The organism is Megasphaera hominis (genome assembly GCF_014269395.1).
In the GTDB taxonomy this organism is placed as follows: Bacteria; Bacillota; Negativicutes; order Veillonellales; family Megasphaeraceae; genus Megasphaera; species Megasphaera hominis.
Genome location: NZ_JACOGK010000003.1, coordinates 1 through 57,671 on the forward strand (window position 1 = coordinate 1; position 57,671 = coordinate 57,671).

General features: G+C 50.1%; 49 protein-coding genes, 1 pseudogene, 1 riboswitch and 1 other annotated feature. Of the genes and pseudogenes, 35 read left to right on the forward strand and 15 right to left on the reverse strand.

Features of this window, described 5'->3' with window-relative positions; translation table 11 throughout:
• Window positions 1–4: 4 nt before the first annotated feature.
• From H8J70_RS12800 to guaA, 4 genes are all read left to right on the forward strand, one after another.
• Window positions 5–109 (forward strand): IS3 family transposase, encoded by a 105-nt coding sequence (locus H8J70_RS12800; RefSeq protein ID WP_425489114.1) that lies wholly within the window; start codon window positions 5–7, stop codon window positions 107–109.
• Window positions 110–345: 236 nt separating this feature from the next.
• Window positions 346–864: a CBS domain-containing protein gene (locus H8J70_RS01380; protein WP_186501969.1), complete on the forward strand. Its 519-nt coding sequence runs from the start codon at window positions 346–348 to the stop codon at window positions 862–864.
• Window positions 861–1,412: a CBS domain-containing protein gene (locus H8J70_RS01385; RefSeq protein WP_186501970.1), complete on the forward strand. Its 552-nt coding sequence runs from the start codon at window positions 861–863 to the stop codon at window positions 1,410–1,412. Before H8J70_RS01380 ends, H8J70_RS01385 begins: the two co-directional genes overlap by 4 nt.
• 157 nt (window positions 1,413–1,569) lie before the next feature.
• Window positions 1,570–3,105: a glutamine-hydrolyzing GMP synthase gene (gene guaA, locus H8J70_RS01390; protein ID WP_186501971.1), complete on the forward strand. Its 1,536-nt coding sequence runs from the start codon at window positions 1,570–1,572 to the stop codon at window positions 3,103–3,105.
• Window positions 3,106–3,263: 158 nt separating this feature from the next.
• On the opposite strand, the gene panB is transcribed toward guaA, so the two are convergent.
• Window positions 3,264–4,091 carry a 3-methyl-2-oxobutanoate hydroxymethyltransferase gene (gene panB, locus H8J70_RS01395; protein WP_186501972.1) on the reverse strand — a complete coding sequence of 276 codons (828 nt, stop codon included), beginning with the start codon at window positions 4,089–4,091 and terminating at the stop codon, window positions 3,264–3,266.
• On the reverse strand, window positions 4,045–4,968 hold the full coding sequence (locus tag H8J70_RS01400; protein WP_186501973.1) for a Rossmann-like and DUF2520 domain-containing protein: 924 nt from the start codon (window positions 4,966–4,968) through the stop codon (window positions 4,045–4,047). The genes panB and H8J70_RS01400 overlap by 47 nt, the downstream gene beginning before the upstream one ends.
• Before the next feature lie 317 nt (window positions 4,969–5,285).
• Here H8J70_RS01400 and H8J70_RS01405 point away from each other — a divergent pair, with 317 nt between their 5' ends.
• A complete protein-coding gene (locus H8J70_RS01405; protein WP_186501974.1) occupies window positions 5,286–6,491 on the forward strand; it encodes a CaiB/BaiF CoA transferase family protein in 1,206 nt (401 codons plus the stop codon).
• Between the two features lie 91 nt (window positions 6,492–6,582).
• Here H8J70_RS01405 and H8J70_RS01410 read toward each other — a convergent pair whose 3' ends face one another.
• Entirely contained in the window at window positions 6,583–7,107 is a 525-nt protein-coding gene (locus tag H8J70_RS01410) for a GNAT family N-acetyltransferase (protein WP_186501975.1), read from the reverse strand.
• Between the two features lie 232 nt (window positions 7,108–7,339).
• Between H8J70_RS01410 and H8J70_RS01415 the strand changes: the two genes are divergently transcribed.
• From H8J70_RS01415 to H8J70_RS01445, 7 genes are all read left to right on the forward strand, one after another.
• Window positions 7,340–7,663, forward strand: coding sequence for a thioredoxin family protein (locus H8J70_RS01415; protein WP_186501976.1), 324 nt, complete (start codon window positions 7,340–7,342; stop codon window positions 7,661–7,663).
• A gap of 505 nt (window positions 7,664–8,168) precedes the next feature.
• Window positions 8,169–9,629 carry an aminotransferase class I/II-fold pyridoxal phosphate-dependent enzyme gene (locus tag H8J70_RS01420; RefSeq protein WP_222433533.1) on the forward strand — a complete coding sequence of 487 codons (1,461 nt, stop codon included), beginning with the start codon at window positions 8,169–8,171 and terminating at the stop codon, window positions 9,627–9,629.
• A gap of 14 nt (window positions 9,630–9,643) precedes the next feature.
• Window positions 9,644–10,498 carry a polyamine aminopropyltransferase gene (gene speE, locus H8J70_RS01425; RefSeq protein ID WP_186501978.1) on the forward strand — a complete coding sequence of 285 codons (855 nt, stop codon included), beginning with the start codon at window positions 9,644–9,646 and terminating at the stop codon, window positions 10,496–10,498.
• Window position 10,499: 1 nt separating this feature from the next.
• A complete protein-coding gene (speB, locus tag H8J70_RS01430) occupies window positions 10,500–11,375 on the forward strand; it encodes an agmatinase (RefSeq protein ID WP_186501979.1) in 876 nt (291 codons plus the stop codon).
• Between the two features lie 23 nt (window positions 11,376–11,398).
• Window positions 11,399–12,658 carry a saccharopine dehydrogenase family protein gene (locus H8J70_RS01435; protein WP_186501980.1) on the forward strand — a complete coding sequence of 420 codons (1,260 nt, stop codon included), beginning with the start codon at window positions 11,399–11,401 and terminating at the stop codon, window positions 12,656–12,658.
• Window positions 12,658–13,869, forward strand: coding sequence for a carboxynorspermidine decarboxylase (locus H8J70_RS01440; protein ID WP_186501981.1), 1,212 nt, complete (start codon window positions 12,658–12,660; stop codon window positions 13,867–13,869). Before H8J70_RS01435 ends, H8J70_RS01440 begins: the two co-directional genes overlap by 1 nt.
• A 248-nt stretch (window positions 13,870–14,117) precedes the next feature.
• Window positions 14,118–14,930, forward strand: a complete 813-nt coding sequence (locus H8J70_RS01445; protein ID WP_222433534.1) for an alpha/beta hydrolase — start codon at window positions 14,118–14,120, stop codon at window positions 14,928–14,930.
• A 123-nt stretch (window positions 14,931–15,053) separates the two neighbouring features.
• Here H8J70_RS01445 and H8J70_RS01450 read toward each other — a convergent pair whose 3' ends face one another.
• Together H8J70_RS01450 and H8J70_RS01455 are read right to left on the reverse strand one after the other, a co-directional pair.
• Window positions 15,054–15,602 carry an NADH peroxidase gene (locus tag H8J70_RS01450; protein WP_186501983.1) on the reverse strand — a complete coding sequence of 183 codons (549 nt, stop codon included), beginning with the start codon at window positions 15,600–15,602 and terminating at the stop codon, window positions 15,054–15,056.
• 259 nt (window positions 15,603–15,861) lie between these two features.
• Window positions 15,862–16,311 (reverse strand): hypothetical protein, encoded by a 450-nt coding sequence (locus H8J70_RS01455; RefSeq protein ID WP_186502061.1) that lies wholly within the window; start codon window positions 16,309–16,311, stop codon window positions 15,862–15,864.
• Between the two features lie 448 nt (window positions 16,312–16,759).
• Between H8J70_RS01455 and nifJ the strand changes: the two genes are divergently transcribed.
• From nifJ to H8J70_RS01505, 10 genes are all read left to right on the forward strand, one after another.
• Window positions 16,760–20,278 carry a pyruvate:ferredoxin (flavodoxin) oxidoreductase gene (gene nifJ / locus H8J70_RS01460; RefSeq protein ID WP_186501984.1) on the forward strand — a complete coding sequence of 1,173 codons (3,519 nt, stop codon included), beginning with the start codon at window positions 16,760–16,762 and terminating at the stop codon, window positions 20,276–20,278.
• 149 nt (window positions 20,279–20,427) lie between these two features.
• Window positions 20,428–21,843: an FAD-binding oxidoreductase gene (locus H8J70_RS01465; RefSeq protein ID WP_186501985.1), complete on the forward strand. Its 1,416-nt coding sequence runs from the start codon at window positions 20,428–20,430 to the stop codon at window positions 21,841–21,843.
• A gap of 280 nt (window positions 21,844–22,123) precedes the next feature.
• Complete coding sequence (gene ilvD, locus H8J70_RS01470; RefSeq protein WP_186501986.1) at window positions 22,124–23,791, forward strand: dihydroxy-acid dehydratase; 1,668 nt, start codon at window positions 22,124–22,126, stop codon at window positions 23,789–23,791.
• 35 nt (window positions 23,792–23,826) lie between these two features.
• Window positions 23,827–24,270: a MaoC family dehydratase gene (locus H8J70_RS01475; RefSeq protein WP_186501987.1), complete on the forward strand. Its 444-nt coding sequence runs from the start codon at window positions 23,827–23,829 to the stop codon at window positions 24,268–24,270.
• 56 nt (window positions 24,271–24,326) lie between these two features.
• Window positions 24,327–25,469 carry an acyl-CoA dehydrogenase gene (locus H8J70_RS01480; protein ID WP_186501988.1) on the forward strand — a complete coding sequence of 381 codons (1,143 nt, stop codon included), beginning with the start codon at window positions 24,327–24,329 and terminating at the stop codon, window positions 25,467–25,469.
• A 189-nt stretch (window positions 25,470–25,658) separates the two neighbouring features.
• Window positions 25,659–27,242: a histidine kinase gene (locus tag H8J70_RS01485; protein ID WP_186501989.1), complete on the forward strand. Its 1,584-nt coding sequence runs from the start codon at window positions 25,659–25,661 to the stop codon at window positions 27,240–27,242.
• Window positions 27,243–27,261: 19 nt separating this feature from the next.
• Entirely contained in the window at window positions 27,262–28,839 is a 1,578-nt protein-coding gene (locus H8J70_RS01490) for a response regulator transcription factor (protein ID WP_186501990.1), read from the forward strand.
• A gap of 97 nt (window positions 28,840–28,936) precedes the next feature.
• Window positions 28,937–30,412 carry an HAD family hydrolase gene (locus H8J70_RS01495; protein WP_186501991.1) on the forward strand — a complete coding sequence of 492 codons (1,476 nt, stop codon included), beginning with the start codon at window positions 28,937–28,939 and terminating at the stop codon, window positions 30,410–30,412.
• A gap of 194 nt (window positions 30,413–30,606) precedes the next feature.
• Complete coding sequence (locus H8J70_RS01500; RefSeq protein WP_186501992.1) at window positions 30,607–31,482, forward strand: vWA domain-containing protein; 876 nt, start codon at window positions 30,607–30,609, stop codon at window positions 31,480–31,482.
• 107 nt (window positions 31,483–31,589) lie between these two features.
• Complete coding sequence (locus tag H8J70_RS01505; RefSeq protein WP_222433535.1) at window positions 31,590–31,940, forward strand: heat-shock protein Hsp90; 351 nt, start codon at window positions 31,590–31,592, stop codon at window positions 31,938–31,940.
• A 68-nt stretch (window positions 31,941–32,008) separates the two neighbouring features.
• Here H8J70_RS01505 and H8J70_RS01510 read toward each other — a convergent pair whose 3' ends face one another.
• Window positions 32,009–33,505, reverse strand: coding sequence for an AsmA family protein (locus tag H8J70_RS01510; protein WP_186501994.1), 1,497 nt, complete (start codon window positions 33,503–33,505; stop codon window positions 32,009–32,011).
• A 128-nt stretch (window positions 33,506–33,633) separates the two neighbouring features.
• Window positions 33,634–33,921, reverse strand: a complete 288-nt coding sequence (locus H8J70_RS01515) for a type II toxin-antitoxin system RelB/DinJ family antitoxin (RefSeq protein WP_186501995.1) — start codon at window positions 33,919–33,921, stop codon at window positions 33,634–33,636.
• A 127-nt stretch (window positions 33,922–34,048) separates the two neighbouring features.
• Here H8J70_RS01515 and H8J70_RS01520 point away from each other — a divergent pair, with 127 nt between their 5' ends.
• From H8J70_RS01520 to H8J70_RS01540, 5 genes are all read left to right on the forward strand, one after another.
• Window positions 34,049–34,717, forward strand: a complete 669-nt coding sequence (locus tag H8J70_RS01520; RefSeq protein WP_186501996.1) for an RsiV family protein — start codon at window positions 34,049–34,051, stop codon at window positions 34,715–34,717.
• Window positions 34,718–34,810: 93 nt separating this feature from the next.
• Window positions 34,811–35,326, forward strand: coding sequence for a peptide-methionine (S)-S-oxide reductase MsrA (gene msrA, locus H8J70_RS01525; RefSeq protein WP_186501997.1), 516 nt, complete (start codon window positions 34,811–34,813; stop codon window positions 35,324–35,326).
• Between the two features lie 76 nt (window positions 35,327–35,402).
• Window positions 35,403–35,702 (forward strand): hypothetical protein, encoded by a 300-nt coding sequence (locus tag H8J70_RS01530; protein WP_186501998.1) that lies wholly within the window; start codon window positions 35,403–35,405, stop codon window positions 35,700–35,702.
• Between the two features lie 23 nt (window positions 35,703–35,725).
• Window positions 35,726–36,499, forward strand: a complete 774-nt coding sequence (locus H8J70_RS01535) for an SDR family NAD(P)-dependent oxidoreductase (RefSeq protein WP_186501999.1) — start codon at window positions 35,726–35,728, stop codon at window positions 36,497–36,499.
• A gap of 4 nt (window positions 36,500–36,503) precedes the next feature.
• Window positions 36,504–37,241: an HAD hydrolase family protein gene (locus H8J70_RS01540; RefSeq protein ID WP_222433536.1), complete on the forward strand. Its 738-nt coding sequence runs from the start codon at window positions 36,504–36,506 to the stop codon at window positions 37,239–37,241.
• Between the two features lie 48 nt (window positions 37,242–37,289).
• On the opposite strand, the gene rbr is transcribed toward H8J70_RS01540, so the two are convergent.
• Window positions 37,290–37,829 carry a rubrerythrin gene (gene rbr / locus H8J70_RS01545; protein WP_186502001.1) on the reverse strand — a complete coding sequence of 180 codons (540 nt, stop codon included), beginning with the start codon at window positions 37,827–37,829 and terminating at the stop codon, window positions 37,290–37,292.
• Between the two features lie 419 nt (window positions 37,830–38,248).
• Here rbr and H8J70_RS01550 point away from each other — a divergent pair, with 419 nt between their 5' ends.
• The 5 genes from H8J70_RS01550 to ribB all read left to right on the forward strand — a co-directional run bounded on the left by H8J70_RS01550 (window position 38,249) and on the right by ribB (window position 42,880).
• Window positions 38,249–39,262, forward strand: a complete 1,014-nt coding sequence (locus tag H8J70_RS01550; RefSeq protein ID WP_186502002.1) for a threonine aldolase family protein — start codon at window positions 38,249–38,251, stop codon at window positions 39,260–39,262.
• A 48-nt stretch (window positions 39,263–39,310) separates the two neighbouring features.
• Window positions 39,311–39,895 (forward strand): lecithin retinol acyltransferase family protein, encoded by a 585-nt coding sequence (locus H8J70_RS01555; RefSeq protein ID WP_186502003.1) that lies wholly within the window; start codon window positions 39,311–39,313, stop codon window positions 39,893–39,895.
• A gap of 23 nt (window positions 39,896–39,918) precedes the next feature.
• Window positions 39,919–41,427, forward strand: coding sequence for a phosphohexomutase domain-containing protein (locus H8J70_RS01560; protein ID WP_222433542.1), 1,509 nt, complete (start codon window positions 39,919–39,921; stop codon window positions 41,425–41,427).
• Between the two features lie 3 nt (window positions 41,428–41,430).
• Entirely contained in the window at window positions 41,431–41,856 is a 426-nt protein-coding gene (locus H8J70_RS01565) for a transcriptional regulator GutM (RefSeq protein WP_186502005.1), read from the forward strand.
• 83 nt (window positions 41,857–41,939) lie between these two features.
• A riboswitch (FMN riboswitch) is annotated at window positions 41,940–42,052 on the forward strand.
• 162 nt (window positions 42,053–42,214) lie between these two features.
• Window positions 42,215–42,880, forward strand: coding sequence for a 3,4-dihydroxy-2-butanone-4-phosphate synthase (gene ribB / locus H8J70_RS01570; RefSeq protein ID WP_186502006.1), 666 nt, complete (start codon window positions 42,215–42,217; stop codon window positions 42,878–42,880).
• A gap of 81 nt (window positions 42,881–42,961) precedes the next feature.
• Here the strand turns inward: ribB and H8J70_RS01575 are convergent, their stop codons facing one another.
• The 7 genes from H8J70_RS01575 to H8J70_RS01605 all read right to left on the reverse strand — a co-directional run bounded on the left by H8J70_RS01575 (window position 42,962) and on the right by H8J70_RS01605 (window position 52,070).
• Window positions 42,962–43,390, reverse strand: coding sequence for a hypothetical protein (locus tag H8J70_RS01575; protein WP_186502007.1), 429 nt, complete (start codon window positions 43,388–43,390; stop codon window positions 42,962–42,964).
• A gap of 27 nt (window positions 43,391–43,417) precedes the next feature.
• Entirely contained in the window at window positions 43,418–45,001 is a 1,584-nt protein-coding gene (pckA, locus tag H8J70_RS01580) for a phosphoenolpyruvate carboxykinase (ATP) (protein WP_186502008.1), read from the reverse strand.
• Between the two features lie 386 nt (window positions 45,002–45,387).
• On the reverse strand, window positions 45,388–47,040 hold the full coding sequence (ilvD, locus tag H8J70_RS01585; protein WP_186502009.1) for a dihydroxy-acid dehydratase: 1,653 nt from the start codon (window positions 47,038–47,040) through the stop codon (window positions 45,388–45,390).
• A 20-nt stretch (window positions 47,041–47,060) separates the two neighbouring features.
• Window positions 47,061–47,564 (reverse strand): acetolactate synthase small subunit, encoded by a 504-nt coding sequence (ilvN, locus tag H8J70_RS01590; protein WP_186502010.1) that lies wholly within the window; start codon window positions 47,562–47,564, stop codon window positions 47,061–47,063.
• Window positions 47,558–49,258: a biosynthetic-type acetolactate synthase large subunit gene (gene ilvB, locus H8J70_RS01595; protein ID WP_186502011.1), complete on the reverse strand. Its 1,701-nt coding sequence runs from the start codon at window positions 49,256–49,258 to the stop codon at window positions 47,558–47,560. The genes ilvN and ilvB overlap by 7 nt, the downstream gene beginning before the upstream one ends.
• Before the next feature lie 96 nt (window positions 49,259–49,354).
• Window positions 49,355–50,365, reverse strand: a complete 1,011-nt coding sequence (gene ilvC / locus H8J70_RS01600) for a ketol-acid reductoisomerase (RefSeq protein WP_186502012.1) — start codon at window positions 50,363–50,365, stop codon at window positions 49,355–49,357.
• A gap of 89 nt (window positions 50,366–50,454) precedes the next feature.
• Window positions 50,455–50,696, reverse strand: a binding site (T-box leader).
• Between the two features lie 132 nt (window positions 50,697–50,828).
• Complete coding sequence (locus H8J70_RS01605) at window positions 50,829–52,070, reverse strand: ATP-binding protein (RefSeq protein WP_186502013.1); 1,242 nt, start codon at window positions 52,068–52,070, stop codon at window positions 50,829–50,831.
• Window positions 52,071–52,427: 357 nt separating this feature from the next.
• Here H8J70_RS01605 and htpG point away from each other — a divergent pair, with 357 nt between their 5' ends.
• The 3 genes and pseudogenes from htpG to uvrB form a co-directional block, all read left to right on the forward strand.
• Complete coding sequence (htpG, locus tag H8J70_RS01610) at window positions 52,428–54,383, forward strand: molecular chaperone HtpG (protein WP_186502014.1); 1,956 nt, start codon at window positions 52,428–52,430, stop codon at window positions 54,381–54,383.
• Between the two features lie 166 nt (window positions 54,384–54,549).
• On the forward strand, window positions 54,550–55,332 hold the full coding sequence (locus H8J70_RS01615) for a tRNA threonylcarbamoyladenosine dehydratase (protein ID WP_186502015.1): 783 nt from the start codon (window positions 54,550–54,552) through the stop codon (window positions 55,330–55,332).
• Between the two features lie 115 nt (window positions 55,333–55,447).
• Window positions 55,448–57,463 (forward strand): annotated as a pseudogene (uvrB, locus tag H8J70_RS01620) (excinuclease ABC subunit UvrB); the annotation flags it as partial.
• Window positions 57,464–57,671 lie beyond the last annotated feature (208 nt).

The window sequence follows — 57,671 nt, forward strand, 5'->3', positions numbered from 1 at the left end:
TGCAATGATTGAGGATTACATTGGCTATTACAATACTAAGCGTTTACAGAGAAAACTGGGTGTAGTAACCCCGATGGAAAAGCACAATAACTATTACGTGGCAGCATAAAAACTGCCACCGGATATCGGTGGCAGTAATAAGTACATGTTTTATTTTTTGCTCTGTCTACTTGACGGGGAGCGGTTCATTCCGTCACAGGACTGGCTCTTGTTTTTTTACAGGAGAAAAGCAGGAAATCGACAATTTTTGTCTAATTCTTTATATATAGATGTTATAATGGAACTAGAACGGAGCGGCACCCTGTACGACGGTGCCCTGTTCTCGTATAAAAAGGAGTGGATATTATGGCCAAACGTACAGCAGCGGATATTATGGAAAAAGCGTTTGTAACGGCCCATCCGGAAACGTCGGTTTTTGCTCTGGTAGACATGTTTGTCAAACATAAAATAACGGCAATTCCTATTGTCAACGAAAATAAAGAACTCGTAGGCATCGTTACCGACGCGGATCTTTTGTACAAAAAGGTAAAACCCCATGTACCCCATTATGTAAACCTCTTAGGCGCCAGCATCTACTATAGCGGCATTAGCGCCTATAACCGGGGCTTTAAAAAACTCATGGCCTGCACGGCGAAGGAAATGATGACGAAAGACGTCATTATTGCTGCTCCCGATGCGGCAATTGAACAGATTGCCGGCGTCATGGTGGCAGAACACTTGAAGGTTATTCCTATTGTAGAAGATAAGCACGTTGTCGGCGTCGTTACCCGTGGCAATATCCTCGACGAATTGTATAATGAATACGGGGAAGACGGCCTGGAAGACGGCGTAGAAGCAGAAGAGAAAGGAGACCTGAACGAATGAGTGAAGACCAGGATAAGCGAACCGGCGCCGTACCTAACGGTACGATAGACCCAAAGAACCGGCCTGTCGTGCAAGTGCGTGACGTCATGTATAAATTATTCCTGACGGTTACCCCCGATACGCCTGTACGCAAGGTCTTTCGTATGTTTATCAAATACCGGCTCATGGCAATTCCCGTCGTCGACGAAGAAGACCATCTGATCGGTCTCATTACCAGTGCGGATCTCATGTATAAACAGACGAAACCACACGTACCACGGTCGCTGCCGATCATCGGTTCCAAGATTTTCACGAACCGTATGAATGGCTACGCGAAGGACTTCAAAAAACTGATGGACGAACCATGTGAAAAAATCATGACGAAAGACGTGATTATTGCCACGCCGGAAGCAGATACGGAACAGATTGCCGGTGTCATGGTTATTGAACATTTAAAGGTACTGCCTGTCGTAGAAAACCACCGGGTTGTCGGTATCATTACGCGTACCAATATCCTTCAGGATTTATACAAGGAATTCTGCACGACGAAAGTAGAACCACAGCAGTAACAGCAAAGAGATACACAAAGAAAGCGCCCATAAGGACGCTTTTTTTGTTTGTACACCCGTATTGCCCTAGTCACTCTATAGGCCTTGTGCTATAATATATAAATTACTAAAAGTGAAGACAGGATTACCTGTCTGTACCAATTCAGAGGAGGCACTAATGGATAACAAAGAACTCATCATTGTTGTCGATTTTGGCGGTCAGTATAATCAGCTTATCGCGCGACGCGTGCGTGAGAACCACGTATATTGTGAAGTCTATCCGTACCAGAAGGCAATGGCCAAGATTAAGGAATTACAGCCCCAGGGCATTATTTTTACGGGCGGTCCGGCCAGTGTATATGAAGACAACGCACCGAAAATCGAGGCAGACGTATTTGCCGCAGGTATTCCGGTTTTAGGCCTTTGCTATGGCATGCAGTTTATGGCCCAGACCCTGGGCGGGGAAGTCAAACATGCAGACCGGCGCGAATTCGGCAAGACCGAAACGACGGTAGATACGACATCGCCCCTGTTTAAGGGCCTGGCAGAACGGGAAGTTGTCTGGATGAGTCATCAGGACTACGTTGCCAGCCTGCCGGCAGGCTTTTCCATTATTGCCCACTCGGCAAACTGCCCTGTTGCGGCGATGCAGAATCCGGAACGGAAGCTCTATGCTATGCAGTATCATCCGGAAGTACTCCATACGGAACACGGCAAGGAAATGCTGCACAATTTCCTCTTTGAAGTCTGTGGCTGCAGCGGCTCCTGGACGATGGCCAACTACGCTAAGACGGCAGTAGCCCAGATCAAGGAAACCGTCGGTACAGGCAAGGTCGTCCTGGCTCTTTCCGGCGGCGTAGACAGCTCTGTCGCAGCGGCTCTTATCTCTAAGGCCGTCGGCAATCAGCTGACCTGTATCTTCGTTGACCACGGCCTCCTGCGTAAAAACGAAGGGGATGAAGTAGAAGGCGCTTTTAAAGACAGCGGCATGAATTTTATCCGCGTCGACGCCTCTAAGCGCTTCCTCGATAAATTGGCCGGTGTCACCGATCCGGAACGGAAACGAAAGATTATTGGCGAAGAATTCATCCGTGTCTTTGAAGACGAAGGCCGCAAGATCGGCGCTGTCGATTTTCTCGCCCAGGGTACGATTTATCCGGACGTCATCGAATCCGGTGCCGGCGATGCTGCCGTCATTAAGAGCCATCATAACGTAGGCGGGCTGCCGGCAGTTGTCGATTTCAAAGGCCTCATCGAACCGCTGCGCAACCTCTTTAAAGATGAAGTCCGCGAACTGGGTGCCGAATTAGGCCTGCCGGACTATCTTGTTTGGCGTCAGCCCTTCCCGGGCCCGGGCCTGGCTATCCGCATTATGGGCGAAATTACAACGGACAAGCTGGCTATCCTCCGTGATGCCGACGCTATTTTCCGCGAAGAAATTGCCAATGCAGGCTTGCAGCGCTCTATCAACCAGTACTTTGCCGTCCTCACCAATAACCGGTCTGTCGGCGTTATGGGTGACTTCCGTACATACGATTACACCTTAGCGCTCCGCGGCGTTACGACGACGGACTTCATGACAGCTGACTGGGCCCGTATTCCTTACGATGTCCTCGACAAGATTTCCAGCCGCATCGTCAACGAAGTAGACCACATCAACCGTATCGTTTACGATATTACGAGCAAACCGCCTTCCACCATTGAATGGGAATAAGGTCTGCAGGGCATTGATTCTTTGATATAAAACAAGCTCCTTTATAAGTGTACATCTTGTGTACCTCATAAGGGAGCTTGTTTTTCTTTATATAAAAGCAGGGGACATGGAAGAGATTGGTCACAAGTCCACTGACTTTTATTATAAAGTCTGTTTTTTTAGTAGAGCCGTTCCATGACGTCGTCATCAATCTTGAAGGAATGGGCATCATCCGGGAAGGTACCGGCCTGTACCTCTTTGACGTAGGCCGCAAAGGCCGCCTCCATGGCGGCGCCAACTTCACCGAAGTGTTTGACGAATTTTGGCGTGTAGTCGCTGAAGAGACCGAGCATATCCTGGTAGACGAGAATCTGGCCATCGCAGCCGGCACCACCGCCGATGCCAATGGTCGGAATCGTCAGTTTTTTCGTAATCAGGGCGGCTAATTTGGCCGGTACACACTCGAGAACGACGGAGAAGGCACCGGCTTTCTCGATAGCCAGGGCGTCGTCGATGAGCTGCTTGGCGGCTTCTTCATTTTTTCCCTGGACGCGGTTGCCACCGAGGGAATTGACCGATTGTGGCGTCATGCCTAAATGAGCCATGACCGGAATGCCGGCGTCGGTAATAGCCCGGATTTGCGGGCATACAGCAGCGCCGCCTTCGAGCTTGACCGCGTTGCCACGGCCTTCCTTCATGAGGCGGCCGGCGTTTGTTACAGCCTGTTCGATGGAAACCTGATAGGACATGAAAGGCATATCGATAACGACCATCGTGTCGTGGCAGCCACGGGCCACGGCATGACCAAAGGTGATCATGTCTTCCATCGTAACGGACAGTGTATCCGGCAGGCCGAGCATGACGTTGCCCAGGGAGTCGCCGACGAGAATAGCATTGATGCCGGCCTTTTCCTGCAGCTTAGCTGTGGAGTAATCGTAGCACGTCAGCATGGAAATCTTTTCACCGCGTTCTTTCATTTCTGCAAAGGTTCGTACCGTATTTTTCATAGGAATCATCCTTTCCGGGAAACCGCATCGTTTCCTGTTGTATATATGATTTGATGGCCGTGTAATCCCGCGTGGGATGCTTTTGCTCGGCTAAGGCGACCAGCCTTTGTGAGAGCAGTACATACGACTCCCGGTCCGGGAACGGCAGGATGCGCATGTGTTTTTGCAGCGTATCTGCATCGCCTCGTTCTACAGGTCCCGTCAGGGCTGCTACCGGTCCCGCCTGAGCGACGTGACGGGCATTGCCCAGAAAGAGGGGCGAGAGGGCCTGGCGCGCTGTTTCCGGCGTAAAGCCGCACGCTTCGAGAAGTGACTGGCTTTCGGCGAAAAGGGCGACGACCAAATTACTGGCAATAGCAGCTGCACAGTGATAGGCTGCTTTTTTGTGGCCGTCTATGGCCTGCACGTGCAGGCCCAGCCCTTCCAGCCATGCTTGAAAGAAGGCGTGCTTTTTCTCAGACCCTTCGAGCGTAAAAAAAACATCCGCCAGTTCGTGGTAAGCTTCATAGGGATCGCTTACAGCAACTAACGGATGAACGGAGAAGCCAAAGGCTCCACGCTGCTCTATATCAGGGAAGGCTGCAGTTGCAGTCATGGCCCCGCTGCAATGACAAAAGATTTTTCCTTGAATCGTTTCATTACGTACCGCTTCGTAGGCAGAAGCAATACAACCATCGGGAACTGTGAAAAATAATACATCACTCTCAGCGATCAGATCGTTTCTTTCCGAGTAAACGTCTGATGCCGTAAATGCTGCCGCTCTTTGAGCCGATTGAATGTTGCGGCTATAATAACCTGTAACTTCAACGCCGTGCTGGCAAAAATATTTTCCCAGTGTAAAACCTACTTTTCCCGCTCCGATAAAACCAACCTTCATGTAATCACCCCTTTCGGTGATGCATGACACAGTTACGGTGGAGAACCGATTCAGATATATGCAGTACAGCTTCCGTAAGGAATACCGTCCATCGCTTCAAAGTCTAGCATAGAACAGCGGCTATTGTCAATGTGTTATTAACATAGGCCGTTGCCCGGCGTGAATGCACTGTACAGAAGATAAGAATGTAAAAAATGCTTGCCAGAAGACCTTGTAATATGATATTCTTTAAATAGGTAATAATTAAAATTTGTTAATAATAAAGATGCTTTATTGGTAAAGATATCCCGTTTGCAGCAACGAAAGGGGAACCGGAAATGGAACAAAATAAACTGCCTGACGTATTAAAAGGCTTAAAAGTATTGGATATGACGCGGGTTATTGCCGGTCCGTATTGCGGCATGATGCTGGCTGATATGGGCGCCGAAGTGGTAAAATTGGAAGTGCCGGGAGTAGGCGATGATGCCCGGGCATATCCGCCCTTCCAAAACGGCGAATCCATGATGTTCCAGCTTTTTAACCGTAATAAGAATTCTATTACGCTGAATCTGAAGACAGATAGAGGCAAGGAAATATTTAAGGAATTGCTGCCTCATTTTGATATTCTTTTGGAAAATTTCCGTCCCGGTGTGATGGACAAGATGGGCCTTGGCTATACGGATTTAGAAAAAATTCATCCCGGCCTGATTTATGGTGCCGTTTCCGGCTTTGGCCAGACCGGCCCGTATTCGCAAAAGCCTGGGTATGATATTGTCGGTCAGGCCGTAGGCGGTCTCATGAGTACGACCGGCTGGCCCGGTGGTGAACCGACGCGAACGGGTCCGGCTATGGCGGATCTGCTGAGCGGCCTGAATCTGACGGTCGGTGTTCTCAGCGCGTATATCCGCCGCCAGCAGACTGGCCATGGTGATAAAGTCGATATCGCCTTAGTCGATTCCGTCGTTGCCGGTCTGGATTTCCTGCCTCAGTGGTATTTTACTACGGGCAAGGTACCGGAACGAAACGGCAACATGTATAATGCTGCCTATCCCTATGATACATTTAAAGCACAAGATGAAACCTTCGTCATTGCCTGTGGCAATGATAAACTGTTCCATATTTTGCTTGAGGTAATGGGACGCACCGATGCAGCCGGCGATCCGCGCTTTCAAACCAATGACCTGCGCTTGCAGAACCATGTAATCCTGAAACAGATGATCGAAGAATGGGCGGCTGACAAAAAAGCCGATGAGGTTGTAAAAGCCCTCAATGATAGTGGCTGCCCGGCCTGTGTCGTCTTCGATATTGCCCGTATTACAAAAGATCCTCATATTGCCGGTGACAGAAAGATGTTTGTCGACATAGAAGGACCCAAAACGGGTATGATGCATTTGACCGGCACTGTTTTCAAATTTGCCAACGGTCATGCAGATATTTATAAACGGGCGCCGGAACTGGGAGAAGAAACGGAAGAGTACCTCACGTCTATGCTTCACTACACGCCGGAAGAAGTGGCTGCCTTGCGTAAGGATAAAATTATTTGACCACTGCCTGTCAAGGTGTATATAAATACCCCGGACCGTTTTTTGCCTGAGGCATGACGGTCCGGGGTATTTGGCTAAGAGACTGCCTGGTTCACCAGGTGATGGCGCGGTCAAAAAATATTTGCTCTTCAGGGATTAGTCCTTGCAGCAGAACGTGAGCTCCGCCGGCAGGGAGAAACCCCATGTTCTGATACAGTGTGGCTGCCGGTTTATTTCCCGCCCACGTATCGAGCCGGATGACCGGCAGCTTTCGTTCCTGTGCCACCGTAATGGCATACTGTACCAGCCTGCGGCCGTAGCCCTTGCCAGCCTGACTGGGGGGAATACAGAGAGTATGAATGACGAGTACCTGCTCAGGTGTTGCTTCATAATGCCAGGTACCGGCAGTATACTCTTCCGGCTGCAGCTGGTTCAGAATGACACTGCCACAGATAGTACCTTCTTCTTCCAATACGTAAAGGTAGTTCTTTTGAAACGCTGTTTCTGCTGTTTCTTCCGTTGGGTACACGTCGAGAACCCAATTGGAATGGGTGCCGTGCTCCTGCTCGTACGTTAACAGCTCGCAGTACGTTGCGGCAACGTGTGGAATATCAGCCTTGGTGGCTATGCGAATCATGTTGATCGCCCCCTCTTTCTTAGTATAGGTTAAGTATACGCGCAGGCAGGCCGGTTAGGCAAGATACAAAAAAGATTTTAACAAATTTAATTTGACAAAATAGAATAGCGTGATACAATAAAAACAGAAATAAGATATTCCCATTCGTTTCGTCAGCCTCTCTGCTGGTGGCTAAGGCCATGACGACAGGAGTATTTAATGGTATAATTAAAAAGATAAAGGAGCATGTCCTATGAGCAACGTAAAAGAATTAACAACGTCTGATTTTACTGGCAGTGTCGTATCCCATAAAGGTGTGGCTGTCGTCGATTTTTGGGCTACCTGGTGCGGTTATTGCACCCAGATGGCTCCTGTGTATGCAGCGCTTTCATCCCAGTTAGGCGATCAGGTTTTCTTCGGCAAGGTGGACAGTGATGCGGAACCGGAATTGGTGCAGCAGTATGAAGTCGAAGTCTTGCCGACGTTTCTGATTTTTAAGGACGGCCGCGTCGTCGACCGCAAGATCGGAGCGATGCCCTTAGAAACACTGAAGCAGGCTGTGCTGGCACACGTATAAGGTATACTGTTGCCGGAGGGGAGCTCTGTTGCCTGTTCATCAGCACTATAAAGCACTCTCCCGGTAAGGTGGAAATTGACAATACCTTTAAGTCATGATAAAATGATGTCTGATTTTGAAAAGATAACGGCAAGGGTCTTTTCAAAGCAATTGTACGGGACCACTTTCCATGGGAAAAGTCAAGGCCATACGGACAGCCGGGTCCACTGCCGATTGGCAGCCTTTTAGGTGCTGCCTTATTGATTGAGTGACATGCGCTCAGCTTTCAAAAGTTGGTTACTTCATAACCGAAATGCGCCTGTGCGCTAACTTGTGAAACGGTCAATACGAGTAGTAAAAGTAGAATTGCTATATAGACTCTGATCATCCGTCCCGTTGTGGTCTGTTTTTGTGCGTGCCTTTAGGCCGTATGACGAAAGACAGTTCATTGCCCGAATAGGAGCGCAAGTTGTGCCAGGCACAGCTTGCGCTTTTTTTATAGGCAATCTGGGGGTGTATGGAAATTTTGGAAACACGTAAACATCATTTGGATCAGAGTCGGGCGCCGATTTATGAGGCGCTCCAGAAATTTAGGGAAATGCGCGTCGTTCCCTTTGACGTACCAGGCCATAAGCGGGGCCGGGGCAATCCGGAACTGACGGCCTTTTTGGGCGAAAAGTGTGTCGGCGTCGACGTCAACAGTATGAAACCGCTGGATAACCTGTGTCATCCTGTATCGGTCATCAAGGAAGCCGAAGATTTGGCTGCAGAAGCCTTTCATGCAGCCCACGCGTTTCTCATGGTTGGCGGTACGACAAGCTCTGTACAGAGCATGATCCTCACCGTCTGTAAGCGGGGCGATGAAATCATTTTGCCACGCAATGTACATAAAAGCGTCATCAATGCACTCGTCCTGTGCGGTGCCATTCCGGTATATGTCAACCCGGCTATCGATGCCCGCTTAGGTATTTCCCTGGGCATGCAGCGCGAAGAAGTGGCCAAGGCCATTGCCAAGCATCCCAAGGCCGTAGCCGTTCTGGTAAATAACCCGACATATTATGGTATTTGCAGTGACCTGCGGGCTATTGTCAATATGGCGCATGCTGCCGGCATGCGCTGCCTCGTCGATGAAGCCCACGGTACCCATTTTTATTTTGGCAACGGTCTGCCTGTATCGGCTATGGCTGCCGGTGCCGATATGGCCTCTGTATCGATGCATAAAAGCGGTGGCAGTCTGACCCAGTCGAGCTTCCTTCTCATCGGTCCTAATATTCATGCCGGTTATGTGCGGCAGATTATTAACCTTATGCAGACTACTTCCGGGAGCTACCTGCTCATGTCCAGCCTCGATATCAGCCGTCGCCACCTGGCTTTGCACGGCCCGGAAATTTTCCATAAAGTCGTCGACATGGCGGCCTATGCGCGGCAGGAAATCAATGCGATCGGCGGCTATTACGCCTTTGGCCGGGAACTGATGAATGGCGACTCGGTTTTTGATTTCGATATTACAAAGCTCAGTATTCATACGCTGGATATCGGCCTGGCCGGCATTGAAGTCTATGACATTTTGCGGGATGAATACGATATCCAAATCGAATTTGGTGATATCGGCAATATCCTGGCCTATCTCTCCATGGGCGACCGTATGCAGGAATTGGAACGCCTGGTCAGCGCCTTGGCAGAAATTCGCCGGCACTATCAGAAGAGCCCTGCCGGCATGCTGACCCAGGAATACGTAGAACCGGTCGTCGTCATGAGCCCGCAGGAAGCGTTTTATGCCGATAAAATCAGTTTGCCCCTGGAAGAAAGCGAAGGCCGCGTCTGCAGCGAATTCGTTATGTGTTACCCGCCGGGTATTCCTATTTTGGCACCGGGAGAAAAAATTACGAAAGACATACTGGAACATATTCAGTACGCTAAAGAAAAAGGCTGCAGCATGACCGGCTCAGAAGATCCGGATTTGCAGCGCATTAATGTATTGGCCTGAAAGAGGGGGATTTGATGGAATTTTGGTTTAGTGAATTTCATACACCGGATGTTAAGCATAGCATCCGTGTAAACCGTCATTTGTATTCTAAGCAGAGCGAATACCAGCGTATCGACATTTTCGAAACACCGGAATTTGGCCGCGTTCTGACGCTGGACGGTAACGTCATGCTGACGGAACGGGACGAATTCATTTATGATGAAATGATAACCCATGTGCCCATGGCTGTCCATCAGGACTGCAAGGTCATCCTGGTTATTGGTGCCGGCGATGGCGGCGTCGTACGGGAACTGACGCGTTACGACCGGGTCGAACGGATCGACCTCGTCGAAATGGATCCGGAAGTTGTCCAGGCTTGCCGTAATTACCTGCCCGGCAATGCGTGCCGTCTCGATGACAGCCGTGTACACATCCATTTTGAAAATGCCTTGAAATTTATTCGCAGCTGTGAAGCGGAATATGACTTGATCATCGTCGATTCCATGGATCCCTTTGGTCCGTCAGAAGGCCTCTTTACACGGGAGTTTTATGGCAGCTGTTTCCACGCCCTCAAGGCTGATGGCATTATGGTCAACCAGCAGGGCAGCCCTTTCTATTCGGAAGATGCCCAGGCCATGCAGCGAAGCCATCAGCGCATTGCCCAGACCTTCCCGATCAGCAAGGTCTATCAGGCTCATATCCCGACGTATGCCGCCGGGTATTGGCTCTTTGGCTTTGCCAGCAAAAAATATCACCCTGTAAATGATCTCGACGCCGAAGCCTGGTCTGCCCTGCACTTGCATACGCGCTATTACACAACGCGTCTGCACGTAGGCTCTTTCTGGCTGCCGGCATTCCTGGAAGAAATGCTGCAGGAGGTGGAAAAGTAGGATGCTGTCACCCAATGTAGAAACCTTTATTGCCTGCAACGTACCCTACGAAAAAGCCCGCATCGTGCTCTACGGGGCCCCTTTTGATTCGACAACCAGCTTCCGCCCCGGCGCCCGTTTTGGCCCGCCGGCCATCCGCCATGAAAGCTTTGGCCTGGAAACATTCAGTCTTTACCAGCATGCAGATCTGACGGATTGTGCCGTCTTCGACAGTGGTGACCTGGAGCTTTGTTTTGGCAGCTCTGACGCAGCCCTGGCCGATATTCAGGCGCGGGCTGCCATCATCTTAGGCGACGGCAAGCTGCCCTTTCTCTTGGGCGGCGAGCACCTGGTAACCCTCGGCGCTGTCCGGGCGGCCTTGGAACTATACCCGGATCTGCACATCATCCAGTTTGATGCCCATGCAGACCTGCGGGACGATTATCTCGGGGCTAAGCTCAGTCATGCCTGCGTCATGCGGCGCTGCCATGATCTCGTCGGCGATGGCCGCATTCATCAATTTGCCATCCGTAGTGGTGAACGGGAGGAATTTCTCTTTGCCAAAGAGCATACGGATATGCATCCCTTTAGCTTTGCCTGCGTAGAGTCACTGGTCAAAGACCTGCGGCAGCGCCAGGTACCGGTATACTTTACAATCGATCTCGATTGTCTGGACCCGTCTGCATTTCCCGGCACCGGTACGCCCGAAGCAGGGGGAGTCACGTTTATGGAATTACTGCGCGCGTTGCGCGCTGTCTGCACAACCCGTGTCATTGGCGCCGATGTCAATGAGCTGGCGCCCATGCTGGACGCCAGTGGTGTATCGACGGCAACGGCCTGCAAGGTCGTACGGGAAATGCTGTTAGCTTTAGAAAAGAAATGCTGCCCCTCTGCATAAGAAGGGGGAAAGGAGACGAAATTATGAGCAAAGTACTTGTTATTGGCTGTGGCGGTGTTGCTTCCGTAGCCATTCAGAAATGTTGTCAGGTGAGCGAGGTCTTTACGGAATTGTGCATCGCCAGCCGGACGAAATCCAAATGCGACGACCTGGCAGCCAAGCTTATAGGCAAGACACAGACTAAAATTACGACGGCCCAGGTTGATGCTGACGACGTACAGCAGCTGATTGACCTCATCAAATCGTACCAGCCCGATCTGGTAATGAACGTCGCCTTGCCGTATCAGGACCTGACTATCATGGATGCCTGCCTGGCTTGTGGTGTGAACTATATGGATACGGCCAACTACGAACCGGAAAATACGGACGACCCGGAATGGCGTGCTATTTATGAAAAACGCTGCAAAGAAGAAGGTTTCTCGGCCTATTTCGATTACAGCTGGCAGTGGGCCTATCGTGAAAAATTCGAAAAAGCCGGACTCATGGCCCTCTTAGGCTGCGGCTTTGACCCGGGCGTTACCCAGGCCTATTGTGCCTATGCTAAAAAGCATGAATTCGATACGATTGATACGATTGATATCCTCGACTGCAATGGTGGCGACCATGGCTATGCCTTTGCGACGAATTTCAATCCTGAAGTTAACCTGCGCGAAGTATCCGCACCGGGCAGCTATTGGGAAGACGGCCATTGGGTAGAAATCCCGGCTATGAGCATCAAACGGGAATACAATTTCGACCAGGTCGGTGACAAGGATATGTACCTCCTGCATCACGAAGAAATTGAAAGCCTGGCCCAGACCATTCCGGAAGCAAAACGGATTCGTTTCTTTATGACCTTTGGCCAGAGCTATCTCGATCACATGCGTTGTCTCGAAGACGTCGGCATGCTTTCGACGAGCCCCATCGAATTTGAAGGCCATCAGATTGTGCCCATCAAGTTCCTCAAGGCACTCTTGCCGGATCCGGCCAGCCTCGGTCCCCGGACAAAAGGCAAGACAAACATTGGCTGCATCTTTACGGGCAAGCAGGATGGCCAGGAAAAGACCTATTATATCTATAACATTTGTGATCACGAAGAATGTTATCGTGAAGTGGGCAGCCAGGGTGTCAGCTATACGACAGGCGTACCGGCTATGTGTGGGGCCCTCATGATGCTGACGGGTAAATGGAACAAACCCGGTGTCTATACTGTAGACGAACTGGATCCCGATCCGTTCCTGGATGCGCTCGATCAGCATGGACTGCCCCGTTCGGAAACGCATCATCCCGTTTTGGTGCCGTAATGACGACGTCTTTATATACCGTGCCGCCTGCTTTTGCAGGCCTGCACGGGAAAACACCAAAAGAACTCTTCGGCCAGCTGCCGACGCCGTGCTACATTCTTGACGAAGCTATGCTGCGTCATAATGGAGAAATGATGGCAGCCATTGCCAAGCGGACGGGCTGTCATTTCCTCTTGGCCCAGAAAGCCTTTTCCAATTACGACTTATACCCTCTTTTGGCAGACTACGTGAGTGGTACTGAGGCCAGTGGCCTTTATGAGGCCCGTCTGGGTGCCGAAAAGATGCCGGGAAAAGAAGTTCATGTCTATTGCGGTGCCTATAAGGAAACTCAATTTCCTGAGGTCATCCGCTATGCCGATCATATCGTCTTTAATTCGCCTTCCCAGCTGGCTAAATTCGGTCCGGCGGCTAAAGCTGCCGGCCGCAGCCTGGGCCTGCGGATTAACCCCGAATGCTCGACACAAGAGGGGACGTCCCTCTATGACCCGTGTGCACCGGGCAGCCGTCTCGGCACGACGCGGGCCCAATGGGATGCGCATATGACAGCAGATCTGATTGCTCTCTTGGACGGCCTCCATTTCCATACACTCTGTGAACAGGATTCGTCTGCCTTGGCGACGACACTGAAGGCTGTAGAAGAGAAGTTCGGCTTTATCCTGCCGCAGCTGAAATGGCTCAATATGGGTGGTGGTCATCACGTGACGCGCCCAGGGTATGATCTGGCCGAACTGGAAACCTGCATCACGACGGCTCAGAAAAAGTGGCACGTCGAGGTCTATCTGGAACCGGGGGAAGCGTGGGCTCTCAATGCCGGCTATTTGGCGACAGAAGTGCTCGATGTACTGGTTAACGGCACGACGCACGTGGCTATGGTTGATACGAGCGCTGCCTGCCATATGCCGGATGTCATTGAAATGCCGTACCGGCCACCCCTGTATGGTTCCGGTGAAGCCGGGGAGCAGTCCTATACCTATCGCTTAGGCGGACCGACCTGTCTGGCCGGTGACGTTATTGGCGATTATAGCTTTGCTCAGCCTCTCCAGCCGGGAGACTTTCTCCTCTTCGGCGATATGGCAATCTATACGACCTGCAAGAATAATACCTTCAATGGCATGCCCTTGCCGGCTATTTATGTATTGCACGAAACGGGACAATTGGAATGTCTCCATACGTTTGGCTACAAAGATTTTCTCTATCGCTTAGGCAAGTAAATAACAAAAAATGAGGCCTTGCACCAAGTGAGGCAATCGGTTAGGAAAAAGGCTCCTGTAACAGGGAGCCTTTTTCCTGTTCGTATATTGACGGGTAACAGATTGCAATTATAATGGAAGTATATAGTATATGCTTTTATATAGGCATCATTTGTATGTATGCGATTACGGCCCTTTCGGGATATGGTCTTTTTACCGTTGTAATGGATTCCCGTGTGGCTGCCTTTGCAGCGAAAGGAGCGATTCCTATGCCATCTCTTCACGTTGAATTCTATTCCGATGCTTTAAAAATTGATACGGGCGTGGAAGTGATTTATCCGCAGAATTGTGCGCGCACGCCTGAGCCGCTGCGCAGTGTCATCAAACCCCCTTTCCAGGTTTTGTACTTGCTGCACGGAATCATGCGGGATCAGACAAGCTGGATTCGTTTTACCAACATTGAGCAGTATGTCATGGATATGGGCCTGGTCGTCGTTATGCCTACGACAGGCAGGGGCCATTATATTAATCAGCCGCATGGCTATCGTTACTTTGATTATATTACAAAAGAACTTCCGGAAATTATGAACAACATGTTCCGCATTTCCCAGAAGCGGGAAGACACGTTTATTGCCGGCCTTTCTATGGGAGGCTACGGCGCCTTGCACGCTGCGGCCCTTTGTCCGGAACAGTATGCAGCAGCAGCCAGCCTGTCCGGCGTCGTCGACGTAGGAATTTTTTATGATTCAGATGATTTCTATTTTGATGCAGAAAAGTGGATGACCTTTGATAATAGGGATCCCCGTGGCGGTAAAGACGATCTCCTCGTGGAAATTAAAGCGGCCAAAGAAAAGGGAATTGAGCTGCCGAAAATGCTTTGTGCCGTCGGCCGTCAGGATTTCTTATATCCCTGCAACGTCGCCTTTTACGAAAAAGCCCGCCAGCTGACAGAGATAGAGTTCTGGGAAGAAGATGGCGATCACGTATGGGAATTCTGGGATCGCAATATTAAGAAGGTTCTGGATTGGCTGCCACTGAAGCAGCGGATTAAAGGTTATAAACAACAATTAGTCATTAAATAAGCAACAAACGAAATAAAACCGCGAGTCCATATTGAAAGAAATTTTCAGTATGGACTCGCGGTTTTTAAAAACAGAAAAGAAAAAATCTCCCGCTTCACGAGAAGCGGGAGAAAGAGGAGGAGATTATTTAGCGAAATAACGTGCCAGGAGACCATCAAAGATGCGGCCATGACGTGCTTCGTCTTTGCACATTTCATGAACTGTATCATGGATAGCATCGAGGTTCAGCTGTTTAGCAAGGGTTGCGATTTCTTTCTTGCCTGCGCAAGCGCCCTGTTCAGCAGCAGCACGCATTTCGAGGTTCTTCTTCGTGTCGTCCGTTACGACTTCGCCGAGCAGTTCAGCAAATTTAGCAGCGTGTTCGGATTCTTCGTAAGCAATGCGTTTGTAAGCTTCGGCAACTTCCGGATAGCCCTGGCGGTCAGCAACACGGCTCATAGCGAGATACATACCAACTTCGGAGCATTCGCCTGTGAAGTTCTGACGGAGACCTTCGAGGATTCTTTCATCAACGCCTTTAGCGATGCCTACGCGATGTTCATCAGCATATACTTTTTCGCCTTCAACGAGTTCCGAGAATTTTTCTTTCGGAGCGCCACACTGCGGACATTTTTCCGGAGCTTCATTGCCTTCAAATACAAAACCGCAAACGCCACATACAAATTTTTTCATAGTAATTACCTCCCACAGTAATTAAAGACATTTTGAAATTAACTATTGATTGTTACTAACAAATAACTCTTATTTTTTACAACTACATTATAGCAGGGTCTATTACTTATTGCAAGGCTTTTTTTGTAAATATTGTTATATGTTAGAAAAAATAAATTATGGTGCCATGGGTTACTGTCAATACCAGGGGAGCAAGAGACAAACAACGCGGAAAAAGAGACAAAAAAAGACTGGAACCTGTGCGTTCCAGTCTTTGGCATTACTTAAAAGCTGCTTCGTCTTTAAAATCTTTGTTGCTTGTGCTCCAGCTCTTCCATTCGTCGAGCCAGTCTTTTAATTTGGCCTGCGGGAAGACGTTATCGCAGAGCGTGGATTTCAAGGCTGCACGCAATTCCTGTTCCTTATCGCCTAAGGGATAAATATCTTTGTATTCATCATAGACTTCCCAGAAATCTCTCATATGGAGGTTGGCATAGGTTAAGCCATAAATCCGGAAACAGGCATCGCATAATGTAATAAATACGGCTTCTTCATTGTGCTGGTTCGCATCGTCGAGACCACAGCAGCGCGTGTACAGATGAATGTTATTACCAAACAGATGACGCAGGTAATCATACACGTCGGAAACCATACCAGGCTGCAATTGCAGCAGCTGACAGCCAGGAGCAAAATAAATAGGGTACTGGGCAATATTATCGAATTCGTCCATCATTAACACCTCTTTGTACAGATTATTTGTCAAATACTTATCTTCATTATAGCATAGGCTATTTCGCATTGCAATTCTGCGGCATCTGCGTATTTGTTGAGAATCATTTATAAAATTTAAAAAAGTTACTATAAAAAATAATTTTTCTTTTAAATTTATTGAATATATCGCAAATACATAAATGTAATTGATGGGAATGAGGGAACAGAGCAAGACGCTATAGAAACATGTTTTTGCTTTTTTTGTATGCCTTGTATGACCTATGATTTATTTGAATGTCAAAAATGGGTAAAAATACTAAGACAGAGGTAAAAAAATTTCAAATCAAGGAGAGGCTTTTTGTAGTATCCTTAAAGCGTAATAGTTACAAGATGGTAGATTCATATATGGCAAGTGGCTTTTTTCACTTGATACGTAGTCATTTAGTTTAGGAGAGGTGTTCAAAACAATGGAAAGAAAGTTTAAAACGATGGATGGGAACACGGCAGCAGCGTATATTGCCTATGCGTTTACGGAAGTAGCTTCTGTATTCCCTATTACGCCTTCATCGCCGATGGCCGAACACGTAGATGAATGGGCTGCCCAGGGTAAGAAGAATTTATTTGGTCATACTGTAAAGCTTCAGGAAATGCAGTCTGAAGGCGGTGCTGTAGCCGCTATGCATGGTGCGTTGCAGTGTGGTGCCTTAGCCAATACCTTTACCTCTTCCCAGGGTCTCATGCTCATGATTCCGAGCATGTTCAAAATTGCCGGCGAATTATTGCCAGGTGTATTCCATGTAGCTTCCCGTACGGTTGCTTCCCACGCCCTGACCATTTTTGCTGAACACAACGATGTCATGACGACCCGCAGCACCGGTGTGGCTATGCTTGCTGAATCGAGTGTACAGGAAGTCATGGATTTGTCGGCCATTGCCCACGCTGCTGCCATTTCCAGCCGTGTGCCGTTCATGAACTTCTTCGATGGGTTCCGTACGTCCCATGAAATTCAAAAAATCGAAGTTATCGATTATAAGGATTTGGAACAGTTTATCGATCAGGACGCATTGCTTGAATTCCGTCAGCGCGCCTTGAACCCGGATCATCCTGTATGGCGTGGTGCTTGTGAAACCGGCGATATTTACATGCAGCACTTAGAATCGCGTAATAAATTCTACGATGCCATTCCTGATATGGTCGAAGACTATATGAAGAAAGTTCAGGAAATTACAGGCCGTGAATATCATCTCTTCAATTATACAGGTGCACCGGATGCAGAAAACGTTATCGTCATCATGGGTAGTGGTGCCGAAGTAACCGAAGAAACTGTCCGCCGTCTCGTTGCCCAGGGCCGTAAAGTAGGCTGTCTCAATATCCACCTCTTCCGCCCGTGGTCGGAAAGACACTTCCTGGCCGCTTTGCCTAAGACGGTAAAACGCATTGCCGTTCTGGACCGTTCGAAAGAACCGGGTGCTAATGGTGATCCGGTTTACCTGAGTGTAGCTGCTACGTATGCTACGGCACAGGCTGCACCGCAGATTTATGCCGGCCGCTTTGGCTTGGGCGGTAAAGAATATTTGCCGGCTGATGTCGTTGCCTGCTTCGATAACCTCGAACAGAGCGAACCGAAAAATCATTTCGTCCTCGGCATTGTCGACGACGTAACCAACCTTTCTTTGCCGAGAACCAGCGATATCAACCTGGGCCAGGAAGAACTCCATGCCTGCAAGTTCTGGGGCTTTGGCTCTGACGGTACTGTTGGCGCCAATAAATCGGCTATCAAAATTATCGGTGACAATACGGACCTCTATGCACAGGGGTATTTTGCCTATGACTCCAAGAAATCCGGCGGTGTAACCGTATCGCACCTGCGCTTTGGTAAAGAACCGATCCGCATGCCCTATCTGATTCATCAGGCCGACTTTATTGCCTGCCATCGTCAGTCCTATGTACATAATTTCGATTTGCTCCAGGGCATCAAAGAAGGCGGCACATTCCTCTTGAACTGCACGTGGTCTCCGGCTGAACTGGAAGAAAAACTGCCGGCTTCCCTGAAACGCAGTATTGCCAAGAACCATGTCAAATTCTACATTGTCGACGCCGTTGCCATTGCACAGAAGATCGGTCTCGGCGGCCGTATCAACATGGTCATGCAGTCGGCCTTCTTCAAATTGGCTAACGTTATCCCCTTGGATCTGGCAATCAGCAAATTGAAGGATTCCGTCGTCACGTCGTATGGCAATAAAGGCCAGCGTGTTGTCGACATGAACTGGGCCGCTATTGATGCCGGTGTACAGTCCATCGTTCCCGTTTCGTATCCGGAAAGCTGGGCTACAGCAGAAGATCAGACAACGGACACGATGAAACATACGGAATTCTTCAAGAAATTCGCTGCCCCCATGGAAGCTCTTCAGGGCGATACATTCCCTGTATCCATCTACGATGGCTGGGAAGATGGCACATACCCCCTGGATACAGCAAAAGAAGAAAAACGCGGTGCTTCCGTATTCGTACCGACTTGGGATGTAGATAAATGCGTACAGTGTAATAAATGCTCCTTCGTTTGCCCCCACGCTGCTATCCGTCCGTTCCTGACAACCGATGAAGAAGCCGCACAGGCTCCGGCAGGTTTGGCTAAGAAGAAAGCCATTGGCACTGACAAATACAACTTTACCATTGCTATTTCCGTAAACGACTGTCTGGGCTGCACCTCGTGCGTCAAGGTTTGCCCGGCTCAGGCACTGGAAATGACCGATTATGATAAGGAACAGGATAAAGCGGCTCTCTGGGATTACCTCGTTGATTTGCCGCAGAAACCGAACTTCCTCGACAAAACGACCGTAAAAGGCTCGCAGTTTGAAATGCCGTACCTCGAATTTACAGGCGCTTGCGCAGGCTGTGCAGAAACACCGTATGCCAAGGTTATTACGCAGCTCTTCGGCGACCGCATGATCATTGCCAATGCCCACGGCTGCTCTAACGTTTGGGGCGGCAGTGCGCCGACAAACGGCTACAAGATGAACCAGCAGGGGCATGGCCCGGCTTGGGGCAACTCGCTTTTTGAAGATAATGCCGAATATGGCTTAGGCTTCTTCATTGGCGACCGCAGCAACCGGGAACTCCTGAAGGGCTACGTCGACGATGCCAAAGCCGTTGCTTCGCCGGAACTGGCAGCACTCCTGCAGGACTGGGAAGACAACATGGAAGTAGCCGACGGCACACGGGAACGTTCGGATGCTGTCATTGCTGCACTGGAAAAAGAAAAAGCCGGCAAATACGAATTAGAACGCGTATATAGCATGAAACAGTATTTGATCAAACGTAGCACGTGGATCTTTGGTGGTGACGGCTGGGCTTATGATATCGGCTTCGGCGGCCTGGATCACGTATTGGCACAGGATGAAAATGTCAACGTATTCATCTTCGATACAGAAGTATATTCCAATACAGGCGGTCAGCCTTCCAAAGCTACGCCGACGGCTGCTGTTGGTAAATTCGCTACGATGGGTAAACGGACGAAGAAGAAGGATTTGGGCATGATGTGCATGAGCTATGGCTACATTTATGTAGCTCAGGTAGCTATGGGTGCCGACCCGAATCAGTTCATGAAGGCTATTGCCGAAGCAGAAGCCTATGATGGCCCGTCCATCATCATCGGCTATGCACCGTGCATTAACCACGGTCTTAAAGCCGGTCAGGGCAGCAGCCAGCTGGAACAGAAACGTGCCGTTGATGCCGGTTACTGGCAGCTGTACCGCTACAACCCGGATCTGAAGGATCAGGGCAAGAATCCGTTCAGCCTGGATTCGAAAGAACCGAAGGCTAACTTCCGTGACTTCCTCATGGGCGAAGTACGCTTTGCTTCTCTCCAGAAGGTAGATCCTGATCAAGCTGAAGCACTGTATCAGAAGACGGAAAAGGATGCGCGTGATCGTTATGAAAGCTATGTAAGAACGCAAAAAGCCTTTGACTTATCTTTAGACAAATAAAGCTCGTTTCTATGCTAACCATAGAATAGACAGATAGTTGTTCCTGCCAGGGCCAGGTTCTGGCAGGAACAAGATCTGTTTTTTTAGGCGTGTATAATGACTTTTTCGTATAACTCAAATTAGTATATAAAAAGAAGGTGTCATGATAAATGCGACCGTATCAATCTGTAACACCTGAAATTATGGAAGAATTGAAGCAAATCGTAGGTTCCCACTACGCTTCAAACGATCCGGATAAACTGGCAGGCTACAAAACGGATCAGGAAGAAAATACGTTGTATCATCATATGCCGGAAGCTGTTGTCTATCCTGAAACGACGGAACAAGTAGCCGCCATTATGAAACTGGCAACCCGTTTGCGCATTCCTGTTACACCGCGCAGTGGCGGTACAGGACTGGCCGGTGGCGCCATTCCGGTGTGCGGTGGTATTGTCCTCGTATTCGACCGGATGAATAAAATCCTGGAATTGGATCCGGTCAATATGTTTGTCCGCGTACAAGCCGGGACGCCGACGATTGAAATCCAGAATGCAGCGAAAGAACATGGCTTGCTCTATGCCGGAGATCCCTGCAGCGTCGATGCAGGCTGTGAAATTGGCGGCAATATTTCGACCAATGCCGGCGGCAACAAGGCTGTCCGCTTTGGTACGACACGCAATCAGGTGTATTCCCTGCGCTGTGTTACGGCGCGTGGCGAAATCCTCGATGTCGGTGCCCGCCTTAAAAAGCAGAGTACAGGCTATGCCCTGGAACAGCTGATTATCGGTTCCGAAGGGACACTGGTCGTTGTCACCGAAGCGACGCTGAAATTGCAGCCTTTGCCTAAGAATACGGCAGACCTGCTGGCTGTGTTCCACGACATCGATGACGCACTGCAGCTGCCTAACCTGATTTTAAAGGAAGGGATTAATCCTATTTCCTTGGAATTAATGGATACAAATTGTATCCGCTTGTGCAAAAAGAACCTTAAAATCGACCTGCCTCATGCAGAGGAAGAAAATGTCACCTATGTCATCATTACCATCGATGGCCTGACGGAAGAAGAAACAGACCAGAAGATGGAAAAAATTGTCAGCTTATGTGAAAGTATACACGCAGTCGATTTGCTGATGGCCGACCAGGACCGGATTTGGCGGGCCCGACGCGACATCGCTGAAGCGACGCGCATTGAAAGCCTCGTCTTTTATGCAGAAGATATCGTCGTGCCCATTGATAAAATCAGCACGCTCATCAAAAAGCTGCCTGAGCTTGAAGGCAAGTACGGTATCCGGACGATTACGGCGGCCCATATAGGCGATGGCAACATTCACGTCCATGCCATGCAATGTGATACACCGGATGACGTGTGGAATGAAAAACTCGATGCCTTCCATCAGGACCTCTATGGCCTCGTCTATCAGCTAGGCGGCCGGTTATCAGGGGAACACGGCATTGGCTGCAAGAAGATTAAAGAAATGGAAACCTTTACCAATCCTGTGCAGCTGGAATACATGCGGGAAATTAAGAAGGTCTTCGACCCGGAAGATATTTTGAATCCCGGTAAAATTTTTACCCTGCCGGAATAAGACCGGGACGAACCTGGGGATGACAAAAATATTAAATGAAAGGTCAAAATTTTAAGATAAAAAATTTGGCCAATATGGTATTCTATAGATGTAACTATTCGGAAATGTAAGGCCATTTGTGAGAGATACTCATAGTTCTGACTAAAGTTGCCGGGCATGAATACGTATAGAGAATGTCTCGTTAAGTGAAAGGACGTACGTATATGTAAAATATCGTGCGCTCCCGTTCGTGCTAAGGCAATGCGATTATACAATTTATTTAAAAAGGAGCATACGTTTTATGAGAAGCGAAATTACTACTAAGGGCATTGAAAGAGCAACACATCGCGCATTATATTATTCCATGGGCTTTTTGCCGGAAGATCTGGAAAAACCGATCGTTGCCGTCGTAAATACACAGAACGAAGCCATGCCTGGCCACGTTCATTTGGACAGCATTGCCAAAGCCGTCAAAGAAGGCATTATTGCTAACGGCGGTACACCTGTAGAATTCCCGACTATTGCCATCTGCGATGGTATTGCCCAAGGCCATTATGGTATGCACTATCCGCTGGCCAGCCGCGAATTGATTGCCGATTCTATCGAATGCATGGTTAATGCCCATCAGTATGATGCCATGGTATTGATTACGAACTGTGACAAGATTACACCGGGGATGCTCCTGGCAGCTGTACGCCTGAATATTCCGGCTATTCTCATCAGCGGCGGTACCATGGCTACAGGCTGCATCGATGGCCGCAAGATCAACTATACAGACCTCATGGCTGACCAGGGCGACGTAGTCCGCGGTATTATTACACGCGATGAATTGTCCCGCCGTGAACAAGTGGCCCTGCCTGGCTGTGGTGCTTGTAACCTGCTCGGCACAGGCAACACGATGAACTATATGACCGAAGCCTTGGGCCTTTGCCTGCCCGGTTCGGATATGCTGGCTGCTACCGGCCAGAGACTGGCTTTGGCTAAGAGAACCGGCATGAAGATCATGGACCTCGTACGGGATAACATCCTGCCCCGTCAGATTATTACAAAAGAAGCTATTGAAAACGCTATTGCCGTCGACATGGCTATCGGCGGTTCGACCAATACGGTATTGCACTTAACAGCTCTGGCTCATGCTGCAGATATCGATTTTGACGTCAATGTCTTCACGGATATTGCCAAAAAGGTACCGCACCTCGTTAAGATTAAACCAGCCACGAATGGCTGCTATCCGGCTGACTTCCATTATGCCGGCGGTGTCAAAGCGGTCATGAAGGAACTGTTTGATTTGGGCCTCATCCATGGCGACTGCCTGACTGTTACGGGAGAAAAAGTAGCAGCCAATGTAGCCGATGGCAAAGTCATCAATGACGAAATCATCAAAACACCGGAAAACGCCTACTCCCAGACAGGCGGCTTGGAAATCCTCTATGGTACGCTGGCTCCGGGCGGTGCTGTATGTAAAAAAGCTGCCGTTGCACCGGAAATGCTCCATCATCAGGGTCCGGCCCGTGTATTTGACCAGGAAGAAGCTGCTGTAAAAGCTATTTATGGTGGCGAAATCAACCCTGGCGATATCGTTGTCGTCCGTTATGAAGGACCGAAAGGCGGCCCGGGCATGCGCGAAATGCTCACAGCTACAGCTGCTATTGTCGGCATGGGTCTTTCTAAGGAAGTAGGCCTCGTAACAGACGGCCGTTTCTCCGGCGCTACGTCCGGCGCCTGCGTCGGCCACGTTTCTCCGGAAGCTGCTGAAGGCGGTCCGATCGCTCTGGTACAGGAAGGCGATCAGATTGAAATCGACCTCAACGAACAGCGTGTAGAATTGTTGGTTCCGGAAGAAGAACTGGCCCGTCGTAAAGCTGCCTGGAAGCGTCCGGAACAGAATTACATTCAGAAGGGAAGCTACTTATCGCGGTATTCGAAACTCGTTTCTTCCGCAATGGAAGGCGCCGTTTTTGAAGACTAAGACATACTATTACAGTAAAGGAGTGTGTTAACCCGATGGTTCAACACAGAGATTTTGTTGCAGAAAGAGCCTATGACGATATCGAATTAGGAGAAACTGCCAGCATTACCAAAATGATCAGCGAAGCTGATGTCGTAAATTTTGCCGGGATCATCGGGGACTTCAATCCACTGCATGTCAATCCGGAATACGCTAAAAACAGCATGTTTGGCGAACGCATTTGCCACGGCATGCTGACAGCTTCCTTTATTTCTACGCTCGTAGGCTGTGGCATTCCGGGCAGAAATGGGTTATACTTATCTCAGAACGTAAAATTCGTAAAACCCGTTAAAATCGGTGATACGATTACTGCTACGGCAGAAGTTATCGAAAAGATCGATGCCAAACAGCGTATTGTCCTGAGCACTGTCATTAAGAACCAATGTGGCGAAGTCGTCATCGACGGCCAAGCTACTGTTATGGTAATGAAGAAAAAATAAGCACCTTTTTCTTCTCTGTTAATTTCTTAACTTACACATGTGGAGGTACTAGCAATATGTCATTTTTGAATGAAGAACAAGCAAGCTTAATCAAAGTTGTCGCTGATTTTGCCAAACAGGAAATTGCTCCTAACGCTGCCCATTACGATGAAACGGAAGAATTCCCTTGGGATAATATCCATAAGATGGCAGAATTAGGTCTCATGGGTATGCCTGTACCCGAATCCCTGGGTGGCGCAGAAACAGATACGGTAACCTATGTAGCAGCTATTGAAGAAATTGCTAAAGCCGATGCCGCAACAGGTGCCATCATGGCTATTCACACGTCGACAGGTATTATGCCGATCCTGATGAATGGTTCGGAAGAACAGAAGAAGAAATATGTTCCTGATCTTGCTACAGGCAAAAAAGTAGGCGCCTTCGCCCTGACGGAACCGAATGCCGGCTCCGACGCTGCCGGTGTACAGACGACAGCTGTTCTCGACGGTGATGAATACGTATTAAACGGCAGCAAATGCTTTATCAGTAACGGTGGCGAAGCAGACGTATACACCGTATTGGCCAGCACGGATAAGAGCAAAGGTACGCGTGGCATTTCTGCCTTCATCGTAGAAAAAGGCACACCGGGCTTTACCTTTGGCAAAAAAGAACACAAATTAGGTATCCGCGCTTCGGCTACTCGGGAACTCGTGTTCCAGGATTGCCGTATTCCGAAAGAAAACCTCTTAGGCGTAGAAGGCAAAGGCTTCTCCAGCGCTATGGCCGTTCTCGACGGCGCCCGCATTGGTATCGGTTCCCAGGCTGTAGGTATCGCCCAGGCTGCCTACGAAGCTGCTTTGGAATATTCCAAAGTCCGCATTCAGTTCGGCAAACCGATTGCGAAACAGCAGGTCATCAGCTTCATGCTCGCTGACATGGCTATCCAGATCGAAGCATCCCGCCAGCTCGTACGTCATGCCGCTGAATTAAAAGATGCCGGCCTGCCTTTTGCAAAAGAAGCAGCCATGGCAAAGACCTTGGCTTCCGATACGGCTGTTAAAGTAGCTCTCGATGCCGTGCAGGTTCTCGGTGGCTATGGCTATACGCGCGAATATCCGGTAGAACGGTACTTGCGTGATGCCAAGATTACACAGATTTACGAAGGTACGAACCAGATTCAGCGCCTCGTTATTTCCCGCGCTATTTTGGGCAAATTCTAATACAGCACAGGAAATACCCTGTGATGCATAGATTAAAACTATATTATTAAATTTCTTTGATTAACGTACATAAGAGTCAGGCTGCCTGGTTTCAGGTGGCCTGACTCTCTGTGCATTTTTATAAGCCCTTAACTTACAGAGAGAAAACAGGGCCGGCCAGTAAGGCCGGTACGCATAAGGTGAAAAAATATGGGAAAACAGACAGCCTCTATGAAGGAACGTATTAAAAATTACTATGGTGTAGATATCATTCGCGACGTGGTCAGGGAATGGGGCGAACAGTACTGGCTACAATTGGATCCGGATGAAAAGGAAAGCCAGCCGATTGTTTCCTTGGTTATTTTGTATCCTAACAAGGTACAGGTAACGCATAACCATTTTGGCTTTCACGAAATTTTAATCGGTATTTCCGGTACGTGCTATCATTGGTGCGGCGAACGGAAGATTGTCCTGACGAAAGGGAAGATCGGTCACGTCGACAACGATTGCACCCACCGGATCATCAACCCCGAAGCCACACCGGCTCACTTTATCAGCGTCATTTATCCCGATGTCAATAAGACCCTCGTCGAAAGCGATTATCTCGATCAGATGAAGTTTTCCTCTATGGCCAAGAAATTTAATCTCGACAAGGTCATCGTAAATTTTGCCGACTTGGTGCACATGAAATGCTTCCTGCTGGATCAGGACGGCAGCCTTTACGGGAATCAGGAGGATTTACCGGCCTTATGCAAGCGCTGCCGCAAGAAAAAGCTGGGCAATTGTCTCCTCTTTGACTACGGGCAGCAAAAGCTGGCTGTCGAAGAGGGAACCTTCCAGTGCTGTTTCGGCGTCACCGTCAACCAGCTGCCCGTCACGGTCAATCATGCTACGCTGGGCTATTTGTTGTGCGGCTTTGGCCGTATCTCTGACTTGCCCGATGAAGCTGTTCTGCAACATATGGATAAAAACAGTGAAGCCGATTACGATGCCCTGCCTCTGATTTCGCCCAATCACCTCATTGCGATTGCCAAGAATCTTTCCTTGCTGACCAATACCTTCGTCGATTTGATTACGACAAACCAAAAGGATGAAGAGCTCAATACGTACAAGCGGGATCTGACGCGGGAACGGGAAACACAGGTACAGCTGGAAGAACTGCTGAATCAGACACAGCTAAAATTTTTGGAATCCCAGATTAACGTACACTTTCTGTTCAACACGCTCAATACGATTGCCCAGCAGGCATATATTGAAGGAGCGACCAACGTTGCGTCCCTGACCTATGCCTTATCCAATTTATTGCGTCTCAGCCTGGGAAAAGAAAAGGCAGAAATTACCATTCAGGAAGAACTGAATTATATTCGTGACTACTTATATATTCAAAAAGTGCGCTTTCCGGATAAATTTAAGGCGACCTTTGACATCCAGCCGGAAATCTTGCCGGTCCAGATTCCCTTGATGAGTATTCTGGTCCTTATTGAAAATGCCATCCTCCATGGCTTTCAGAATATTAATTATCTTGGTATACTGGAGATTAAAGGGTATGTAGAGACGGACCACATTATCATTCAGGTACGGGATAATGGCTGTGGTGTATCGGACGACGTCGTCGATATGGTTCACAATTTGCCCAAGACCGATGACATTAAGATTCATCTCAGTGGGATTGGCCTTAAAAATATTTATTTACGGCTCAAATTGTTCTTCGACGGCAATTTTAGCCTGCGCCTGGAAAAATTGCCTGATACGGGCACGCTGGCTACGTTGAAAATACCCTATACGCAGTCGTAATGCGCAGGAGGTGAGACGCATGTATAAGCTTGTCATTGCAGACGATGAGGTCATTGTCTTTCAGTTTGTAAAAATGGTTATTGAAAAGAACCGGCTGCCCTTAGAGATTTGTGGCACAGCAGAAAATGGCACAGAAGCCATACGGCTCATCGACCAATATAAGCCGGAATTCGTCATGCTGGATATCAATATGCCGGGCTACAACGGCTTGGAAGTAGCCGAACAGATGCGGGCCAAATATCCGGACATGTTCATTTACATCGTAACGGCATATAAGGAATTTGATTATGTCTATAAGGCCATGCATGTAGCTGTGACGGATTATTTAGTAAAACCGATTAAACCGGATGATCTCGTAGAAGCCTTAAAGAAAGGTATCTCCTTGGCAGCCAAACGAAACCAGGACCGGGATCAGGCTGAAGCCGTAAAAAAACAGCTGGCAGCCCAATACCCTATTGTCATGAAAGAACGGATTACGGAATTATTGCGCATGAACGAAAGTGATGCAACGCTGCTGCCCTTACTGCGGCAATTCTCAGGGCGCCAACACTTTATGCCCATTGCCGTATGTGCCCTGGCAGGATGGCTGCCGCCAACCAAAGCGGGTGATCTGGAAAAGTTGCCCGTCCGGGAAGAGGATTTTTCCCTCTTCCATGACTATGGGGTACTCCTCAGCAAAGAGGATACGCTGGTGCTCATTCTGGATCATTGGAATGCGTCTGTCCGCGCACAACTGCAACAGACTGTTGCCACCTGCGAACAACAGCGGGGCGGCGTATTTTCCACGGTCATCTATATGAAACAAGACAAGCCCTTGGCGGAAATATATAAAAAGGCCATAGAAACATGTCACATGAATCTTTTTTGGCAAGTCCGGGGGACGATCATTTTAGGAACCAGTGCTAAAGAAGAAACGGAGTGGGAAGAAAAGATTGACTTTACCCACACGTACGATGTATTCGAACAATTTCTCATCAATCACGAAACGGCTGCCGGAAAAGAGTATATGGCCCGTATTTTTGCAGAAATGCAGGCCCAGGAATATCCCCGCAGTCTGGTCAATGTGAGCCTCATCAAATTCGGCTGTGACCTGCTCGATCAATACGGGAAGGCTCTTTTCCCGGCAGAAAAGGTACGGCATATGGAAGAAGCGTATATTGCCGCCATCAACGGAGCCTCTCACGCCGGGGCCGTACAACGCTATGTATATCAGCTCATCGATGACCTGACGCAGAATAGCGCAGCCAGTCAAAACAGTGCAGAAAAAATCGTCAAGTGGGCTCAAAATTATATGGAAGATAATTACTACCAGGATATTACATTAGAACAGGTGGCCAAGGTCTTTTACGTCAGCGAAGGCTATATGTGCCGTATCTTCAAAAAGTATACAGGAAAACGGTATATTGCGTATTTAACGGACATACGGATGAAAAAGGCCAAAGAATTACTCGTAAGCGGCAAGTTTACGATTGCTGAGGTGGCCCGGAAAACAGGCTTTAAGGATGCCAGCTATTTCAGTACGGTTTTTAAGAAATATTATGCCTACCCGCCCAGTAAATTATTGGTACAATCTGGCGACGAGCGCTCAGGGAAATAGCTGTACTGTATTTTACGGGTATTTTACGCAATGTATATGCATATCTGACCTTTTTCGTATATAGTTACTGTAAAAAAACGGAAAAGGAGATATGACTATGAAACACAATGGATGGCGGCAGGAAAGCTGGAAACGTTGTGCAGGCGCTTTGTGCATTCTGTCTGCATTGACCTTTGCACCGGCCCTGCCGGCGCTTACAATGCCCGTGCAGGCAGCTATGGTACAGACTCAGACAGGTATGCAGGTACAGAGTATGGCCTGGGATCCGGCTGTCAAGACGGGCCTGAATGACCTGGTACGGCTCTATGGTTCGTCAGCACCGTCGTATCGTCAGGATGCACGGCCCTATGCTATTTTTGATTTTGACAATACGACGTCTATTATGGACGTAGAAGAACAGCTGGAAATCTGGCAGCTCGATCATTTGGCCTTTGCCATTGCGCCGTCTCAGATGAGCACGATCCTGAAAACAGGCATTCCTGCAGATAAGCTCGATGCTACCTATGGTGCCGACGATGGCTCCGGGCGGCAAGTGTCTATCCGCGATGCCATTTTCGATGCATCCCGGGCGTATGCATCCCTCTATAAAGCCGGCCTGGTTACGCCTAACGGCAGGACTCTCACGGCAGCCGAACAAGCACGTCCGGATTATCAGGAATTCAAAGCAAAAATGCGCTGGCTCTACGACGCCATTGGCGAAACGATGGACGCGTCCGTTTCTTATCCCTGGGTCACGTACTGGTTTACTGGCATGACGCCGCAGCAGGTCTATAACCTGGCCCTCACGTGTGACGCATACTATGGCAACCCGGAAAAAGGCCAGACCTGGGATAAAGGACATTACATGAGCCCGGCTGACAGCCTGTCTTTGGCCGGCCCGGTACGTGTTTCCTTTAAACGCGGCATTACAGTTACACCGGAAATGAAAGAAGTATATCGTACGCTGGGCCAGAATGGCATTGACTGCTGGATCGATTCAGCATCGCCAGTCGACGTTGTCCGGGCTGCCGTTGATTATTTCCAGATTCCCGGCGTCAAAGGCATCGTGGCCATGACCAATAAAACCGATGCCCAGGGCCGCTATATCAACGCCTACGATTATGATCTCCACGCCCAGACACAAGGTGAAGGCAAAGCACAGACAATCGATAAGGTCATTGCCCCGCAATACGGTGGCCGTGGTCCGATTTTCGTGGCCATGGATTCCCAAGGGGACTTCAATTTCTGCACGGAATACAAAGATACGAAGGAAGTTCTCATCATCAACCGTAAGCGGAGCGATGATGCGGGCTTGTGCGCAGCCATTGCCGTATGGCAAAAAGGCAAGGGCCTGACCCTGGCAGAAGTAAACCGCCAGGGTGACGCTCTCTTCCTCCTGCAGGGCCGCGATGAAAATAGCGGTGTTTTCTGGAGCACCGATGAAACACGACTTTTAGGCAAGTCCCAGCCGGCGTACCTTTCCGATAAGGCTTTGGCCGCTGTAGACCAGTTAAATCAAGGAAAGAGTGTGGGCCAGGTACTGGCGGACAATACAAAACTAAAAACGTCCTATGCCGGTTACAAGAGCCGCTAAGCGCATAGCTATACGTAGAGAAAGACCGTTTCTGCCGTCCATGGCAGAAACGGTCTTTTTGCCGTGTCAGGAGAAAGTATTTGCGTTTTCTGACGGCAGAAATGAGAAAAATGCAGAATTTATATTTATTTGTAACAATCCTTTGTTATAATAGTACTATACATTCTATTTCCATTAAAAAGGGAGTGATACGCATGCGTTACTATAAAAAAATCGGGGCGGCCCTTTGTTGCGCCCTCAGCCTGAGCCTGCCTGCATTAGCGGCTAATCCGTGGCAGGATGCCTTAAACCAGATCCTGGAGCAGGTACCGGCCGTAGGTACAGCGTTAAAGAATACGTCCGGAGCCGGTGTAGTCCCTATTACGGGCAGTACCGGTACGGCACCTGCGCAGACAGGAGAGACGACGGGCACTGCGCCGGCGGAACCGGTTAAACCGGTAGCTCCTGTGGCAGCGAAGGAACTCGATGTCGTTTTGGTCCTCGATAAGAGCGGCTCTATGAAAGGTCTGGAAAAGAATACAATAGACGGCTACAACACGATGCTTGCAAAGGAACGGAAGCTCTCTGTGCCGACAGAAGTGACGACAGTTCTCTTTAGCAGTAATTATGAAATCCTTACGGATCGCCAGCCCATTGCGCAAGTGAGCGACATGAGTGAAGATACCTATACGGTTCGCGGCGCTACCGCTCTCTACGATGCCGTCGGCATGGCCATTGACAAAATGGATGCGGTCAAAGGCATTCACGATCCCGGTCATCAGGTGCTCTTCGTCATCATTACAGACGGGCTGGAAAATTACAGCCAAAAATATGATCAGGAACAAATCAAGAAGAAAATCGATGCAGCCCAGGAACAGGGCTGGGAATTCGTCTTTATTGGTGCCAATATGGATGCGGAAAAGGTAGCTTCTGATCTGGGCATTAAAGAGGAAAATGCAGCAACCTATGAAAATAGTGAAAAAGGTGTACAGGCAAATTATAAGGCCGTTTCCCAAATGGTAGAAAGCCTGGCCAGGACGTCGAGTCTCGTTGGCTCCCAGTGGAAGAATTCTATCGTCAGGGGCAACTGAGAAGGGCTTACGGCACAGACGGGTGTTTCGTTGTTGACGCTCCTATACGGGCGTGCTATAATCTAGATGTAACTTATTTATTTACAACTGAAAAGAGGATGATACGTATGGAAAAAGGAACACATCGCGATCAAGTATTGAAAGAAGTACAGGCTTTAATTGCCTCTCCCAGTGTCTATTCCGGTTTGAAGGAATTGGCACAGGCCTGGCTCCAGGCGGAAGGCACGGCAGACGAAGCGGCAGCTACAGAAAAATTAGTAGCCGAACTGAAAGCGGATGTACAATCCATTGATACCGTACTGGCTTTCTTCGATTCTCCTGCAGGCACGAAGGTATTTGGTGCCGAACAGGCAGCTGCCCTGACGGCACAGGCTAAAAAGGTAAAGGCTGAAGGCGGCCAATACTGCTTCTGCCCGGCCTGCACAGCTGGCAAAGCAGTGCTGGATCTGTTGGCATAATTCGTGTTCCAATTATAAAACAAGTACGACTTATACTGCTTTAGCGTGTAAGCCGTACTTATTTTTTATCATTTTCCCTGCAGCGATTGGAGACTGTCCTGTATCTCTCCCAGGCTGTGGCGCATAGCCTGCATACTCTTTTTGAGATTTTTGACGTTTTCCCGGAATTGTTTGCGAGTTTCCGCCTGTTGCTGTACACGGGCCGGATCGTGCAGCACCAGGGAATCGCCGTTCCCCGGATCGACCATGCGGATGGTGCTGAGCTTGACATCGCCGTTGACAATATGCAGGGCATCTGTGCGTATATCGCCTAAGGAGGTACTGATGACGACGTCATAGAAGTCGAGCTTGCGGTTCTGGTTGTTGAAGCGGCCCGCTATTCTTGTAAAATGAATAGGGAAATAATAGCCTTTATCGGAGTAAAAGCTGCCATAGGCCATGACCTGATGGGGCTGCCCGTTAGAGCGCAGGGCCATGTCCAGATGAACGCGTGTACGGAACTTCATATCCTGTAAGGCAATACTGCTTTCGAGATCTGAGCCTTCTCCATAAATATCGTAGGCCCGTGTGGCCAGGTTATAATCACCATAGGCCTTTAGCGTGCCGCCATAGACGGAGGCCGTGACATCCGTAAAGGTGAAGAGGGAATTTTCATAGTGGACGTTGCCCTTTACGTCTGTAAAAAATAGGGCCGGCAAGTCGAGCTGTGCCATTTTCAGGTGCCCGTCAGCAACGGGATAATCGAGAGGACCCTGGACATGGAACGAAAGAGTCAGCTGATCGTGTACATCGTCACCCAGACCCAGAGACGAGGGATCGATGTTGACCATATCCATTTTCATATCCATGACAGGCATGGCCGGTTTCAGGTCGATAATACCACTAATGGCGATGCCGTCGCCAATGGCGTTTCCGGAAAAGCGGCCTGTGGAAAATTTCATGTCAATACGCCGGCCTGTAAAAATACCGATGTGGGCGTTGACGCTGTCCATAATATAGTGACGCCGCTTATGAAACGATTCAAAACGGCAGTTATTGAGGTCAATAGAGCAGTGCAGCTTTTGCCCATTCCAGTTGAAATTGCGGATCCTGTCGCGCCACGAGCGCCCTTCACGACGCGCCTTTTCCAGCTCCTGCTGCCGTTCAGCCGGGTCCTGTAAGACCAGATCCATGCGCATATTGTGGTCGAAATAGGCGGCAATCGTGGCGTCGTTCAGGGTCAGGTTGAGGAGACTCGTCGACGTAATATTCTTTGTAATGACGTCCCAGGGCCGGACTGTAAAACTGCCGCTGGGGACCTCGAGAATGATATGACCGTCGGGATCCTTCCAGAGGAGATCGGTAAACTCGACTTGTCCTGTAAAATCAGCGGATAACGTAGCGACGGTAATGGTGCCACGCAGCATGTGCTGCTCGGCCATGGCATGATTAAAGAGCTGGGCGGCACCGTGCATGGCCGTAAAAAAGATGACGCCACACAGGCAAAGCGTACCTATGAGAGCCGTTAAAAAACGGCGTACAGCCGTGCTGTGTTGTTTGAGCTTGTTTTTTATGATGGCAAACATGTCGGCGTCATCTCCCCTGGGGCGTTAGCGGTAGTTCTTCTCTTATTGTACTCGCGGGTACTGGAAATAGCAAACGAGTACCAATTAAAAACTCCTCTCTGATTCAGTCTGTCAGAGAGGAGAAGCCCTTATTCCGGCCAGTCGGCTAAGGGAATATGCATACTCTTTTTCATCATTTCCAGGTTTTCCCGGATTTCTTTTTCAATGTCCTGCCGCGTAGGCACAGACGGCGTTTCTTCCGGTATAACCGCTGTTTCCGGCAGCTGCACGGCAAAGGGCAGTCCTTTATGGCAAATGATCTGGCGCAAGAACAGATTAAAGGCCGTATCGAGCGGCAGGCCCAATTGTTCTAAAATTGCTTCTGCCTGAACCAGAGCAGCCGGATCGAGACGGGATAAAAGTTCTTCTTCTTTCATGATAATCACCTCATTTTAAGCATAGCACAGAAGGTTTTATCTGACAATGCATCGGTTCCGGCTATCCCAGTTACAGTCTTTTTCGAAAACGTATAAAGAACATCGCGTTTGAAAGGAGTGAGCCGCCATGGTTCGTCGGCAAGTTATAAACACGTTTTTTACTCTCTTTTTGTTCCTGGTCTGCCTAGCCGGGACGGTTGCCGCCAGTGCGTCGGAACCGTTGCAGCAGGCACCGGCTTATGTCGTACAAAAGGACGGGTTTACTGCTAAAATACCGCAGGTACTGGCAAGGGATACACGGTATGCAAAAGGTGCAGACCGTATCAACAGTGCCTTGCGTGTCCTGGCGGATGAGGCTTGTCAGGCCTATGAAAGCAATCCCATTCGTGCCGGATTCAGCCGCACCATAACAGGAGAAATTACCTATTCCAGCCCCAAAATACTATCCTTGCTCATCTATGATAGTGTGTACTATAAAGACGCAGCCCACCCGTTAACCGGTGTTGCCGGCTATACGTTTCGTTTGCCTGCAGGTAAACGCGTAGACTGGCAGCAGCTCGTGCGCGAAGAGGACAGACAGTTTATGACATTGCCGGCACTGAACCGTCAAATGCGCCTCCAAATAATGACCGGACGTTTTCAGACGTATGCTGATTTTCAAGGACTCACAGAACTGCCAGCTGTGTTTTACGTCGATGAGCAGGGAAAAATCGTCTTCCTTTTTCAGCAATATGCCGTCGGACCCTATGCAGCGGGATTTTGTCCCTTCCACACAGGGCGGCAAATCCGATATTAGGAAAATTTACGGAAAAGGATAGGTATAATGCACACCTCTTTTGTACACAAAAGAGCGTTTATATGATATGATACGGTAAAGGAGTGAATTCACATGACGCATACAATCTATTTAGCAGGTGGCTGCTTCTGGGGCATGCAAAAGTTCCTGGATCAGTTTGCCGGTATCCTTTCTACAGAAACGGGATACGCCAACGGCCATACAGAAAAGCCGACGTACGAAGAAGTGTGCACGCAGACGACAGGCCATACGGAAACCGTAAAGGTTACGTACGACGATGCCATTATGCCGACTGCCCAGCTTCTGGATTATTATTTTATGGTTATCGATCCCTTGTCGGTCAATCGCCAGGGCGGCGATGCCGGCACCAATTACCGGACCGGGATTTATTATGAAGACGAACGGCTGCTGACGGATATCCGCAAAGTGGTCAATAGCGTAGCGGACCGGCTGGGCAAACCCCTGGCCGTCGAAGTATTGCCGTTACAGAATTTTTATCCTGCCGAAGAATATCATCAGAAGTATCTCGATAAAAATCCTGGCGGTTACTGCCACATTCGTCCGGCTATGATGCACCTGCGTCAGCGCCTGGAAGAAAAAAAGGACTGACGGGTATACGTGCCGTCACGTAGCAGCGTGTTGGCACGTTGCGCGATAAATTTTATAGCATAAGGAGTTTAACAGTATGAGAAAAGTGTATATATTAGTAATAATAGGTATCGTCTGGGCCTTCTTTACAGGTGGCTGTATTCGTGATGAATCCTATATTTTTGCCGCTATTTCAGGGGCCCTGAGTTTGGTATCCTTCTTTGTGGCATATACACTTAAAAAGAATGAAGATAGAAAACTGAAGCACGAACAGGAATTATTAGCTAAATTCCGCAAGAAAAAAGCCCGTGAAAAACGGCTCAATGAACGGCGCCTGGAAAAGAAGAAAGCTCTGGAAGAACGCCGTCAGAGAAACAAACAAAAAAGAGAACAGTAACGAATCGAACAGGAGGGGTAACGATGGATTTAGGCTTAAAGGATAAAGTAGTTGTCATTACCGGTGGCACAGCCGGTATCGGTGAAGCCTGTGCCCTGGCTTTTAGCCGTGAAGGTGCTCATGTAGCCGTATGTGGCCGCACACAGAAACGCATAGCTGCGTTTAAAGAACGCTGTGCTCAGGCAGGTGCTGATGTATTTGTCAAACAGGCCGATGCCGGTCAGGCAGAGGAATTGCAGGCCTTTGCCGATGCGGTTGTCAGCCGCTTTGGCACGATTGACGTATGGATCAATAATGCCGGCATCAATGTCGGCAAGCGGCTCATGGAAATCACGCCGGAAGACTGGCAGCAAACCGTTGCCGTCAATCTGTCGGGTGTACTCTTCGGAACGCAAATTGCAGCCCGGGCTATGGGCGAAAAGGGGGGCGTTATTCTCAATGCATCTTCCTTTGCATCCCTCATTCCGTCTGTAGGCGGCACCATGTATGGCGCTACGAAAGCAGCTGTGTCGAATATGACCAAGACCATGGCGGCTGAACTGGCACCGCAGCATATCCGCGTCAATGCCTATATCCCCGGCATTATTGATACACCGATGAACGCAGAACGCATTGCTGACGATGCCAATCATGCGCTGATCAATGCCATTGCCCTGCACCGCGTAGGCACAGCCGACGAAATGGCTCAGGCGCTGGTTTTCCTGGCCTCTGACCAAGCCAGCTACATCACGGGTACAGCAATCGAAGTAAGTGGCGGTAAATATGCCGTGCAGAACTCTGAAATATTATGGGGTTAAGCTGATGAAGAAAGCCTTGGCAAGTGATTTTGATAATACCTTATTCTTTATGTTTCAAGAAGAGACGTATCGTCCTGGTGACAGGGAGGCTATCCGTGCTTTTCAGGCACAAGGCGGTCTCTTTGGTATCAGTACAGGCCGTTCATTGACGGGCGTACGCCAGGCCACAGGCGATAATGTAGCCTACGATTTCTATATTCTCGCGAACGGTTCTCTGGTTTTGGACAAACATCTGCGGACTCTGCAAAAGAAGGTAGTCCCTATGAGCCTCGTCCGGTCCTTATACGACCGCTATGGCAAGCTAGAAAATTCTGTCATTCAGGCGGGCGATACGGTATACACCTTTGGTCCGGCTGATAACCCCATGCAGACCCATATCGATGATTTTGAGGAGCTTGATGGCAAGGATATTTACGGTATTTCCTTCTATACAGGCAGCGAAGACCGGGCTAAGGAAATGGCAGGCGATGCGCAGCAGCACTATGGCAGAACCATAGAAGCCTATGCCAATACGGTAGTCCTCGATATTGTTGGCGCTGGCTGCTCTAAAGGCCAGGCCCTGGAAACGGTGCGCCAGGCCTTGGCACTGGAACGTGTAGGCGCCATTGGTGATTCATACAATGACATATCTATGCTTGAAAGTGCTGATATTTCCTTCACCTTTTCCTATGCACCACAGCCTGTGCAGGCCTCTGCCGGGCACATCGTGGGCAGCGTACGGGAAGCATTGACTCTGTTATAAGGCAAAAAAACGACTGCAGGAATGTTCCTACAGTCGTTTTATCTTTTTTTAGTAGTTTACGTTACGCAGTTCAAAGAAGGACTGGGGATGACCACAGACAGGGCATTTTTGGGGAGCTTCTTCGCTTTCCAGGATAAAACCACAGTTACGGCAGATCCAGGTTTTCTTTTCAGCTTTTTTGAAGACGGTCTTCTTTTCCACGTTGTTGAGCAGGGCTAAGTAACGTTCTTCATGATGCTTTTCGATTTCAGCTACCTTTTCAAAGAGGAAGGCAATAGTATCGAAGCCTCCTTCACGAGCTTCTTTGGCAAAGGTCGGGTACATTTCTGTCCATTCATAATGTTCGCCTGCAGCGGCATCTTTTAAGGCAGCAATATCATCGGGCAGTTCACCGTTATGAAGCTGCTTGAACCAAATCTTGGCGTGTTCTTTTTCGTTATTGGCCGTTTCTTCGAAAAAAGCGGCAATCTGTTCATAACCTGCTTTTTTTGCTACACTGGCATAATAGGTATATTTGTTGCGGGCCTGGGATTCACCAGAAAATGCGGCCTGTAAGTTTTGTTCTGTTTTTGATCCTTTTAATTCCATTGTTTGTTTCCTCCTTGTCGTATACTCTCTTTAGCAAATAACTAATATTTGTTATCCGTTGCTCATACTATAACACTATAATCCTTGCCTGTCAAATAATAATTGTTATTCTTTAGTAAAATATTTTGCTAACAGGCAATTCCCTTGTTTTATTCCGTTTTAATTTAATGATTAAGACATATTGATATAAAAATAATAGAATAGAATAAAAAAGCAGTTTCTCGCAGGAGCTATAGAATTGGAGGGATAAATATATTCCATAGTTTGAGTATATTTATGGTAGATAGGAAATTTTGAATTTCAGAGCATGAATCAGAAGATACAGTCTCTATTTCTTGTTTTTCGGTCCTTGTATATATATAATAAAATAGTAATAGCATACAGTACCTGGCATACGTATGAGAAAAGAGGATATGGCGATGATATTTTTTAAAAATGACTACGGTGCAGGGGCACATCCCCATGTTTTTCAAGCTTTGGCCGAGCATAATCTGATGCCGGCAGATAGCTACAGCCATGACGAATATTCCGTTGCCGTTACGGAAATGATACGGGCTCTCACGGGACAGGCAGAGGCACACGTCCATTTTATTGCCGGCGGGACACTGACCAACCTGGTTTGCCTGGCAGCCTTCCTGCGGCCGTATGAAGCGGTAATCGCTGCTGATTCAGCCCATATTTGTGTCCATGAAACGGGCGCTATTGAGGCGACGGGGCATAAAATCTTGTCTGTACCGGCAGTAGATGGAAAGGTCTTGCCAGCTGAGATTGATAAGGTCGTAGCGTTTCACGAAACGGACCAGATGGTCTTGCCCAAAGTAGTTTATATTTCCGATACGACAGAAATGGGAGCCGTATATACGAAAGCAGAACTCCAGGCATTGCGTGCCTGCTGTGATGCTCATGGACTCTATTTATATATTGACGGGGCCCGCCTGGCTATGGCCCTGGGGTCGGAGTACAATGACCTTAGCCTGCAGGACATAGCGTCCCTGGCAGATGCGTTTTATGTGGGGGGCACGAAGTGCGGTGCCCTTTTTGGCGAAATGGTAGTCATCCTTAATGAGGCACTAAAGCCCCATTTCCGCTTTATCATGCGGCAGCATGGGGCCCTCTTTGCCAAGGGCATGCTCTTAGGCCTGCAGTTTAAGGCCTTACTCCAGGATGATTTGTATACGCGCTTAGGGAGCATGGCCGATGCGTGGGGGCAGAAACTGGCTGCCGGGCTGAAGGCAAAGGGGTATTCCTTTGCCTATACGCCGGTATCGAATATGATTTTTCCCATCGTAACAACCGCACAGGCAGAGGCGCTGGCAAAGCACGTGCTGTTTGAAAAGTGGCTCGATAATCCCGATGGCACACAAACCATACGCCTTGTGACTAGCTGGATGACGAAGCAGGAAGATATTGATGGCTTGTTGCAGTATATGTGACGGCCCATCCCGGCAATACCGGTTCACGAATGTAAGGAGTCAGGTTTCATGGCAATTGATGTACATTCCCTTTTATCTGTATTAAAGGACGAAAAAATAGCCGCCCACTGGCTGGCTACACGGCCCCAGCGTGGTGATCACATTCGTGTACGCCGCTTAGGCGGCCTGTATTACCATCACGGCATTTATATAAGTGATAGGGAGGTCATTACCTTTGCCGGTGACGATGACCACAATCCGTTTGATTGGTGGGATACGAAGGTACGGGCCACTTCCCTGGAGTTGTTCCTCCAAGGCGGCCAGACAGAGGTCTGCCTGTACACGATTCGTGAACGGCAGCAGCTCTGCAGTATCGAAGAAACGGTAGCTTTTGCCAGAGCCTGTCTGGGGAATGAAAAATACAGTCTGCTTTTTCATAATTGTGAACATTTTTCGAATGCCTGCAAGCAGGGCATTTATCGCAGCCAGCAAGTAGAGCGTATTTTGCGTGGCCAAAGCTTGCACGACGCGTTGGCTTGTCTTGATGATCCGGAACAGCGTTCCCGCTGGTGGGATGAAGCCGTGTCAGACCTGAAGAAGCAGGTACTGAGTAAGATCAAGCGCGATCTGGAAGCCAAAATGCGACAAGAGTAAACTAATTTAGGAGGATATACATGATGATGACTGAAATGGAAATGATGAAACTGCAAAATGGCAGTGATGTTCGCGGCGTTGCTGTCGCCGGGGTACCTGGTGAAGAAGTGACGCTGACGCCGGAAGCCGTAAACCGGATTGCTGCTGCGTTCGTTTCCTTTCTTGCCAAAAAACTAGGAAAAGAACCGGCTGCCTTGCGGATTGCCGTAGGTCATGATTCCCGTATTTCGGCATCGCTCTTACAGGAGGCTGTTTTTTCCGGGCTTACGGCCTGTGCAGCCGATGTATTCAAGTGTGACCTGGCGTCTACACCGGCCATGTTTATGTCTATTGTTTTTTCCCAGACCCAGATGGACGGGGCGATCATGCTGACGGCCAGCCACTTGCCGTATAACCGCAATGGCATGAAATTCTTTACCGTTGAAGGGGGCCTGGAAAAAACGGATATCCGTGCCCTTTTGGCTCAGGCGGCTGCCCTTCCGGAACAGCACGGGGATCTGGCCCAGGTCCATGCGTTAAATTTGATGGAACTGTATGCGGAACACTTATGCCAGACTATCAGCATGCGTCTGGGTGTGCCCGTAGAAGAGAAGCCCTTGCAGGGGATGCATATCGTCGTCGATGCCGGCAATGGCAGTGGCGGCTTCTTCGTTACAGATGTCCTGGATGTCCTTGGCGCTGATACGACGGGCAGTCAATTCCTGGAACCAGACGGCATGTTCCCCAATCACATTCCAAATCCGGAAAACGCAGCGGCTATGGCGGCTATCCGCGCGGCCGTATTAGAGAATCATGCCGATTTAGGCCTCATTTTCGATACCGATGTCGACCGCATGAGTGCCGTTCTGTCCAACGGGGAAGAAGTGAACCGCAATGCCCTGATTGCCATGATTGCTGCTATTCTGGCGCCGGACTATCCGGGCAGTACTATTGTCACCGATTCTGTTACGAGTGATGAGCTGACGGAGTTCCTGACGCAGACACTCCATTTGGTCCATCACCGGTATATGCGCGGTTACAAGAACGTTATTGACGAATGTATCCGCCTCAATGAAGAAGGCACTCTTTCGCCACTGGCTATTGAAACATCGGGTCACGGCGCGTTACGGGAAAATTATTATCTCGACGACGGCGCTTTCCTGGCTGTGCGCCTGATCATCGCTGCAGCCCAGGCTAAACAGCAGGGGAAAGAGCTGGGCGATCTGATTGCAGCACTGAAGCAGCCGGCAGAAAGTGTAGAATACCGATTGAAAATTACGGCAGACCAGGCCGGGGAATATGGTAAAAACGTACTCCAGGCGTTCTCTGAACGGGCACAGGCGGCAGGCATACAAATAGCCACGCCGTCCTATGAAGGCGTGCGCCTTGTGTTCCCGCAAGGCTGGGCACTCCTGCGGATGTCTCTCCATGATCCCAATATGCCGCTCAATATTGAAAGCAAAGAAGCCGGGGGCTGCAAAGAAATTACAGCCAGCCTGCGTCAGCTGCTTACGGGCTTTGAGCAGCTGGATATTTCCGTGCTGGATGTGTAAGCCATGCAGAAAGAATGGCTTTTTGCCCTTTTCTTTATGCTCATGGTCATGCAGGCTGTAGGCGTGCGCTTACAGGTACGGGCCTATCGTCAGGCTGTAAGCCACCTGCGCCGCCGTGGCTATGTGGGCATTGGCGGTGGCCGCCGTCGTTTGGGACCGGGCACCATCGTCCTCCTCGCCTGCAGTGGTGATGGCACCATTGTAGGCGCTGAAACGATGCAGGGCATGACGATTTTTAGCCGCTTCCGGGAAAGACCGGACCTTTACGGCCGGACCGTATACGATTTCAAGAACGAGCTCAATACGTATCCGGCTAAGAAGCGCAAGCAGTATAAGGGCTATGAGCAGGCTGCTGATGCGCTGATCGGACGGCTGCAAAAGGAAGCCGCTGCCCGGCAAAAAGAAAACAGCCAGCTGGAAAAAGCATAGTCTTACGCTGAATGATGCTATTTTGACATAGGTAGTTACAAAGCGGCAGGCATATGCTATACTATAGAAAATTTCATATGATTTATTGTCTTTGGGGCGGGGTGTAATTCCCTACCGGCGGTAGAGTCCGCGAGCGCAAGCACGAACCGGTGCAATTCCGGTACCGACAGTATAGTCTGGATGAGAAAAGACAGCAGGAAACGTAGTTTTGCCGTGCGCCCTTTTTGTGTGCACGGCTTTTTTATCGCACAAAAAGGGAAATGCCATGCGTTTTCAGTATGAAACCTTACAGGTACAACCTAGTCCCCACCCAATAGATCTTCCATGAAAGAAACTATTTCATCAGGAGGAACAAAACATGAACAACGAATTTACGTTTGGCACGATTGAAGAGGCAATCCGCGACATCAAGGCGGGTAAGATGGTATTGGTCACAGATGATGCGGACCGGGAAAATGAAGGCGATCTCATCATGAGTGCCGAACTGGCTACGCAGGCAACGGTCAATTTCATGGCAACTCATGCCAAGGGGCTTATTTGTATGCCCTGCGATGGTGCTATTTTGGATCGCCTGCACATGGGACCTATGGTAGAAAAAAATACGGATAACCACGAGACGGCCTTTACCGTTTCTATCGATCATGTCGACACGACCACAGGGATTTCTGCCGGTGAACGGGCCCACACCATGCGTATGTGTGCCGACGGCCGGGCCAAACCGGAGGATTTCCGCCGCCCTGGGCATGTCTTTCCTTTGCGCAGCAAGACCGGTGGCGTTCTCTGCCGTACGGGCCATACGGAAACGACGACCGACCTGTGCCGCCTGGCCGGCCTTACACCTGTCGGCATTTGCTGCGAAATCATGAGCGCTGACGGATCCATGGCCCGCACACCGGAACTGATGGAATTTGCCAAGGCCTATGGCTTGACCTTTATTACCGTAGCGGATCTCGCTGCGTACCGCCGCCGTACAGAAGTGCAAGACGACATGCCGGCAGATGTACCGGCACCGGCTCAGGTCTAAGCGGCATAGACGCCTGCACGTTAAAAGGGAGCTCCTTCCTGCCTGTAGCAGGAGAGAAGCTCCCTTTTAACGATGTCCTGTTTAGAATTTCAAATCGATCGTAGCAGAAACGCCGACGCCTTGGACACGGCTCATGTTTGTCACGTCTAAGGATTCGACAGGAATAAGGGCGTTAGCCCGGGCAATGCCATTGAAGCTGGCTTCAATTTGGGCGACAGCCTTTACCTTATCGACCTGTGCCGTCGGTCCGACGACCTGGACAGCACCGATATATTTGCCTGTACCGCCGCTGATAATGGGAACGACCTTCGTGGCATAATCCGTGCCGACGCCGTTTTTCATGAGTAATTTGTTCAGGAAGGTGTTGATCTGGTCTCCGTATTTGGAAACGAGAACGGAAACGCCGCCAACCTTTAAAATGGATCCCAGGTCAAAGGCCTGTACAGCTGTACCGCCGCAAAAGCCCAAGAGGGATGCGGCTGTCATGGCTACAACGAGTTGCTTTTTCATGGAATGCCTCCTTCAGTGAGTGATAAATCATGGCCGTGGTCCGGCGTTCAGGATATCTTCACGAATACGGGGATATTTCGTATGGAAGTTTTCGTAGAACAGCTTCGCTACCTTAGCGGCCATGGCATCATAGGCGGCCGGGTCTGCCCAGGTTGCACGGGGGTTCAGGAGTTTTTCCGGCACGTTCGGGCAGGTCTGGGGAATATCTACGTTGAAGCGGTCGTTATGCACATAGACAGATTCTTTTAGGCTGCCATTCAGGGCAGCAGTAATCATAGCCCGTGTATATTTCAGAGCGATACGGCTGCCTGTTCCATAGGGGCCGCCGGTCCAGCCCGTGTTGACCAGATAGACCGTCGTATTATGGGCTACAATCCGTTCGCCTAGCATATGGGCGTAAATCTGGGGATGCAAAGGCATGAAAGGCTCGCCAAAGAGGGTGGAGAAGGTCGGTACCGGTTCCGTAATGTTCTGTTCCGTACCGGCTACCTTCGAAGTAAAGCCTGTAACAAAATGATACATGGCCGCTTCTTTGCTTAACCGGGAGATAGGCGGCAACACGCCGAAGCTGTCAGCCGTAAGAAAAATAACGACAGAAGGGGTACCGCCCAGGCCGGACATTTCCGCATTGGCAATATATGTAATAGGATAGCCTGCCCGTGTGTTTTCTGTCAAGGTTTTATCGGTATAATCCGGTTTGCGCGTCTGCGCGTCGAGAATAACATTCTCCACAAGCGTACCGGCTTTAATGGCATCATACACTTCCGGCTCCCGTTCAGGATCGAGGTTGATGCACTTAGCGTAGCAACCGCCTTCGAAATTAAAGACACCATCAGGGGACCAGCCGTGTTCATCGTCGCCAATAAGGAGGCGCTCCGGGTCAGCCGACAAGGTTGTCTTGCCTGTACCGGAAAGGCCGAAGAAAATAGCCGTTTCCTTTGTTACTGGATCCATGTTGGCCGAGCAGTGCATGGGCAGGACCCCTTCCTTGGGCATGAGATAATTCATGACCGAGAAGACGCTCTTTTTGATTTCACCGGCATAGCGCGTGCCTACGATGAGGATCTCATGGGCTTCGTAGTCAATGAGGATGGCTGCTTCCGAATGGACGCCGTCGCTTTCGGGATTGCAATGGAAGCCCGGTGCGGCGATGATGGTGAAATCCGGTTCGCCATACTGATCCAGCTCGGCTGCCGTAGGCCGGATCAGTAAATTATGAATGAAGAGGTTTTCACTGGCCAGTTCATTGATGATACGGAATTTTTTCCGGTGCACCGGGTCGGCGCCGGCAAAGCCGTCGAAGACGAAGAGCTCCCGGTTCTGTAAATAGGAGACGGCTTTGCTGCGCAGGGCCTTAAATGCTGCCCGCGTAATGGGCCGGTTGACGCTGCCCCAGGCGATTTCGTCGTGAACCCCCGGTGTATCGACGATGAACTTGTCCTTTGGCGACCGGCCTGTGAATGTACCGGTCCGTACGACTAAGGCCCCTGTATCACTGAGGATGCCTTCACCGCGTGCTAATGCTGCTTCTGTGAGACAGGCGGAGCTTAAATTCCGATAAATTGCTTTGGCGTTGATAATGCCGCTTTGTTCCAAGGAAAATGTTTCCATAGTCTATCTCTCCCCTTATTCATATGCTGCTTAGTATCTCATTTGATTATCATAGCATGCGAAAACTACTTGTATTATAATCGGATTCGCTAGCCTATTCAATGAAATATGTTGTTTTAATGATGTACAATATAATAAATAGCATATAATAATAGATGTATAAGACTATTATACTCTACTTATATGGTAAATAGAAGAGATATATGATGGTTTATTTATAGCGAATATGAATGTAAAAGAGTATGTATTATAACTGAATAAGAATGACTTCCTCTTGTGCTATTGTAATAATGCACTTCATAATTAAATGTTTTATATGGGAAAAATTAAAACGCCTCCTGCCCTGCATGACAAGCAGGGGCGGAGGCGTTTTGGTCAGGCCTGTGTTATTTCATAACAGCACCCGTATTGGCTGAAGTAACCAGGCGGGCATAGCGTGATAAGTAGCCTGTCTTTACTTTTGGTTCAGGCTGCTGCCACGCAGCCTTGCGTCTGGCCAGCTCGTCGTCGCTAACGAGAAGCTCGAGCTTACGCTGGGGAATGTCGATGGCAATCGTATCGCCGTCGTGGACCAGGGCCAGAGGACCGCCTTCCATGGCTTCCGGCGAGATATGGCCGATGCAGGCGCCGCGGCTGGCACCACTGAAACGGCCGTCTGTAAGCAGGGCTACCTTGAGGCCCATTCCGGTAATGACGGCTGTGGGATTGAGCATTTCCCGCATGCCCGGACCGCCCTTGGGGCCTTCGTAGCGGATGACGACAACGTGGCCTTCTTTGATTTCACCACTCATGATTGCTTCAATTGCTGCTTCTTCCGAATCGTAGCACTTGGCCGTACCTGTATAGACCAGGAGATCTGCCTCGACGGCGCTTTCTTTAATGACCGAGCCCAAGGGAGCCAGGTTACCCTTGAGGACGGCAATGCCGCCTTTATGCATGTATGCATGATCGATGTCGTGGATGACGTCGTGATTTTGGATGACCGCGTCTTTGATGCGCTCGCCAATCGTACCGGTAATGGTCCGGGCCTCTGCATGGATAAGACCGAGCTTGCTGATTTCTTTCATGACGGCACAAATGCCGCCGGCTTCGTCGAGATCCTGCATATGATACGTGCCGCCCGGACTCATCTTGCAGATATAGGCAGCTTTACGGCTGATTTCGTCGAAGGCGTCGAGGGATAAATCGACACCGGCTTCGTGGGCAATAGCTGGCAGGTGCAGGGCCGTATTGGTAGAGCCGCCAATGGCCATATCGACGGCGATGGCATTTTCAAAGGCCGCACGTGTCATGATGTCGCGCGGGCGGACGTCGCGCTGTACCAGATCGACAACGACCTGGCCGGCTTTTTTGGCAAGCATACGGCGCTGGCCTGTGTACGCAGCAGGAATGGTGCCGTTACCGGGCAGGCCCATGCCGAGAACTTCGGTCATACAGTTCATTGTGTTGGCCGTAAAGAGGCCGGCGCAAGAGCCGCAGCCCGGGCAGGCCTGGAATTCCATGGCGTGCATTTCGTCTTCGCTCATCTGGCCGGCTTCGACCTTGCCGGCAGCTTCAAACATGGTACTGACGCTGATGTCTTTGCCCTGATGACGGCCGGCCAGCATGGGGCCGCCGCTGACGACGACTGTCGGAATATTGAGACGGCCTGCGGCCATGAGCATGGCCGGCACGATTTTATCACAGTTCGGGATGAGGACGAGACCGTCAAAGGCATGGGCTGTGGCGACGGCTTCGATGGAGTCGCAGATGAGTTCGCGGCTCGACAGGGAAAAGCTCATACCGCGGTGGCCCATGGCGATACCGTCGCAGACGCCGATAGCAGGAAATTCGATAGGTGTACCACCGGCGGCAGCGACGCCGAGCTTGACGGCTTCGGCAATGTCCCGCAAATGGATGTGGCCGGGGATGATTTCATTAAAGGCATTACAGACGCCGATCAAGGGCTTTTGCAAATCTTCATCGCTATAGCCCATGGCGTGAAAAAGGGTTCTGTGGGCCGTACGGGTAAGGCCCTGTTTTACGATATCACTATGCATGTCATTATTCCTTTCTTTGCTTACATTTCCTTGACCGGCACGACGCCCCGGGAGAGAGCAATCTGGCCTGTGCGGGCAATTTCGATAATTTTATAATCCCCGAGCATTTCCAAGAGTGCTTCGATATGGTCTTCCCGGCCAGTGAGCCGTAATACCAGGGACTGGGGCTGTACATCGACAATCTTGGCATTGAAGAGCTGGGCAATATTGGTGAGCTCGCCCCGCAGCTGTGGCGTCGGGCAGTGGACCTTGATCATAGCCAGCTCGTAGCTCACGAAAGGGGCATCGTCCAGGTTGACGACCTTGATTACGTCGATGAGTTTGGCCAGCTGATTGACTGCCTGGTCCAGGTCCCAGCGGTTTTCTACGGAAACGACGATGTTGATGCGCGTTACGTCTGCTTCCTCCGTATAGCCGGCGTTGATGCATTCGATATTGATGGCCCTGCGGCTGATAAGGCCGGCTACGTGGGTGAGAACGCCAGGCTTGTTGTCGCAAAGGATGGCTAAATGTTGTTTCAGCATGGAGCGTCACCTCCTAAGACCATCTGGTCCAGGCGTTTGCCGCCAGGGACCATGGGATAGACGTTTTCATCTTCCGGGATAAAGACATCGAGCAGGGCCGGACCCTTGGTGGCGAAAAGGCCGGCTACGGCCCGGGCCAGGTCTTTAGGCTCATGCAAGGTCTTACCAGGTACGCCCATGGAGGTAGCAATGGCTGCCAGATCCGGGTTGTTGCGGATGACCGATTCGGCACAGTGGCCATTGTAGAAGAGGCGCTGCCACTGATTGACCATCCCCAAGACGTTGTTATGCAGGACGACGACCTTGACGTCGATGCCGTATTTATAGAGTGTCGTAAATTCCTGGCAGTTCATGAGGATGCTGCCGTCACCGGTTACCAGAACGACGGTGGCTTCCGGCTTGCCGACCTTGGCACCCATGGCCGCAGGCAGTCCGTAGCCCATGGTGCCTAAGCCGCCGGACGTGAGGAAATGACGGGCCTTGTTCAGCAGGAGAAACTGAGCTGCCCACATCTGGTGCTGGCCTACGTCGGTAACATAAATCGTGTCGCCAGGTGTCTGTTTTTCGATTTCTTCTAAGAGGCGCTGTGGCGAAACGGCTGACGGGAGATCCCGCGTCCGGAAGGGATGGGCCTGGTTCAGGCTGTTTACATGCTGTCGCCAGGCACTGTAGCGGTCGGCCAAATGCGTTTCATGGGCGGCCAGTTTTTCACCGAGGCGGGGCAGGGACCAGCGCAGGTCGCCGTTGACACTGATGTCGGCGTGGACAATCTTGTTGATTTCTACCTTGTCGATGTCAAAGTGAACGATGGTTGCGTTCGGAGCAAAATTTTCTACGTCCCCTGTCAGGCGATCATCAAAGCGCGTGCCAATGGCTACGAGAAGGTCGCATTCCGTAATGGCCATGTTAGCGGCATACGAGCCGTGCATGCCGGCCATGCCCAGGTGACTGTCGTACGTATCGGGTACGGCACCCTTGCCCATGAGGGTCGTCACGACGGGGACGTGCATATTGGTTACGATGTGCTGCAGCGTCGGTGCCATATCGGCCAGAATGATGCCGCCACCGGTGAGAATGACCGGTTTTTCTGCTGCTTCGATGGCGGCGACGGCCCGGTCGAGATCGTCTTCCTTGCCGGAAATGTTGCCGTGGTAGCCTCGCAGCTGTACTGTGCCGGGATAGGAAAAGTCAAAGGTCGTATCAAAAACGTTTTTGGCGATGTCTACGAGAACCGGGCCCGGCCGGCCTGTCGTAGCGATATAGAAGGCTTCCTTCAGGACGCGGGGCAGCTCTTTTTCATCCTTGACCAGGTAGTTATGCTTGGTAATGGGTGTAGTGATGCCGGAAATATCCGCTTCCTGGAAGGAGTCCCGTCCAATGAGTGTCGTTGCGACCTGGCCGCTGATGATGACCAGGGGAATGGAATCCATATTGGCTGTGGCAATACCCGTAACCATATTGCAGACGCCCGGGCCGGATGTGGCAAAGCAAACGCCGGGCTTGCCCGTTGCCCGGGCGTAGCCATCAGCGGCGTGGACGGCGCCTTGTTCGTGACCCGTCAGGATATGAGGAAATTTTTCTTTATACACTTCGTCGTAGAGAGAAAGGACAGCACCGCCAGGATAGCCGAAGACGACGTCTACGCCTTCGTGCTTCAGACAGGCGAGTACTGCTTGAGCACCTGTTAGTTTCAAATTCGTCACCTCGTAGATATGCGGATAGAGAAAAAGGGCGTCGCTGCGTTTGGCAGGGCACCCCTCCCGTGGAAAACAGGGTTCAGCCTGGTCGTATTAGTCCTTTTGATCGGCGTCGTGCAGCCAGGGCATCATGTCGCGCAATTTAGCGCCTACCTTTTCCAGGGGATGTTCCGCATGCTGCCGGCGCATAGCCAGAAAATGGGCCCGGCCGCCAGCGCGATTTTCTAAGAGCCAGTCCTTGGCAAAGGCACCGGATTGGATGTCAGCGAGGACATCCTTCATGGCTTGCTTGGATGCCGGCGTGACGACACGGGAGCCCGAGGTATAGTCGCCGTATTCGGCTGTATCGCTGATGGATTTGCGCATCTTGGCCATACCGCCTTCATACATGAGGTCTACGATGAGCTTCATTTCATGGAACGTTTCAAAATAGGCGATTTCCGGCTGGTAACCTGCTTCGCAGAGGGTTTCGAAGCCGTTCGTGATGAGCTGGCAGATACCACCGCAGAGAACAGCCTGTTCCCCGAAAAGGTCCGTTTCCGTTTCTTCCTGGAAAGAAGTCTGGATGACGCCGGCCCGGGTACCGCCGATGCCACGGGCATAGGCCAGGGCCAGGTCGAAACAGGTACCGGTGGCGTCCTGCTCGACAGCAAAGACATCGGGCACGCCACCGCCTTCGACGAAGGTGCGGCGTACGAGGTGGCCCGGTCCCTTGGGAGCGACCATAAAGACGTCTACGTCAGCAGGGGGAACGATCTGTTTGAAATGAATGTTGAAACCATGGGCAAAGGCCAGGGCGCTGCCGGGCTTGAGATTGGGCTTGATTTCGCTCTGGTATACGTCAGCCTGTTTTTCATCCGGGATGAGTACCATGGTCACGTCGGCGGCAGCGACAGCGTCGGCGACGGTCTTGACGGCAAGGCCTGCGGCCTGTGCTTTAGCAGCGGAATGGCTGCCTGCGTAGAGGCCGACGACGACGTCGACACCGTTATCTTTCAAATTCAGGGCATGGGCGTGGCCTTGACTGCCATACCCGACGATAGCGACTGTCTTACCTTTCAATACGTCCCAGTTCACATCTTGATCATAAAATACTTTTGCCATAATCACATCTCTCCTTGAGTATAAAATAATTTATCTCGTTGGAATTTAGAGCTGTCAAAAGAGGCCAACAAAAAAACTCCGTCCCTAAAAATAGGGACGGAGTTATATTCCGCGATACCACCCTGATTCCTGCTGTATTACTACTGGCAGGCTCTCTACAACGTACCAACATACGCGTTTCCTATAACGTGGAAAAGTCGTCAGTGCTTAGTTCTACTTCAGCACTCCTCTTCAGGGATGATTTTCGTCCGCCATCTGCAACTGGCTCACACCGGCCGCCAGCTCTCTGTATGCATCAAAACGAAGTACTCTTTCCCGTCATCAGATTTCACTATGTCGCCTTCCTGTACACATCTGTGTCTCCTGTTTGGAAAGCTTGAGTGCATTTTACAGAATGATTTGCCTCTTGTCAACACCTTTTTGGGAAATTTTTTGGAAAAAAGCGGTTAAACGATTATCTAATTTACTTATGAAACAGGCTTTTTTGAGCCACATAGGCCGTGACGAATTGGTGGGCAATGCGGCCGTTTCTGCCGGAATGTTCCATTTCCCAGCGTACGCCCTCACGGCGCAGTGTTTCACCGTCGAGGCAGATGCCGGCTTTTTGCAGCTCATGTTTGATAATGGCCAGGTATTCGTCCTGCGTGGGTGCTGCATAGTGGAGAATAAGACCAAAGCGGTCGGAAAGGGAAATAGATTCATTGACACTATCAGCGCGATGGACCTCATTCATTTCATCGTGCCTGTCGTCCCACGTTTCCTTTAAGAGGTGACGGCGGTTGGACGTGGCGTAAATAAGCACGTTGTCAGGCTGCGGTGTGACGCCGCCGTCAATGGCAGACTTTACATATTTATACTCCTTTTCATTTTCGTCGAAGGACAGATCATCCAGAAAGAGAATGAAGCGCTTGCTGCGGATGGCGGCGAGCTTTTCCAGGAGGTCTGGCAGATATGGCAGCTGTTGCTGACCGATCTGGATGAGGCGCAGGCCTTGCCGATGGTAGAGTGAGACCAGGGCCTTTACGGCTGTTGATTTGCCTGTGCCCCTGGCGCCGGTGAGGAGTGCGTTATTGGCGCGGCCTCCCTGTACGAAGGCACGTGTATTCTCCAATAGCCGCTCTTTTTGCGCTGCATAGCCTATGAGGTCATCCCAGGAAAGGTCCGGGAAGTCGCGGATGCCTTGCAGTTCACCAGCCTCATCCAGACGGAAGGCCTGAAAGCGGGCCAGTTGCCCGCGCCCATAGGCGGCGTAATGCGCTGCTAAGGCACTGGCTGCTGCCGTAGCGCCGGTACAGTTCTTGAGCGTAGCTGTAAGCACTTCTACGTGGTCGTAGGTCCGGGGCAGGGAAGGCTCATACGCATCGAGCAGGGCCAGGTCCAGAAAGACCGATGCGGGCTGCGTCAGATAGGGCCAGAGAATGGCCATATCGATCGCCATACCTGCGATGAGACCGGCACCGGCCCGGCCAGCCCGTTCAATGGCAGCGGCGCTTTCCATCTGGCCGTCGGCCAGGAGGTAGAGGATATAGCTGCTGAGCAGATTTCCTTTCAGACCCAGCTTTTCGGCCCGTTCAATCAGTGTGGCGGCAATGTGCTGTTTGGCACCTGACGCTGGCTGCCCGGTTTCCAGGGCAGCGATGGCACCTAGAACCGGATCCTCTAAAAAATGACGGCAGACGATAAGTCCCTGCAGACTTCCGTTCATAAAATCAGCTCCTTTTGGCAAACGGACAAGGATGTCCGGTTTTGGGGCTTAGTATACTACGGGCTGCAAAAGGTCGTCAATGATAAATAAAAACACATATAAAACACATAAAAATTTTGATGATTCCGTCTGAAGCAGTCTCTCTTTCTGTCCTTTAAAGGTGGACGATACAATTCGCGTGTATGGAGAAAATAGCCACGCTGGAGCGGTCAGAGCGAAATATCCGGCCTCCTCTCTTGACACTTTGACTTTTTGCTGTATGATAAAGAAAGAGCGTTAGCACTCTAAATAGTAGAGTGCTAACAGGACAAATACAAAAGCCGCACTGATGGGCTTAAAAAAAGGAGCTTATAGATCATGGCGAAAGAAACTTTTGAATTCCAAGCGGAAACGAAACAGCTGTTGGACCTGATGGTCCATTCCATTTATACGAATCATGAAATTTTCCTGCGGGAACTGATTTCCAATGCCTCCGATGCGATTGATAAATTACACTATGAATCGCTGACGAACCGCGATTTGCTCGAAGGTGATACGGGCTTTGAAATCCATATCACGCCGGATGCAGACGCACATACCCTGACTATTTCCGATAATGGCCTGGGCATGAACCGTGACGACCTGATTCAGAATCTCGGTACGATTGCCAAATCCGGTACCAAGGCCTTCTTGGAAAAGTTGAAAGAAGCCCAGGAAGCAAATAGCGAAGTCACTGATAAGGATATGATTGGCCAATTTGGTGTTGGTTTTTATTCGGCCTTTATGGTCGCCGACTCCGTTACGGTCGTTACCCGTAAGGCTGGTGAAAGCCAGGCCTACAAGTGGGAATCTACAGGCGATGGCCAGTACACGCTGGACGAATGTGAAAAACCGAAACACGGTACGTCCATCATCCTGCATCTGGGCAGTGACTTTTATGGCAACGACAAGGAAGAAAACTACACGGACCGCGATAAGATTTCCGGCCTGGTCAAACAGTATTCCGACTACATTCGTTATCCAATCACCATGGATTACACGGTAAAAGAAAAACCAAAGGATGCTGATGGCAAGGTCATTGAAGATGCGCCGGAAGAAGAACACGTAGAAACGCGGACACTCAACTCCATGCAGCCCCTGTGGACACGCAATAAGTCGGACATCAAACCGGAAGAATACAAGGAATTTTTCCAGCACCAGTTCTTCGAATGGGAAGACCCGATGGAAATCTTCCATACCAAAGCCGAAGGGGCCGTCGAATATACGGCACTCCTCTTCATTCCTGGCCGGGCTCCATTTAATCTGTATTATACGGACTATGAAGCAGGCCTGCAGCTCTACAGCCGCCACGTCTTCATCATGGATAAATGCAAGGATCTTCTGCCGGATTACCTGCGCTTTGTCAAAGGCCTCGTCGATTCGCCGGATTTGTCCCTTAACATTTCCCGTGAACTCCTGCAACAGAGCCGCGAACTGAAGCTCATTGGCCGTAACCTGGAAAAGAATATCTTAAAGACACTGGCACGGGACCTCGATAAAGACCGTGAAAAATACGAAAAATTCTGGGCTGAATATGGCAAGTCCCTGAAAATTGGCATTTACAGCGGCATGATGACCGGTGAAAATAATGTGGATAAGCTGAAAGACTTGCTCCTCTTCATGAGCTCTAAGGACGGCAAGCTGTGCACGCTGAAGGAATATGTCGGCCGCATGAAGGAAGGACAGCAGAAGATTTACTTCGCTACCGGCAAAGACCGCGCTGCTATTGACGCTATGCCGCAGATGGAACTCCTGCGCGATCGTGACCTGGAAGTCCTCTACATGCTCGATCCGGTTGACGAATTTGCCGTACAGGCCATTGGCGAATATGAAGGCAAAAAATTCCATTCCGTCAGCCAGGGCGACCTCGACCTGGACGATGATGAATATAAGGAAGAAAAGAAGAAAGCCGAAGATTTGGCAAAAGACAACGAAGGCCTTTTAAAAGATATCAAGGATTACCTTGGCGACAAAGTAGCCGATGTACGCCTTTCGAACCGTCTCAAATCCGGTGCAGTCTGCCTCGTCGCAGATGCTGCCGGCCCGTCTATCGCTATGGAACAGGCCTTTGCTGTAGCGGATAATCCGCTTCTCAAGGCTCGCCGGATCCTGGAAATCAACCCGCATCACGACCTCTTTAACCGCTTGCAGACCTTGCACGAAGGCGGTAAGGACTCTCAGGGTTTCCAGGATTACTGCCAGCTCCTCTACGATCAGGCACTCCTCTTGGAAGGCATTTTGCCAGATGATCCGGCGGCCTTTGCCCAGAAAGTAGCCCAGATGATGGCCCGTTAATATTGTATAATTATGAAAGACAGGTGCGATTAATACATAGCACCTGTCTTTTTTACCCTGCTGTATGCACGAAAGTCATATGTATCTGCCTGCAGTAGAACTAGATACTAGAAAAAGAGTGTGCTATAATACCATTCAGAATTTAAAAAGAGAGGAATATAAAATTATGTTGGGAAGATTTTCCAGAACGGAGCTGCTCTTAGGGCAGGCAGCCATGCAGACCTTGGCAAATAGCACGGTCATTATTTTTGGCGTTGGCGGTGTCGGCTCGTATGCAGCCGAAGGTCTGGCCCGGTCCGGTGTAGGCCATTTAGTTCTTGTCGATAATGACCTCGTATGCCTGACGAATATTAACCGTCAAATCCATGCCACGAGCAAGACCGTAGGCAAGAAGAAAACAGAAATGATGAAGCAGCGGATTCTGGATATCAATCCGCAGGCAACAGTTGATTGTATAGAGGATTTTTATATGCCCGATGTGGCAGACCGTTTCTTTACCGGTCATTATGATTATATTGTAGACGCCATCGATACGGTGAGCGGCAAACTGAGCCTGGCTGAAGAAGCGCAGAAACGGCAGATTCCTATTATCAGCTGCATGGGCGCCGGCAACAAGCTGGACCCGACGCGCTTTGAAGTAACCGACATCTATAAGACCAGCGTCGATCCCTTGGCGAAGGTCATGCGCCGGGAACTCAAAAAACGGGGCGTCAAAGCCCTTAAGGTCGTCTATTCGCAGGAACAGCCCTTGAAACGGAAGCAAAACGGCTGCGGCAAGAACTGCATTTGCCCGCCAGGCAGCTCGCACAGCTGCGATTTCCGTCGTGCCGTACCGGGCAGCATTTCCTTCGTGCCTTCTGTTGCGGGCCTGATCATTGCCGGCACAGTCGTCAACGACCTGGTCGCCGGTCAGATCCGGGATGATACGGCTGCTGTGCCATCTGTATAAGGTGCTTCTATCCCAGTCTCGTTGAGACTGGGATTTTTGTATACATATGTTCGCACATGTGCTATACTTTTAGAAACGGAAAATAATTCTTTATTGTAGAAAAAGAGGCCTGCTCATGGATATACAATCGCACTTAAATAAAGATTATCATACGTCCACGCCTTTTCATGTCGTAGCCCCCTATGAACCGATGGGCGATCAGCCTGAGGCCATCCAATCCCTGGCCGATGGCGTCCGCTCCGGTCAATGGGCCCAGGTCCTTTTGGGGGCTACGGGGACAGGCAAGACCTTTACCATGGCTAAGGTCATCGAGGCTGTGCAAAAGCCGACCTTGGTCATTGCTCATAATAAAACGCTGGCAGCCCAGCTGTGCAGCGAATTTAAAGCGTTCTTTCCCGACAACGAAGTCGCCTATTTTGTCAGCTATTACGATTTTTATCAGCCTGAAGCCTACATCGCATCGACGGATACATATATCGAAAAGGACGCATCGATCAACGATGAAATCGACAAGCTGCGCCACTCGGCGACGATGAGTCTCTTTGAACGGCGCGATGTCATCATCGTCGCCTCTGTGTCTTGCATTTACGGCTTAGGCGATCCGGAAGATTATAGCGAGCTCGTCGTGTCTCTGCGCCTGGGCCAGGAAAAACCGCAGAGCGAAATCCTGCGCAAGCTCGTAGACATCCAGTATTCGCGTAATGACCTGGACCTTACACGCGGTACCTTCCGCGTGCACGGTGATACCATCGAAGTATTCCCGGCAGCCTTTGACAATTCCATTATCCGCATTGAAATGTTCGGCGATGAAATTGACAGGCTGACGGAAGTCGATGTCCTTACGGGTGAAGTCGTGGCTGAGCGCAAGCATGTGGCCATTTATCCGGCCAGCCATTACGTAACGACCAAAGATAAGATGGAGCGGGCTATCGGTACGATCCAGAAGGAACTGGATGAACGATTGGCAGAACTTAAAGAAGGCGGCCATCTCTTAGAAGCACAGCGCTTGGAACAGCGTACGCGCTATGATATTGAAATGATGGAAGAAATGGGCTATTGCTCAGGCATTGAAAACTATTCCCGCCATCTGGCCGGCCGCAAGCCCGGCCAGGCACCGTATACGCTCCTAGACTATTTCCCTGATGATTTCCTGATCATGGTCGACGAATCGCATGTGACATTGCCCCAACTGCGGGCCATGTACGCCGGCGACCGGTCGCGTAAGCAAAACCTCATCGAATACGGCTTCCGTTTGCCATCGGCCCTGGACAACCGTCCCTTAACGTTCGATGAATTTACAGAACGGATCAATCAAATCATCTACGTCAGTGCTACGCCCGGGGACTATGAAATGAGCGTCCAAACGAACCTGGCTCAGCAGATCATCAGGCCGACAGGCCTCCTGGACCCGGCCGTCGAAGTGCGGCCCATTGCCGGCCAGATGGACGATCTTCTGGGAGAAATCCGCCTGCGCATGGAACGGCACGAACGGGTTTTGGTGACAACGCTGACGAAGAAGATGGCTGAAGATCTGACGGACTATCTGAAGGAAATGGGCATCCTCGTGCGCTATCTCCATTCGGATATTGCGACGATTGAACGGGCAGAGATTATCCGGGACCTGCGGGCCGGTGTCTTTGACGTCCTCGTCGGCATCAACCTCCTGCGTGAAGGCCTGGATATGCCGGAAGTTTCCCTGGTGGCCATTCTCGATGCCGACAAGGAAGGCTTTCTCCGTTCCGATACGGCTCTCATTCAGACCATGGGCCGGGCTGCCCGTAATGTGAATGGCCGGGTCATCATGTATGCCGACCGCATGACAGATTCTATGGCCCGTGCTATAGACGAAACGAAGCGGCGCCGGGAAGTCCAGGATGCCTATAATAAAAAGCATCATATAACGCCAAAATCTGTTAAAAAAGAGGTCGTCGATTTGATCGAACTGACCAAGGTCTCTGAAGACCAGGCGTCCTATAACGGGAAAGAGGCACCCCTCACGCGGGAAGCCCTGCACAAGGTTATCCAGTCCGTAACCCAGCAAATGAAGCAGGCCGCAAAGAATTTGGAATTTGAAAAGGCTGCTGCCCTGCGCGACCGCTTGGGGACGCTGCGCCAGCAGCTCTCTGATATTAGTCACGATGACACGCTGCCTAAGGAACTGGCCGGTGGCGATATGCCGTCGTCCCGCTATGTCCGCACTGTACGGCGGCCGGACCGCAAAGCGCACAGGAATACTGCCAACACGGGTATGGACAAAAAAGAAGCAAAGCCAGCAAAGCCAGCTAAGAAGAGCAGCGGCCGTACGGCAAAAGGCCGTACGACGAAAACCAAAGCTGATA

Bases quoted from the DNA above. Each gene is read 5' to 3' on its own strand.
- H8J70_RS01415 (WP_186501976.1), top strand. From the start codon at position 7,340: ATGAGCAACGTAAAAGAATTAACAACGTCTGATTTTACTGGCAGTGTC.
- pckA (WP_186502008.1), bottom strand. From the start codon at position 45,001: ATGGAAACATTTTCCTTGGAACAAAGCGGCATTATCAACGCCAAAGCA.
- H8J70_RS01465 (WP_186501985.1), top strand. From the start codon at position 20,428: ATGCGACCGTATCAATCTGTAACACCTGAAATTATGGAAGAATTGAAG.
- H8J70_RS12800 (WP_425489114.1), top strand. From the start codon at position 5: ATGATTGAGGATTACATTGGCTATTACAATACTAAGCGTTTACAGAGA.
- H8J70_RS01455 (WP_186502061.1), bottom strand. From the start codon at position 16,311: ATGGACGAATTCGATAATATTGCCCAGTACCCTATTTATTTTGCTCCT.
- H8J70_RS01530 (WP_186501998.1), top strand. From the start codon at position 35,403: ATGAGAAAAGTGTATATATTAGTAATAATAGGTATCGTCTGGGCCTTC.
- speB (WP_186501979.1), top strand. From the start codon at position 10,500: ATGCTGTCACCCAATGTAGAAACCTTTATTGCCTGCAACGTACCCTAC.
- H8J70_RS01565 (WP_186502005.1), top strand. From the start codon at position 41,431: ATGCAGAAAGAATGGCTTTTTGCCCTTTTCTTTATGCTCATGGTCATG.
- H8J70_RS01550 (WP_186502002.1), top strand. From the start codon at position 38,249: ATGATATTTTTTAAAAATGACTACGGTGCAGGGGCACATCCCCATGTT.
- rbr (WP_186502001.1), bottom strand. From the start codon at position 37,829: ATGGAATTAAAAGGATCAAAAACAGAACAAAACTTACAGGCCGCATTT.
- nifJ (WP_186501984.1), top strand. From the start codon at position 16,760: ATGGAAAGAAAGTTTAAAACGATGGATGGGAACACGGCAGCAGCGTAT.
- speE (WP_186501978.1), top strand. From the start codon at position 9,644: ATGGAATTTTGGTTTAGTGAATTTCATACACCGGATGTTAAGCATAGC.
- H8J70_RS01510 (WP_186501994.1), bottom strand. From the start codon at position 33,505: ATGTTTGCCATCATAAAAAACAAGCTCAAACAACACAGCACGGCTGTA.
- ilvD (WP_186502009.1), bottom strand. From the start codon at position 47,040: ATGCATAGTGATATCGTAAAACAGGGCCTTACCCGTACGGCCCACAGA.
- guaA (WP_186501971.1), top strand. From the start codon at position 1,570: ATGGATAACAAAGAACTCATCATTGTTGTCGATTTTGGCGGTCAGTAT.
- H8J70_RS01520 (WP_186501996.1), top strand. From the start codon at position 34,049: ATGGTTCGTCGGCAAGTTATAAACACGTTTTTTACTCTCTTTTTGTTC.
- H8J70_RS01435 (WP_186501980.1), top strand. From the start codon at position 11,399: ATGAGCAAAGTACTTGTTATTGGCTGTGGCGGTGTTGCTTCCGTAGCC.
- H8J70_RS01400 (WP_186501973.1), bottom strand. From the start codon at position 4,968: ATGAAGGTTGGTTTTATCGGAGCGGGAAAAGTAGGTTTTACACTGGGA.
- ribB (WP_186502006.1), top strand. From the start codon at position 42,215: ATGAACAACGAATTTACGTTTGGCACGATTGAAGAGGCAATCCGCGAC.
- H8J70_RS01480 (WP_186501988.1), top strand. From the start codon at position 24,327: ATGTCATTTTTGAATGAAGAACAAGCAAGCTTAATCAAAGTTGTCGCT.
- panB (WP_186501972.1), bottom strand. From the start codon at position 4,091: ATGAAAAATACGGTACGAACCTTTGCAGAAATGAAAGAACGCGGTGAA.
- H8J70_RS01575 (WP_186502007.1), bottom strand. From the start codon at position 43,390: ATGAAAAAGCAACTCGTTGTAGCCATGACAGCCGCATCCCTCTTGGGC.
- H8J70_RS01405 (WP_186501974.1), top strand. From the start codon at position 5,286: ATGGAACAAAATAAACTGCCTGACGTATTAAAAGGCTTAAAAGTATTG.
- H8J70_RS01385 (WP_186501970.1), top strand. From the start codon at position 861: ATGAGTGAAGACCAGGATAAGCGAACCGGCGCCGTACCTAACGGTACG.
- H8J70_RS01445 (WP_222433534.1), top strand. From the start codon at position 14,118: ATGCCATCTCTTCACGTTGAATTCTATTCCGATGCTTTAAAAATTGAT.
- H8J70_RS01500 (WP_186501992.1), top strand. From the start codon at position 30,607: ATGCGTTACTATAAAAAAATCGGGGCGGCCCTTTGTTGCGCCCTCAGC.
- H8J70_RS01475 (WP_186501987.1), top strand. From the start codon at position 23,827: ATGGTTCAACACAGAGATTTTGTTGCAGAAAGAGCCTATGACGATATC.
- H8J70_RS01495 (WP_186501991.1), top strand. From the start codon at position 28,937: ATGAAACACAATGGATGGCGGCAGGAAAGCTGGAAACGTTGTGCAGGC.
- ilvC (WP_186502012.1), bottom strand. From the start codon at position 50,365: ATGGCAAAAGTATTTTATGATCAAGATGTGAACTGGGACGTATTGAAA.
- H8J70_RS01535 (WP_186501999.1), top strand. From the start codon at position 35,726: ATGGATTTAGGCTTAAAGGATAAAGTAGTTGTCATTACCGGTGGCACA.
- H8J70_RS01485 (WP_186501989.1), top strand. From the start codon at position 25,659: ATGGGAAAACAGACAGCCTCTATGAAGGAACGTATTAAAAATTACTAT.
- ilvD (WP_186501986.1), top strand. From the start codon at position 22,124: ATGAGAAGCGAAATTACTACTAAGGGCATTGAAAGAGCAACACATCGC.
- H8J70_RS01505 (WP_222433535.1), top strand. From the start codon at position 31,590: ATGGAAAAAGGAACACATCGCGATCAAGTATTGAAAGAAGTACAGGCT.
- msrA (WP_186501997.1), top strand. From the start codon at position 34,811: ATGACGCATACAATCTATTTAGCAGGTGGCTGCTTCTGGGGCATGCAA.
- H8J70_RS01560 (WP_222433542.1), top strand. From the start codon at position 39,919: ATGATGACTGAAATGGAAATGATGAAACTGCAAAATGGCAGTGATGTT.
- H8J70_RS01410 (WP_186501975.1), bottom strand. From the start codon at position 7,107: ATGATTCGCATAGCCACCAAGGCTGATATTCCACACGTTGCCGCAACG.
- H8J70_RS01440 (WP_186501981.1), top strand. From the start codon at position 12,658: ATGACGACGTCTTTATATACCGTGCCGCCTGCTTTTGCAGGCCTGCAC.
- H8J70_RS01605 (WP_186502013.1), bottom strand. From the start codon at position 52,070: ATGAACGGAAGTCTGCAGGGACTTATCGTCTGCCGTCATTTTTTAGAG.
- H8J70_RS01450 (WP_186501983.1), bottom strand. From the start codon at position 15,602: ATGAAAAAATTTGTATGTGGCGTTTGCGGTTTTGTATTTGAAGGCAAT.
- H8J70_RS01515 (WP_186501995.1), bottom strand. From the start codon at position 33,921: ATGAAAGAAGAAGAACTTTTATCCCGTCTCGATCCGGCTGCTCTGGTT.
- htpG (WP_186502014.1), top strand. From the start codon at position 52,428: ATGGCGAAAGAAACTTTTGAATTCCAAGCGGAAACGAAACAGCTGTTG.
- H8J70_RS01540 (WP_222433536.1), top strand. From the start codon at position 36,504: ATGAAGAAAGCCTTGGCAAGTGATTTTGATAATACCTTATTCTTTATG.
- H8J70_RS01490 (WP_186501990.1), top strand. From the start codon at position 27,262: ATGTATAAGCTTGTCATTGCAGACGATGAGGTCATTGTCTTTCAGTTT.
- H8J70_RS01555 (WP_186502003.1), top strand. From the start codon at position 39,311: ATGGCAATTGATGTACATTCCCTTTTATCTGTATTAAAGGACGAAAAA.
- H8J70_RS01615 (WP_186502015.1), top strand. From the start codon at position 54,550: ATGTTGGGAAGATTTTCCAGAACGGAGCTGCTCTTAGGGCAGGCAGCC.
- H8J70_RS01380 (WP_186501969.1), top strand. From the start codon at position 346: ATGGCCAAACGTACAGCAGCGGATATTATGGAAAAAGCGTTTGTAACG.
- ilvN (WP_186502010.1), bottom strand. From the start codon at position 47,564: ATGCTGAAACAACATTTAGCCATCCTTTGCGACAACAAGCCTGGCGTT.